We start from the raw sequence: 44,167 nt of genomic DNA, 5'->3' as shown, positions 1-44,167 counted from the left end.
CTTTTGTTCTTATTTATTTCATTTTCACCTTAACTGCCTGTAACGGTGCGAGATTCTTTTTGTAAAACAGGTGATCGGAAGGCTGGGAAGGCCGGATCCGGCACAGAATGGGGACGGGAACCGGGACTCGATACAGGCTCCGCAGCAGAAACATGGATGGACATTGTATTGCTCGATCTGCTTAAGCTCGGGATCACTTTGGTAGCCCGCTCGGCTCAACGCTCAATCGAAGACGATGCGCATAGGCGCAGCCTATAAACGGGTGGATATTGATAAGACCGGAAAATTGTCCCATCGGAAAGATCACAGCGGAAAGACACCGCAATGCAGGATATAACAGGGGATAGGCGGATATCGGTAGGTCGGAAAAATGGCAGAACACAGGGCTCCGGAATACCTTCATTTGCAGTTATACTTTCCTGCCTGTTTACTTAGGGTTAGTTTAGGGTTTAGTTAGGTTTAGTTTAGGTATAGTATAGGTTATGGCTAAGCAAACCCTAACTTATTACTAAGCTAACGATAAACAAAAGCTAAACTAAGGAATAAAGCATCCTTAACTCTCCCTTATTTAGGGAAAGGTGGTTCCGCTTGGGGACAACGCTCCGGCTGCTGACAAAGGTCTGCGGGAACCTCCGACTGCCCTCCCAGCCTCCTTTGTACCATGGTCGGGGCTGGTTTAGCCCCTGAACGTCTTGAGTCCGTCTTGAGTCCGTGTTGAGTCCGTGTTGAGTCCGAGTCTAAGCCCGCACTCACCCCGCTGCCAACACGGGCAAATGACGCTCCGAACGCGACCATATCCCCTGGATGCCCCTAAAAAAGGCCAATACCAGACTGAACCGCAGCCGAACAACTCCGTAGCAACGCAGCAAACACGAAAACAACTCGGAAAAACATACTATCAAAGGCGCAAAAAGAATTTGGGAGCAGAGCAGCGTAGGGGAATGCCCCAATTTAACGATGGAGCGGAGCAACCCTTGTTATCTTATCTCCCTTGGTTTAAGGCAACACATAAGCTGTGTTTATTTATCAGTAATACACCGTGAATACGTGCTAAACCCGAGGTGAGTCTGCGTTGAGTCCGAGTCAGGCACGCAGTAAGCCCTGTCACGCTACTCAAAACCCGCTTGAACTGTCCTTAGAGTGGCTTTCGGAGCGGAATGAAAACTGGATAAACCCTGGATAATGACTAAAAAGCGCTATATGCCCGGAGAAACACAGCATAAAAAGGGCTAAAAAAGCATTTCGCCCTACTGATTTCCCGCATCGGCCTCAGCATAGGATCGAATCAGGATCCAGTTTAGAATCCTATTTCGAATTCTGGACGCCCTATCTTATTGTTTTTACCTATCAACGGTATTAATCTGAGACATGCTCAATGACCGCCTTAGTAAATGTTTACTCGAGTATTATAGGCTTTACCTAGGTTTCCTTGATTAGCATTAGTCTGGGTACTCTTTTAATAAAAGCTAAATATTTCATCCGATTAGCGGTCTGTTTTAAGAACAATTCATCTACTTATATAACAGTCAATTTTACAACTACTGGAATAACGCTTTTTTCAGTAAATTTGATCTAGGTTAATAAATAACAAAAAAGAAGACCTTATTTTTAAGAAATTAAAGATATTAAATACTTTTATTGCAAATAAAACCATATTGGTCCATGATAGATTATGCTCAGCTTTTAAAACAGGTAGAAGAATATGCTGAAACTTATATTACAGAAAATATTTCAGTTTGCCATTGCTTTCACAATACGATACACACACGTTCTGTTGTACGTGCCGCGGAGGAGATTTCATCGTACTATAAACTAGGAGAGGAGGATCACTTTATTGTTATTAGTGCCGCCTACTTTCATGATCTCGGCTACGTAAAATCTGACAATGCTATTGGTCATGAAAAAAGAAGTGTCGAAATTGCTTTAAATTTCCTCCAGGACAAAGGCATACCGGAAGCCATACAGGAAAAAATCAAAGGTTGTATTTTAGCAACGAGAATGCCTCAGGATCCTACAAATCTGCTGGAGCAAATTCTCTGCGACGCAGACCTATTTCATTTTGGGAATGAGGATTTCGTCAACAGAAACAAACTGATGAAAGCCGAAGCTGAAGCAGTACTAGGGAAGGAGATCGATAAAGACGTATGGCGGGCCGGCACCATCAAACTACTAATGAGCCATCATTACCATACTGAATATGCGCAACAAAAGCTTAATGCCAAAAAGGAGATGAATCTAAAAGAACTGGAGAAAAAACAGGAGAAATCTATCTCAAAAAATAAAGAAAGTAAAAAGGAAGACAAAAAGGAAAAAGAGAAAGGCAGTAAGCCAGAACGTGGGATAGAAACAATGTTCCGGATTACGTCCTCAAACAATCAGCGACTAAGCGACATGGCAGACAATAAGGCCAACATCCTCTTAACGGTCAATTCTATTATCCTTTCTGTCGTGATTGCTGTCTTATTTCGGAAACTAGATGCCAACGAGCACCTGATTATCCCAACAATTATCTTAACTACAGCCGTGGTAGCAACCATGGTCATGGCCATACTATCAACGATACCCAAAATTCCGTCGGGTAAATTCTCAAAGGAGGAAATCGAACAGAAATCAGTCAATCTTCTCTTTTTTGGAAATTTTTACAAAATGAAACTCGACGATTATAACGAGGGTATGCAGAAGGTAATGGTCGACTCGGAATTTCTATATGGCATGCTCACCAAGGATGTTTATTCGCAAGGTGTGGTATTAGGACGAAAATATAAGCTTCTACGATACGCCTATGGAATTTTTATGTTTGGACTTGTTATATCGGTTGTTTCTTTTGTCGCCGCAACCATATTTTAATGCAATACTATAAAAACAGTGAAATATTTCAGCATCATGTTTTCCAAACTTTCTTTTTTATTTAAAAAGATGCCGCCTTTAGATCAATCATTAGCTACCAATAGATAGCATCATTATTAATGTTGTTGTAAGCACGTTGCCATAACCATAAATTTATACGGATGAAGAAGAAAGATCTTTATATCAACAGAGACATCAGCTGGTTATCGTTCAATGACCGGGTACTTGACCAAGCCGCTCGTGAGGAGGTACCTTTACTGGAAAAACTACAGTTTCTCGCTATTTTCTCATCCAATCTGGATGAATTTTATCGTGTTAGAATGCCTGTACTAATGGCTTGGAAAAAAATAATGAAGCAAAATCCGGGACAGCTCATTCCGAACATCGATATTGGCACATATAAAAAAGCGTCAAAAACCATCAACAAACAACAGGAAAAATTTGGCTTAATACTAGCTGATATTATCCAAGAATTAGCAAAAGAAAATATATTCTTTATCTACAACCAAGCTATTCCAGCAGAAGTAAAAGACCTCGCAGCTCAATATTTCTTTAGTACAATTGCCTCCTACCTCCAAATTATACCAATTGATGATACTTCTTTTTTTCCGATCAACAATCAGCTCTACTTCGTCGTTACAGACGACAATACTGGAGTGGTATTCTTTCTAAATGTCCCTTCAAATCATATTGGCCGCTTTTTCACCTGTGAGATCATTGGGAATAAATATGTCGTACTCATCGATGATATTATCAAAGCATTTTTTCCTGAAGCCATAAGAAATACATCATTAAATTTCTATTCCTTTAAAATCACGAGGGATGCGGAATTAAATCTCCAAGATGAATTTGAGGGTGATATTGCCCAAAAAATTGAGACGGAAGTCAATAAACGTGATCTTGGCTATGCGACACGCTTTCTATTCCAGCCAAATCTGCCAAAACAGCTGATTGAAACATTGGCAACACTATTTGATCTGCGAAAAAGTAGCATTGTCGAAGGCGGAAACTATCACAATCTGAAAGATCTATTTTCATTTCCGATTAAAACAGCAGAACTTTCTTATCCAAAACAGCTGCAAATCAATAAGAATCAGAATTTCAGGGAATCTATCTTTGACCAAATAGACCGAGAGGATCTGTTGGTCTGCACGCCCTATGAATCGTTCGATCCCATACTACGTTTTTTTAATGAGGCCGCAATAGATCCAACCGTAGATGAGATTTACACGACCTTATACCGTATCGCCGGTGATTCGCATATTGCACAAGCGCTGGCTACCGCAGCAAAAAATGGGAAAAGAGTCAATGTATTTGTCGAATTGAAAGCGCGCTTTGATGAAGCGAATAATATACATTGGGCTCGATTAATGAAAGAACAGGGCGTCAAAATCACGTATAGCATCCCCAATTTAAAAGTACATGCCAAAATAGCGCTCGTCAAACGCAAAGAGGGTCGAGAAAGTGCTTTATTAGGCACAGGAAATCTAAATGAAAAAACGGCGAAGGTCTACACGGACTACTTCCTTATGACCTCAAATAAACTATTGACCAACGAATTAGACATGCTATTCGAGTTTTTACCAGCTCGGAGAAAACCCCATCATCCAAATGAGCTGTCTTTTAACCATCTATTAATTGCACAGTTCAATCTCAAACATACATTTTTATCCCTGATAGACAAGACCATCCAAGCAGCTAAAGACGGAGACAGCGCTACAATAAAAATTAAATTAAACAATCTGGAAGAAGAATCGTTAATCAATAAATTGTATGAGGCGAGCCGGGCAGGGGTAAAACTGCAATTATTGGTCAGAGGAATCTGTAGACTAAAACCACAAGTACCCGGATTGAGCGACAACATTGTCGTGAAACGGATTGTAGGACGATATTTAGAACATGGCAGAATATTTATTTTTCAATATCAAGCACAAACGAGCGCGTATCTGGGCTCTGCAGACTGGATGAACCGTAACATCTACCGACGTATAGAAACTTGCTTTCCATTGCTGAATCTAGCATTAGCACATCAAATACAAGAGTTATTCGATATTCAGTTTGCAGACGACACCGAAGCAACTTTACTGGATGAACACGGACAAAATCAGGCAATAGAAACACAGCAGAAAAATGTTTCTCAGCAACAAATCCTTCATTATTTGAAAGGCAACATGAGACAATAGGGCTATTCAACAAGGCAGCTCATTACAACAAGAACAGCCTAAAAGCCCAACAATATAATCATTGAACGTAAGCTCATTCAGAAACCGGATGGCTTCCTCAATTTAAAATTTAATCATATAATGATGAAAAATCCCACGATATTGACAACTATGGCATTAGGTTTAGCTTCTGTTATTTTTCTCGCCTGCAATCCGAATAATACAACCAAGGAAAACAGCAACAAACCCGCTCATGTTCAAGCTGAAAAACAGCAACAAATACCCTATACATTATCTTCGGGCATAAAGATGAGTTTGCCCGACGAATTGTTAGAAATATCCGGAATAGCTTTTCTCGCGGGACAGGATGACGATATTTATGCCATTCAAGATGAGCAGGGCTTTCTTTATAAATTTAACCAACCGACACAAAAAGTTACGTTCAACCCTTTTGGAAAAGATGGCGACTATGAGGACATCTCGATAAGCAATACACATTTCTTTATTTTAAAGAGCAATGGTAGCATCTATTCCTTTCCCATTGCCGAAAAGGACGATATAAAAAACGTGGTCGAACAGAAAAATTTACTTCCAAAAGGAGAGTATGAAGGGCTTTTTGTTGACCGCGAAAGCAACCAGGCATACGTATTATGTAAAGAATGTAAGGTCGACAGAAAACAATCGCAAACCTCGGGTTATGTCTTTTCAATTGACGAGCGTGGTCAATTTCAGCCGAAGGGAGAATTTGCCATCCAGCTTGATGAACTTCATGCATTTGATGCTAAAATCAAGAAAACGTTCAAACCCTCGGCGTTAGCTAAAAAAGCAGACAGCAAGGAATGGTATATCTTATCTTCTGTAGACAAAGCCCTTGTTGTAACCGATGAGAATTTTCATGTGAAATCACTCTCTCCATTAGACCCGAAGATTTTCCCTCAACCTGAAGGCATTAACTTTGATTCAAAATTTAATCTTTACATCAGCAGCGAAGCCGGTAATCAGGATAAAGGGATCATTTATAAATTTGAACAAAAATAGGCATGCAAAAGGTAGTACCATTCTTTCTTATTTTTCTTGCTAGTCATGCTTATTCACAACAAAAGCATACACAGTCCCCTGCACATCAGGGCAAATCCTTTGCTCAAACCGTTATCAAGGACAGTGTAAGCATCGTTACAAATGCAAAATATGGTAAAGCCAGTAAATTCAAGAAGTTCTTCCTTGGCGAAAATTACCGCAAAGAATGGGCCGCGGAAACCACCTTGCCTTTGCTTCAGCTTTCAACCTTGTACGGGGGACTGCATCCTGTCAAACAGGGAGGCGGGATGCAATCGGTTTCCCTACGACTTACGGATTCAATCGGTCGGGAATGGGCACTACGTTCGGTCAATAAAAGGACTGAATCCCTCATACCTGAAGAGCTCCATGGGACCTTTGTACAGGATGTCTTAGACGATGCCACCAGCGCCCAGCATCCCTATTCCGCACTTATGATCCCTGCTTTGGCAAATGCCGTGAACGTCCCCCATGCCCATCCCATCATCGGCGTTGTTGCACAAGACAGCATATTGGGGGAATACGCGCCGCTTTTTGAGCATACGGTGGCTTTACTAGAAGAACGCGAACCACTTGGTGATTCAGACAACAGCCCAAAAGCTGTCCGAAAACTACAGGAAGATAACGATGATAACTTTAAAGCTAAGGCATATCTGCGCGCAAGAATGCTGGATGTATTGGTAAGCGATTGGGATCGACACGAGGATCAATGGCGTTGGTATAATGAAAATCAGGATAGCACAGATCACGATAAAGACTACATTCCTATTCCCCGCGATCGGGATCAGGCGCTGCGTGTCACACAAGGTTTTCTGATGAAAGATATCTATCAGCAATTTGTCAACCCAGTCATGCAAGGTTTTACGACGGGTATTCCCAATATTCGCTATTCTTTATTTAAATCGCGTTTTTTAAATGCCCATCCGAGCAACCAGCTTTCTCACAAGGAATGGACCAAAGAGGTCAAGCAATTTGTAGCACGTCTCACAGATTCGGTATTATGGGAGTCGGTACGTAGCCTGCCACAGTCGTCCATTGCTATTCGTGGGGAACAAATTTTTAAAACACTTCAAAGCCGTCGTGATGCTCTACCCACAGCGATGGAAGAGTATTATAATTTCATCAATAACATTGTCGATATTCACCTCAGCGACAAAAACGAAAAAGTAGAAATACACAGCACGGAAAATAAAAACCTGAAAGTCAAAGTTTCGAAGATCAATAAAGATGGTAAGGTCACCAAAGCATTGATGGACAAAACCTATAAAGACCGCCTAACAAAAGAAATTCGTCTCTATTTAGGTGAGGGAAAAGACTCTGTTGTCATCGATAACGCAAATTCTCCGATTAAACTCCGAATTATTGGAGATAGCACGCCAAAGACTTATGTTATCAACGAAGGCAAATCGAAAATACAGCTTTACGAGAATACCAAAAACTCCACTTTACTGGGTGAGAAGAACAAAATAAAGCTTCATTATGCACAAGATAGTACCAACACGCAATTTGTTCCTGTAAACCTATATAACACCTGGCTTCCTCTGGTGACTGCGGGTTATAATGCTGATGACGGTTTTTCGCTCGGGCTGGGGGCTGCTTATACACATCAGCGTGGATTTAGAAAAAATCCTTTTACGTATAAGCAACAACTGACTGTAGCAACAGCCTTCCGGACCGGAGCTTATAAAATTCACTATAGAGGCGAATGGATAGCTGTTGTCGGGGATGCAGATCTTGTTGTCGATGCGCTAGCAAAAGCTCCTGACAACACGCAAAACTTCTTCGGTGTAGGTAATAACTCGCTCTTCTTAAAGGAACAGTATGGTGCAAAATATTACAGAAGCAGATTCAATATTTTCAATATCAATCCGCAGTTAAGATGGAAACCTTCATCTACGTTAAGCTTTGCCGTAGGTCCGCATATCCAATTTTACCACTTAGATCCGATTGAGAATGAAGATCGATTTATTTTAAATCCCCAAGCTTTACATTCTTACGATAGTTTATCGATTACCAAAGACAAAACTTTTGCAGGTATCAATGCATTTTTAACACAAGACTCCCGTAATCGAAAGATTAACCCAAGTAAAGGGCTATATATTGAAGCCGCTTTGAATTCCTATTTTGGACTCAATCCGTACTCAAAAAATTCAGCGCAGTTAAGTGCCGCAATAACCGGCTATTTCAGTGCATTCAATGAAGGCATTATATTCGCCAATAGAACGGGAGGGGGGATCGTTGTCGGGAACCCTACATTTTATCAATATTTATTTCTAGGTGGCCATGAAAATCTCAGAGGATTTCGCCAATATCGATTTGCGGGGCAACAGATGCTGTATAATAACCTAGAGGCCCGTGTTAAAGTACTTGATGTCAAAAGCTATGTTCTTCCAGGTGAATTCGGACTAATGACCATGTATGATATTGGAAAAGTATGGGCAAAGGGCTATAATAGTGATAAGTTTCATCAAGGTGTGGGTGGGGGTATTTATTACATCGTCGCCAATGCACTTCCTTTGCATTTTGTCATGACGAAATCCAATGAAGGCTGGTATCCCTATTTCAGCACAGGTTTCCGTTTTTAAAATTTCGATCCATGGAGATAAAGAAAGTACAACTCACAACGGCAAAAAACGCCAATACGTATACAAATGGCAGGCTAGACTTTGAACCATTTTTCAAATACCTGGAATCTTTTATTGAAAATGGCACTTCATCGGATGAAATGATTCCTTTGTTTGCGTTGGAACGCATCAAAGAAATAGAACATCTCAACGGCAAACTCTGCAAGCAGAATCTCAATGCCTATAAAGATATTCTGCAATTGATTTATAGCCTCTCCGTATCGTTGATTGACACTGCTCCAAAAAGGTACTGGGCACTCACAACAGCCCTAGCAGAAGAAGCCTTCTATGGAACCGAAGCCTTTTTCGACCTATCTAGCCATCAGCTTGTGGAGCAAGAAATGCAAGGGAAGATGCGTGCCGGAAGCCTTCTTACGAATCAAGAAAAGCTTTTTTATACCCTCATCTTCGATAGACTCTATGGCTTTTCTCCCAATGAAAACAGCAGCATTGTGTATCATCACCTCAATGATCAGGGGGAGATTATCGATTATTACGATTTAGACATCGATTTTAAATTTGTTGAGATCAAAGCAAAAAAGACATTGCCGGCACTTGATATAGGTCGTTTATCGGAAAACCCCAGTGATTCCATTTTTGACTGGAATACCGTTATCAATACCGTTAAACTGGAAGATTTTGAGTTATCGGGCTTTAGCATGGTGACCTTAAGAAAGACCAGTACGGAATATACCTTACGGCGAATCCAGTCCATCCTCCTGGATTTGCCTACATACAATTACCACCTCTTTTTAGCTGATTTAGAAAAGATAATCACACCGCTATTAAAGGGGCCTGATACGGTATTTAGTCTATTTCCGCTGTTCCAATTAAATGGGGTACCATTTTTCGATTATTCAATCACCAATAAAAGCATCTTGTTTGCTGAAGCGTATACCGCCAATAAAACCTTTAAGATCAATCCTGAAATCGCGGGCTACCTAAAGCATCCGCATGTGATATTTTATACAAGTAATGCGACGAATGGTATCCGGAATACCACGTCCATTTTCGACGAGCGGATTAGCTTGTCGGGGGTAACGACCTATTTGTGTATTCCGCTCATTCATAATCATTCTCTTTCAGGCATATTGGAAATATACAGCCGTGAACAAGATCAGCTCGACAGTGAAACCATGCAAGCCTTAGGTTCTCTGGTTCCGCTTTTATCACAACTAGCTCAAGATATCACCCTGGAATTTAAAAAACGTATCGACGATATCATCATTAACCGGTTTACGACAATACAGCCTTCGGTTCAGTGGAAATTTAACCATATCGCGGCCCAGTACATTCAGGAACTGGAAAACGATAGTCAGGATGCCCATATTAAAGCGGTTGTATTTGAAGAAGTCTATCCGCTCTATGGTGCTGTCGATGTCAAAGACTCTACGATCATACGAAACGCCTCTATTCTCAAAGACTTTAGCTTCAAGGTCAAACAGCTCGCCATGCTTATTGATGAGCTCTCGTTAGACGGAAAGCACAAATTGATTATGACTTTTTCAGCACGGGTCGATCAAATTACAGAATCTCTTGACCATATCTCTTTTGATGAATCGATGGTCAAGATCATTGAGTTCTTCAGAAAAGATGTGCAGCCATTTTTAGAAGAAGCCAGAAAGCAATTCCCATCAAAAATAGCGGTGATTGAGCATTATGCGAAGCATTTTTTCACCAATCGGGACACCGGGGAGTTTTATCGGAATGAGTTTGAAACTTCTCTACGTCAGATCAATCAATTGATCAGTAGAGAACTGGATCATTTCAATAGCTTCATCCAGGGAAATTATCCGTCTTATTTTCAAAAGTTCAGGACAGACGGTATTGAATATGACATTTATATCGGCGAATCCATTACGCCCCAACAATCGTTCAGCTACGAATTCATCAATGTATTTAGGCGTCAGCAAATTGTTTCGATGGCCAGAATTGCGCTGAAAGCATACCATGCGAAAGATACGCTGCCACTGGCTTTAGAAACAACACAACTGATTTTCATCAACCCACATAGCATTGATATCAGCTTCCGGGAAGATGAAAGGAGGTTTGATGTCGAGGGATCGCTCAATATCCGTTATGAAATCATCAAAAAGAGGATAGACAAAATTCGGATAAAGCGAACCAAAGAACGACTTACCCAGGTCAATAAAATTGCTATTGTCTATTTATCGGATGAAATCCTGGAGGATCTCATGCTAAGTATACAGGCAATTTATGACATGGGCATTATTGAGCATACCATCGAACATTTAAAATTGGAAGATGTACAAGGAATTGCGGGGTTGAAAGCAATTCGCCTTTCGGTGAATTTAAACTATCAAGATTTCTCCTAAATTTGTCCAATAAAGGGAAGTTTATCCCCGTTGATATAGGCTAAATGGGACAATGTCAGATGGAGGATTTAACATATTGATTTAAAAAGGATTACCATGATTACTGATGCCAATTATTTTTATCTAAGCGATTTGCTTGGCACTTTATTTTTTGCAATATCGGGTACCCTGTCGGCAAAACGTAAAGATATTGATATTTTTGGGGCAGCCTTTTTAGGGTTTGTGACAGCCATTGGCGGTGGGTCGATGCGGGATGTATTTTTGAATCTACGCCCAGTATGGGTCAATGATAGCAATTATCTCATCGCTATTTTCCTCGGAATTTTAATTGCCATTGTCTTCAACAAACAGTTGTATGGTTATTATCGCACGCTGACACTTTTTGATGCCATCGGAATTAGCTTTTTTACCATCCTTGGGGTACAAAAATCACTCAACTACGAAAGCAATACCTATGCTGCCATTATCTTTGGAATGTTCACCGCGGTATGTGGGGGGATGACACGCGATGTGTTACTCAACGAAACCCCACTAATCTTTAAAAAAGAAGTATATGCTACGGCCTGTTTAGGTGGAGGGCTCACATATATCTTGCTGGTGCACCTTGATCTCGACCTCTCCTGGGCGGCATTTATTGGGGCTGCTGTTGTCTTTTTAATACGAATGACAGCCGTTAAATATCGTTTGTATTTACCCCGCTTGGATTGAGGAAAGTCCCTCTTAGCACGTAAACTTTCTAGAACACGTCACACTGGATGACCGAATCCATATTAAAAATGGATTAAAAGACGGACTAGAAGGAAGCGACAAAGAAAAAGCGTTAGTATGAACTAACGCTTTTTCTTTTGCTGTGGGAATTTCATTTTATAACCAACACGAATATTTCCTTTCGCGATAGCATCCAATCGACCTTTTAGCATCGTCTTCTTCAAGGCACTCAATTTGTCGGTAAATAGTTTACCTTCAATATGATCATATTCGTGCTGTACCACTCGGGCAGCCAAACCTGTTAAGTCTACTTCATGCTCTTCAAAGTTCTCATCTAAGTAATTGATGCGAATATTCCGGTGACGCAATACGTCCTCATTAATATCTGGGATACTTAGACATCCTTCACCGAAAGCCCATTTTTCACCAGACTCCTCAACCATGATGGGATTGATGAAAACTTTTTTGAACGATTGGAGCATTTCTTTGTTTTCTTCATCATCTTCTGCGAAAGGAGTTGCATCGATAACGAACATACGTATAGGCAAACCTACCTGTGGAGCTGCCAAGCCAACACCATGCGCTGCATACATGGTATCGAACATATCATCAATCAATTTCTTTAAATCTGGATAGTCTTCATCTATTTCTTCAGCGACCTTTCTTAATACAGGATCGCCATACGCCACTATCGGAAGTTTCATATGTATTATAATTATTTATAAGTGCCGATACTCATTTCTACCTGAGCTCGTTACACGCTGTTTGCTTTTAAAGTCACTTGGCGCCTGTTGTAATTTTAGCACGTTTTTATTTTAGATCATGTCAGGCTAATTGCTCATCCTGAGTCATTGTACTTTTTTAACAAGGATACGCTGTCGCTCCATTATATTCTTGGGTACAAAGGTACGGATAATTATTAAAAGTGAATATTTCGTCAAAACTTCCATAAAAGTTACTTTTGTTTTATGGATCCTTCGTTTATAAATTTGTCGACACAGTTCAAGCTTAGGCTAGAGCAAGCTCTTGAAGTTTCATTAGCGCTTTGTCATGTTGATGGATTTATACAAATATCATCTCCGGAATTAACAATTAACATTTTACTATACCCTCACGAGAAATCCGTGAGACGTGATACTTCCGATCCTTGTATTCATATCGATGAAGACCAATTAATAACAAAGTTTGATTTGATCGTCAGGCGCATTGTTTCTAGAACAAAAAATGACAAACGCATTTACGCCCGTAATACTGTCGTTGCCCGGATCGACAAAAGAACGAGTTTACAGTTCCTCGTGGAACATCATTTACAAACCGCTCTTCCCGGCAAGTATCGTTATGGCCTTTATGAACAGGGAGAGCTTGTTGCGGTCGCGGTATTCTCTGGAGGGCGCCGAATGTTGGATAAAGATGAAGATTATCGCTCATTTGAACTATTACGCTTTTGTAATAAAACAGGTATTAATGTCATAGGGGGCCTTAGCAAATTAATTAAAGCCTTTTGTAGCGATTTCTCGCCAGGAGACATTATGACTTTCACCGACCGTGATTGGAGCCAACATTCTTCGCTCGAAAAAATTGGGTTTGTTGCGAAGGAAATAACTGCACCTATCAACTTTTGGATAGCAGAGACAAAAAGATATGTTTATCGCAATACAGAAGAGCTAAAGGTATTAATGGAACAATATCCGAATGGCTTTCCAAAGGAAAATATGGGCAGCATCAAGATGATTTTATATGTAAAATAAGCTAAATTGTGTATATTGTACACTGTAAGGGTTTGAAAAATAAATAATCAAAAATAATAACGTTATGAAGAGAAAACTTCGCATGGGTATGGTCGGAGGCGGAAACGATGCCTTTATTGGCGCTGTACACCGTATTGCTGCTTTTATGGATGGCAAGATTGAACTGGTTTGTGGTGCATTTAGTATTGATCCACAGATTTCAAAACAATCTGGAGAAGACTTATTTGTAGCTCCTGAGCGTGTCTATCTAAACTATGAAGAGATGATCGAAAAAGAATCTTTGCTTCCTGAAGGCGAGCGTATGGATTTTGTAACGATCGTAACCCCCAATTTTCTACACTTTGCTCCAGCTAAATTAGCGCTAGAAAAAGGGTTTGATGTTGTTGTTGAAAAACCAATGACAGTATCTGTTGAAGAAGCAAAAGAATTACAGGAAACAGTAGAGCGCACAGGCCGCACACTGTGTCTTACGCATACGTATTCCGGCTACCCGATGGTTAAACAAGCCAAAGCGATGGTCAAAGAAGGCCACTTCGGTAAGATCAGAAAGATTGTGGTTGAGTATCCACAGGGTTGGTTAAGCCGACTAACAGAACGCGAAGGTAATGCCGGGGCCGCTTGGCGTGCAGATCCGAAACGCTCAGGTAAATCGTTGGTTATGGGTGATATCGGTACCCATGCTGCGCATTTAGCGGAATATGTATCGGGGTTAAAAATCCAAGAACTATGTGCAGACCTCACAACATTTGTTGAAGGTCGTCTATTGGATGACGATGGCTCGGTGCTTTTGCGTTTCGAAAATGGTGCTAAAGGTGTATTAATGGCTTCGCAAATTTCAGCCGGAGAAGAAAATGCCGTTCGTATCCGTATCTACGGTGAAAAAGGTGGATTGGAATGGGCAAATGAGGATCCGAACAATTTAATCATCAAGATGCTTGATCAGCCTCGTCAGCTTTATCGCACAGGAAATGCTTACGCAGCGCCTTATACGTTGAGTTCTTTTGCAACACATAATACCCGCGTACCAGCAGGTCACCCAGAGGGCTTATTGGAATCATTTGCGAATATCTACCGTAATTTTGCGGCAACAGTTACGGCAAAACGTGAAGGACAAATTCCGACAGCTGAACAACAAGATTTTCCAACAGTTTACGATGGCGTAAGAGGCATGGCTTTTATCGATACTGTCGTAAAAAATAACGAAGGAACAGAAAAATGGACTAAATTTGTTCTGTGATAGACAGATTAAAATATACACTTTCTCTTTTGGAACAGCAAACCGTTCCGAAAGAGAAAGTTATCGTTATCTTAGGACCTACAGCTTCAGGAAAGACGAAACTAGCCGTTCAACTGGCGCAACGCATCGATGCTGAAATCATCAGTGGAGATTCCCGCCAAATCTATAAAAGAATGGACATCGGTACGGGAAAAGATTTATCGGAATATCAAGATATTCCCTATCATCTTATCGACACACATGAACCGGGAGAACGCTATCATCTCGGAAACTTTATCGCTGACTTCCATCAAGCCCGACAATCCATTCTAGAAAGGGGAAAACATACTATCCTTTGTGGTGGTACAGGCTTATATATCCAAAGTGTAATTCAACAAAATCCATATGCGCTGATCCCATCGATCGAAGGCCTCAAGGAGTCATTACTTCCCCTCCCAGAGACAGAGTTGTTAAAACGCCTTCAGGAATATACACTACCCGCGAATTTCCAAATCGATCTTTCGACCAAAAAACGTATCATCCGCGCAATAGAAATATTAGCATTTTTAGATACTCACCCCGATCACATCGCTCAGCAACAAACGGTAGATAGCATCGTTATCGGATTAAATCCGTCAGTGGAAATCCGACGCGAACACATTAGCCAAAGATTAAAACAACGATTAAATGATGGCTTATTAGCAGAAGTGGCAAAACTCCTGACCGAAGGGATTACACACGATCAGCTTCAATACTATGGCCTGGAGTATAAATATGCGTCATTCCATCTCCTTGGACAGCTCGATTACCCGGCCTTTACCAAAAAATTGGAGACAGAAATACATCGCTATGCCAAAAGGCAAATGACTTACTTCCGAAAAATGGAAAAAGACGGTATAATTATCCATTGGGTTTAAAAAAAAATAACAATTGTTCTCTATCATAAAAAAAATTTCATATTTTTAAAAGAACCTTATAACAATTGTGATGAGAACATTATCGCTTATTTTTGCACTGCTTGTCTGTGCCCTATTTTCATTGAAAGCACAAGAAAAAGTTATCGCCGAAGTTCATTATCAATTTAAACATAACAACGATACGACCAAAAATGCGGTACAGCTAACGGATGAAACAGTCACCTATCTCGGTAAAGAAAGTAGTCTCTATAGAACCTACTCAGATATTCTCGTCAAACAACAGTTAGATGCCAAAACTTCAGCTCAAGATTTTGACGGCAATTTAACGTTAAAAATGCCTGCCAGTCCCCCGGTTCTGGATGGATACATTATTTATCCTTCTTTAAAAAAGACCATTCATATAGCGGGAATATCGTCTCCGGCAGATGCTTATTCATGCGAAGCTCCCTACGAAAGCCAGGACTGGGAAATAACAGATGAAACTAAAACTATCGGTGGATACCTTTGTCAAAAGGCCACATGTCGATTTAAAGGAAGGGATTACACGGCTTGGTTTACGACAGAACTGCCATTTTCTTTTGGACCATGGAAGCTACATGGACTACCGGGCCTTATTCTTTCGGTACAAGATTCCAAAAACGACGTCAGCTGGGAATATGCCGGCTTTCAAAAACAACCTTCGGACCAATCACTTCGAATTGAGCCTTCAAAAAGTGTTATACCCGCAAAAAAAGAGGAAATTCAAAGACTAAAAACGGCATTTAAAGAGAATCCCAGCGCCTATTATGAAACACTTGGGGCAACTGGTCGCGCAAACCCTTTTCAGATCGATTATTCTAAAGTCCAAATCAGCTTCGATGTTCAAGGTCAAGCCCCTTCAACACAAACAAACAATCCTATCGAATTAGCGCCATAGTTTATGCCCAAAAATTTTGTGCTGTTTGTCTGTTTTTGGCTATGCGGCTATTTCTGTTATGGGCAACATCAGATCTCCGGGGTTTTATTAGATAACACGAGTAAGCAAGGTATTCGCGCAGCAAGCGTTAATCTAAAATCTAGTGATGGAAAAGTAATTTCCTTTAAAATAACGGATGCTCTTGGGCATTTTGAAATGATAACATCCAAGGATCTAACAAATGCCTACATAGAGATCAACCATATCGGGTACAAACGTTTCAGCCAAACACTTGGGAGCCAACTATGCAACCTTCAAATCATACTCGAACAAACCACTATTTTATTGGAGGAAGTCAAGATCAAAAGTGCGCCTAAAATAGCACGCAGCGGGGACACACTCACCTACAACGTGGCTGGATTTGCTGACCCCAATGATCGAACTATCGGCGATGTATTGAAGCGAATGCCTGGGCTGGAAGTCCTTGAAAATGGTGAAGTGAAATACCAGGGCAAATCCATTTCAAACTTTTATATCGACGGGGATGATTTGCTGACTGAAAAATACGGTTTGGGGACAAAATCAATATCCCCAGATTTAGTTAAAGACATACAAGTCATATCTCATCATGAGCATATTAAATTGCTCAAAAATAAAAGGTATAGTGATGATGTTGCGCTAAACCTGGTAATAAAAGAAGAAGCTAAACTAAAGCCGTCGGGTAACATAATGCTCGGATTGGGAACTCCCAAACATTTCGATGGAGATCTAAACACGATGATGTTTAACAAAAAAGTGAAATTTCTCAATGCCCTGAAAGCAAATAACATCGGTCAGGATCTTGCTATTTACATGGAAGAAACGAGATCACAGGCAAAAATTGACAATCTACTTTCTTTAGGAACAATCGGCAGCCCTCCTTTAGAGAAAAGAGATTACCTCCAGAATAAGACCGGCCTTTTCGATTTCAATTTTTCAAAACCGATTAAAAAAGACTGGTCGCTACGTACGAATATCCAGGGATTATATGACAGAAACAACATTCATTATGAAGGGAAAAACACCTATTATACTGAAAAGGGGGATATTTCATTCCATGAGATTCAGATTGCACAGATTAACACTAAGGCCGCGACCGGGCAAGTGACAGTTGAGCGCAATACCGATCATTTTTACTTTAAAAATTCCTTAACAATGGGGCTAAATAGTGAGGATTCCGAATCGAGTATCTCATCAGATACAATACCGATCGACAACAATATTCATCATAGGTCCAAAACGATCAACAATCAACTGATTTATATGCCGGAGCTTAAAAATGGAAATATTATCCAACTTCAATGGTCTAGTAAATATTATACAAAGCCCCAGAGACTACGCAGTTCTACCGAAGTATTCAATGACCTGTTTTATCCAGTCATATTTGATAAGATAATCCAACATGTCAATGTACCGACCTTCAATACTGTCGCTTCGCTGGGATATCGCCTCCCCAGCGGTAAAATAAACCAATACTACGGTATAAAGCTCGAATTAGAAAATCAACGCCTTGAATCTAACATCGAACTCCTACAGGGAGAAAAAATTTTCAATCCGTTGCTAGATTCAACAATAAATAGAATGAATTGGTTACGCACATCCAGTGAATTCAATGCACATTATGCTTGGAATAAAGAGCGTTTTAAATCAAATTTATCCTTGCCTGTCGCCTTTATCCATACCCGTTTTGAAGACAAAAATTATCAGCTCAATAATTGGAAAAATCTCATCCAATTTACACCCAGCTTTAGCGCTCGATACCATATTGGCTATGATGATGAACTTGCATTTTCCTATAAAAATAGCAACAACTTGGGAAATATAGATGCTGTTTATCGCGGTTTGATTATCCAAAATTACCGAACTAGATCTTATAATAGCTCAGCCAACCCAGTGAGCAGAAATAATGATTTTTTCTTGAACTATAAATTGGGACAATCGGTTAAATTACTGTTTTTTCATTTTGGACTAGGTTATGAAATTCACTCAACAAACAATATGATAGCCACTACAGTTACAGACTCATTGACGGCGACACAACTGATTGCAAAAGAAAATTCTATGCACAGCTATACAGCTACCATCGGTCTTGATAAATATATATTCAAGCTAGGGGCCCTATTCAAACTGAAATTCAATTTGAGACGATCAAACTACAATCAGTTATTTAACAAGGAAATATTACCCATTGCCATTACTTCTTATGAACTACAACCTGCTTTCAACAAGAAATTTTTCAGAAGGATAGCACTAGATTATAATAGCTCCATTAATCTATCATTTTCTTCCCAGGGCAATGCATCGTCAGATCGTCGTATTCTTTTTATTACGCAATCGATGAACTTCCCCATCAATATCACAAAATCATTATTACTTAAATGGAATCTTCAGCACCTTTGTAACAAACAGCCTGATTATAAGAATACAAATTATTTATTCTGCAACGTCATGACAAGATATAGTCGATGGGGAATGGATTTTGAACTGGATATACGCAACCTAGCCAATATAAAAAGTTTTGAAACAAACTCCATAACAGCCAATGTACAGTCGCAGAATCGTTATGAACTGCAGGGACGAACGGCTCTCCTTAGGGGAATTTACCATATCAAATAGGTTTCTTATAGGAATTTAAATGCTATAAAAACAAAAAAGGGTTAGTATCACTACTAACCCTTTTCGTTAATCTCTTTCTATTATAACTTAATTTCTTCATCCTTCGCATTGAAGAAATGGAATTCAGTTAGATAATATGACGTCATTGGATTTACTTTAATCCATTTTCCGTACTTCATGAACCATTTCATTCTTTTAGAAATCAAACCAGACTTAATGTAGGCGTCTATATAAGGGTGAACACATAAGGTCACCTTCTTTTCGTTCTGTTCTTGAAGAATAAAGCTCAAATTATTTTCTATATCATCCATAAGGACAATACTTGATCGGATTTCACCTGTACCATCACAAGCCGGACATTTTTCGTTTGTGACAATATTCATTTCAGGTCTAACGCGCTGACGTGTAATTTGAACCAATCCAAATTTACTTGGAGGCAAAATCGTATGTCTCGCTCTATCCGCTACCATACATTCTTTTAAGAACGTATACAACTCTTTTCGATGATTGGGTTTATGCATATCGATAAAATCGATGACTACAATTCCGCCCATATCACGCAAACGCAGCTGTCGCGCAATTTCTTTTGCTGCTTCCATATTGACCAGCAATGCATTGTCTTCCTGATTCTCCTTATTCGCAGAACGGTTACCACTGTTGACATCAATGACATGCAGGGCTTCGGTATGCTCAATAACGAGATACGCACCACCAGGCAATGTTACCGTTTTGCCAAAAGCTGCCTTGATTTGCTTTTCAACTCCGAAATGATCAAAAATTGGCTCTTTATGTTTATAAAGTTTGACAATTTTCTCCAAATCTGGAGATATATCGTGTATATATGATTTTGTTTCTTCGAAGATCGAAGGATCATTAACATAAATATGTGAAAACTCGTCTGTCAAAATATCCCGTAGAATAGTGGATGCACGATCCATTTCGCCAAGAACCTTTTGAGGCGGTTCAGCATTACGAAGACGTTTGGTAAATAGTTCCCATTTTGAGATCAGGTCCAATAAGTCACGTTGTAGTTCTTCAACACCCTTACCTTCGGAAACTGTACGAATGATAACACCAAAATTAGCTGGCTTAATCCCTTCGACAATCTTTTTTAGGCGGTTGCGTTCATTACTACCTTTGATACGCTTGGAAATGGAAACAGTACTTGAGAAAGGTACCAAAACGACAAAACGACCTGCTATTGAAAGGTCTGAACTCAGACGCGGTCCTTTTGTTGAAATGGGTTCTTTGGCGATTTGTACTGGCACGAGCATATTTTTGCTCAAGACATCAGAGATCTTACCAGCTTTATCGATATCCTTTTCAAGTTTTAAACTATTGAGCAGTTTCTCTTGATAACTGCCATTCTTCACTATACGCGTAAGCTTTAGCAAAGATTGAACTTGAGGACCCAAATCTAAATAGTGTAGAAAAGCATCCTTTTCGTAGCCTACATCTACGAAAGCTGCATTAAGCCCAGGCATAATTCGCTTGATACGTCCGAGATAGATATCTCCAACAGCGAAGTTATTGTTTGCGGGCTCGCGGTTAAGTTCAACAAGCTGCTTATCTTGTAGTAAAGCAATAGTTACCCCTTTATCAGGAGTTGAATCGATAATTAATTCCTTTACCAAAAGCTACTCATTTTTGATACCTATGCAATATCCTATCGCAATCTTGGGTATCCGATTAAACATTTAAAGAACGTTGTTACGAAAAAAACAATCTACATCCCCTTCACAGACATGTAGATCGTTTCGTAAAGCTATCTCAGCAAAATGGGCCAAGATGTTTAAAAGCTTATCACAAGACTATTTTTTCTTGTGTCTATTTTTTCTTAAACGTTTTTTACGTTTGTGAGTAGCCATCTTGTGTCTTTTTCTTTTTTTTCCGCTTGGCATAGCTAAATTTTTTAATGATTATAAATAATAAATTAATTACTTGCTCAATTCGGCAATCTTTCGATCGATGAATTGTGATAGGGAAGGATCGGCTGCCAGTTCCTTACTTTTTTGAAAAGCTGTAACGGCTTCCTTTTTCATCCCAATATTTTCATAGCCTGTGGCTAAGTAAAAGTATGACTCAGCATCGGGTTTTTGATCGATAACGGTCTTAAAACGCTCGATGGCTTTGTCAAACTGACGGGATTGTAATGAAAACAATCCCAAAGTTTTGTTTGCTTCTAAGTTTTTAGGATCGGCAGCAACGACTTCTCGCAACAAGGCAATACCTGCCATAGGGTTGTTCGTTCCCGATACCATTGCGGCACCCAATCCTGTTTTTGCATCTAAACTACTTGTATTCGCTTTTAACGCAGCCTCATATGCATGAATAGCATTTTGATTCAACGCTTGAGCTAAAGTAGAATCCTGCAAATTTGTATAAGCGGCACGATAAGCATTACCTGCTTTCAACCAATACTCAAACTTCGGTGAAACCTTCGCCATTTCCTCATAGATGAAAGCCTGAGGGGCTGGTTTTGCGACATCATCCCACTTATTTGCCAACTGTTGCAACAGCTTTATCTTATCCTCTCCAGAAGCTTTTGCAACTTGGCCCTCAATATCGGAAATTTCTTTGACTAAACTAGCATCTAAACCTTGTTTTGTCATCGAAGATATATTTTCCAAATTTACTTCATTGGACGGCTTCGACTCAGATGCTGCAGCAGTTTGTTTTTCTTTGTTCACCAAACCTTTAATAGGCTGCGCTAAAAGCACAGCAACCAAGGCTACTACTGATCCTATGACTATTATCTGTTTGGTTTTTGCCATTTTAATCTATTTTAAAGATTATTTATTGCCATTCTTTACTTTCTCTACGAAAATTTTTGCTGGCTTGAAACTAGGAACAAAGTGTTCAGGGATAATGATTGCTGTATTTTTTGAAATGTTTCTTGCAGTCTTCTCAGCTCTTTTTTTGACTACGAAGCTACCAAAACCTCTTACATATACATTTTCTCCTCCGATCATTGCGTTTTTGACAACTTTAAAGAACGCCTCTACGGTTTCTTGAACATCTACCTTCTCTAAGCCAGTTTTGGTAGAGATTTCTGCAATAATTTCTGCTTTAGTCATATCTATTTTACTGTAATTATTTATTTTTCAACCCTTAAGCCAACTAATGTTTGGGGATGCAAAAGTATTGTTTTAAAATGAGTAATGGAAATTATTTAAATACTTTTTTGATAAATAAGCTTCCAAAAGCCAAACATTTACAATCAATTAACGAGACATTACGTTTGACCAACCCTTAAATAAACCTCAAAAATAAAAACAATTATCTAATTTACAAGATGTTGACTTATTAGTTGTCATATAAAAATCAATATATGCCAATTGCATGACTTAGCTGATCCAAATCCGCCTTGGTATGGTGTGCATTTACCACAATCCGATTTAATAGGGGATCTGTAGCAAGGGGATAAGGAAAACTTGACACCAGTACTCCCGCATTCATCAGCCTCGCATAAAGGCCCGTATCCGTTGATGAAAACACCGGAAAATTAGCAACAGCGTTTAATTCAGACCCCATATGTGCTTTGAAGGAATTAATATTATACTGCAACTTTTCGAATTGCCGTAAATAGATCTGCTCTCCATGGATAAATGCATATAAGCTCGCTGGCGAACTTGGAGAAGCCCCTGTATAAAAGTTTGATCGCTTGAAATACTTAATTCGTTCCTCATCGGCCAAAATCAATCCAGCATCTGTTGCCAGGCCTTTCGCCAAGGATGCGACGACAATCAGCTCAATATTAACCTGTTGAAAACTACTCTTATCTAATGAAATGCCATTCTTGCGCAAAACTCCTATTCCGTGAGAATCATCCAAGAGCAGTATAATTTTTTTGCCCGGATCAATACGATTGAAAACAGTGAAATCGTATAATTCCGGGCGCATATTGTCCAAGCTGTTACTAACGATGATAAATGATTTTTGGGCTGAATGATTGATATACTCGATCGTTGCATTGGCCCAGTCAACAAAATGTCCAGTTGCTGCAGGCTTTTTATCTAACCATAAAGAAGGGTGACATGCGGGTGCGTACAATACTTCGCCTTCAGCCGCCAAGGTTCTTACAAGAAATTGCGTCGCCAGATATCCACTTGAGAGCAACAGACTTGCTTCAAAACCAAAACGCATTGCAGCATATTCTTCCGCTTGATCAAATATGGCCTGTTGCACATTATTATTTCGTGAAGTGCCATTGTTAATACCATATCGCTGTATACCTTCTATGAAAATAGCAGCATATGCTTGATCTGTTGCCAGCCCTAGATAGGAAGTTCCACCGAAAAAAAGATATTCCTTACCGCCGACCACAATAACTCGACCTGTTGGTTGTTCTAAATGTGTAAAATTATTCATCTATATATAGCCGATTCATTTAATTAGCGGGTCAATACTTCGGGGTTAGCGATATGCTGTGGATTACCCTCGGAAAAGGCTACAATATTCTCAAAAGCAAGTCTAAATAATCGTTCATAACCATTTTTCTCCACATAGCCAATATGTGGCGTACAGAGCACATTTGGTAGCTGCAATAAAGGATAGTTAGGATCAAAGATTGGCTCGGACTCATAGACATCTACCGCAGCCATTCCCGGAACACCTGTTTCGAGTGCGGTCAATAGTGCACCCTCTTCAACCAACTCTGCACGGGAAGTATTGACAAAAAGTGCAGTCGGCTTCATAGACCGGAGATCTTCGAGCTTTACGATACCTCGCGTCGCAGGCACTAACCGAAGGTGTAAAGTAACAACATCTGAAAAATGAAAAAAATCGGATTTACTTGTTGCAGCTAAAAAACCGTCTTTTACAGCTTCTTCTCGGGAATTTTCGCTTCCCCAAACAATTACTTGGGCACCAAAAGCCTTTGCATATTGCGCTATTCGCTTCCCTATTTTTCCATAACTCCATATCCCTATTGTTTTTCCGGAGACACATTCTCCTATGTTCGTTTGCCATAGGCCTTTGTCCATATCTGAAAGAGCCTTAGGTAAACCTCGGAGTGCATTCATGATTAAAAGCCAGGTCAATTCAGCTGGAGCGACAGGAGAACCCATACTTTCAGCAACAGCCACATGAAAGCTACTACAAACAGCCAAATCCAAATGATTTGAAATTTTGCCCGTTTGGCTGATCAACTTTAGTTTGGGAAGCTGGGACAACAGTTCTTCTGTAATCTGGGTCCGTTCTCTAATGAGCACTAGCGCTTCCGTATCGCTTAATTTTTCCGCCAGTAAAGCCGGATCTTCATAGGACTGTTTCAATATTTGGACATCGTGACCATCAAGAATTTTGAAACAGTCCAACTGTCGGACAGCATCTTGATAGTCATCTAAAATGGTTATTCGCATTTTTTTTGACTTAATTTTAAACTCTCATTTTCAATATCCAACGAAAGTAAAAGGCTTTAATATCCCTGTAACTTCATCACATATAAAAGCAATATAGTACGTTCCCATCTTTCCATTGCGGAACTTATTTAGGAAGGAAATTTTGCTTTTCGATATCAATTTACAGCATAAAGTTGGAATCCTGCAATTCGTCATGATATTTTGACATTCCATCCACTCTTTTTCGCAGAATCACTTACAGCCGCTGATATTTGAATAAAAATAAAGAAAAATGAAGCTGTTATTAACCTTACTATTTTTAAGTATTACCATCGTATCGGCACAGTCTATCTTAAAAGGGAAAGTACTGGGCAAAAACGGCAAACCGATATATTTAGCCAATGTTTTTATTGAAGGCACCTATGATGGCGGCACGACTGATTCGCTTGGAAACTTTATGTTTGAAACTAGTGAACAAGGTACTAAAATGCTGAAAGCGTCTGTTGTGGGCCTCCCAACATATAGTAAGTCTATCCAGCTTCCTCAGAAAGAATTGCTTATTATTCAAATGCAAGAAAGTGAGAATCGCCTACAGGAAGTCACGATTCAGGCAGGGGTGCTACAAGCCAATAGCTCCGGAAAAAACACGGTAATGAGTCCATTGGATATTGTCACTACGGCAGGCAGCATGGGAAACATCATCAGCGCATTAGCAACATTGCCCGGTGCACAGGTTGGGGGAGAAAATGGACGTCTTATGGTTCACGGTGGAGATGCCTCCGAAACACAGACCTACATCAATGGAATCAGAGTAGCCCAACCTTACACCGCAACACCAAATGAAGTTCCTGTAAGGGGTCGATTTTCACCCATGCTCTTTAAAGGCGTAAATTTCTCTACAGGTGGTTATTCGGCAGAATTTGGTAATGCGCTATCCAGCATTCTAGCCCTAAACACCGAAAATACCATAGAACAACGCAAAACAGAGTTTTCACTATCTTCCGTTGGACTAGGTTTGGGACATACCTTACAATGGGGCAAAAACTCCCTCACCTTCAACAGCAGTTATACCAACTTAAAACCTTATTCCAAAATTATTACGCCAGATATCAAATGGACAAAACCCTATGAAAACGCCTCCGGAGAAATGATCTATCGCCATCAGTTTAAAGAAGGCTTTCTAAATATCTATGGGGCATACAATTTCGAAAATATGGGACTTTACCAAGCAGACATCAATTATGAGCAACCTGTCCCATTGAAAAAGAAATCCAACAATGCCTACGCCAACATTAGTTACAGTCAGAATCTGGGAAACCGATGGACTTTCCAGTCCGGCATTGGCCTAGGCTACCTGACCGATAAGCTGCACTACGATGACGTTTACCTACCTAATGAAGAAAAAAGTCTTCACTTAAAAGGAATGCTAAGTAAGGTCTGGAACAATAAGATTAAAAGTATTGGCGGAATAGAATATTTCGACACCAATTATCAAGAAGAATATCACCGACAAACCATTGGTTATCACTACGGGTATCATAGCAAGATGACCGCCGTATTTACGGAAACGACCTTCGGCATCCTCCCGAACTTAATCGGGAAAATCGGCTTACGAGAAACCTCCTCCAATTTGCAGTCGAAGAACACTTTAGAACCAAGAGCTTCGCTGGGCTACGCATTAAATAAATATACGCAGCTCTCACTTGCCTATGGGAACTTCCATCAGCAGGCACCAACACCTCTATTAAAATATGCCCCTCAGCTTGGCTGGATGGAAGCCAATCACTATATCGCAAATTATTTCTATGCCCGTGGAGGGCACTTACTTCGATTAGAAGCTTATCATAAAGAATACAACAATTTGGTAAAATACAACAGTGCGACGCCAAATTACGACACCCAATATGACAATAACGGAAGCGGTAAGGTCAAAGGCTTTGACCTATTTTACAAAAACAACAGCAGCATCAAAAACCTCCAATACTGGATTTCATATTCTTATACGGACAGTAAGCGAAATGACGCGAATTATCCGACAACAGTTACTCCCCCTTATGTCTACAAACACAGTTTCTATATCGTTGGAAAATACTGGCTACCCAGTCTACGTTCACAGCTCAGTGTGACAAATTCGTTTGTATCCGGCAGAAATTACAATGATCCCAATCAAACAGTATTTATGAATAGCCATACAAAAGGTTACAATAATCTTTCTATGAGTTGGTCGTTCCTTTATAGCCAGCAAAAAATTATCCATTTCTCCGTCAGTAATGTTCTTGGCGCTAGCCCAATCTATGGCTATCAATATGCAGACCGACCAAATTCACAAGGAATCTATGACCGTAGACCGATTGTCCCTACCGCCAAGCGCTTTGTGTTTCTGGGCTATTTCTGGACAATTAGTAAAAATGAAAAGGACAATCAATTGGACAATCTATAATAAGCATCAACTCATCATCGAAATACGTCGGTCCATCCAAAATTATTTCTGTTTGCAGCGAAGGATTGCCAACTTCAATAACAATCAATAACATATACATCAAACACAACAGCAATAACTTAGAAAAATATTTAAACTAAAAACGAAAGATCATGAAATCATTTATTATCGTCCTCATCTGCCTTATAAGCGGCAGCGCGTTTGCACAAGGCAATTTTGAAAAAAGTATGGGACAAGCCATGAGTCTATGGCAATCGGGAGAGACACAAAAAGCGGCCGCTCTTTTAGAACGTATTGCACAGGCAGAAAAGGACAATTGGATTCCTGCCTATTATCAGGCCATGGTACTGACAACAGCATCCTTTAGGGAGAAAAATAAAGAGACACAGGCAAAATATATACAATCTGCAGAAGAAATACTAAACAATAGCGCCCAGGACAACAATTCAGAATGGCTTGTACTGAAAGCGATGAACCAAACAGCATTGATGATCACAGATCCCATGACAAAAGCCAAAGAGCTTTCGCCTAAGATTATAGCTCTATATAAAAAAGCCATCTCCCTTGCGCCAAACAACCCCCGGGCTGTATTGGGACTAGCGGAATTCCAAATAAACGCAAAAAAATATTTTAACCAGGATACCAACAAAGAATGCGAGGATGTAAAGAAAGCACTATCTTTATTCGGTGAAGAGAAGATTACTACGCCATTTGCACCTTCATGGGGCAAAGATCGGGCAGAACAACTCGTAAAGGAATGCAAATAACACGTTGTGAAAAAAGCACCATTTAAAGCGATTATACAAGCACTACTCGCAAGCCTGGTCGTGACCATCTATTTTGTGGTTGTGGCCAAGCTTGACCATAATGATGTCCCTTGGGTATCCATCATCTTTCACCCTAATATGGTCCGAGGTTTACTATATGGATTTTTTCTCTTTCTGGGTCACAGCTATCTATCGAAATGGGTCGGAAAAAAGTACCCGAACAGTAAAGATTTTGGGAAGAAGATGATTGTTTTTTACAGTATCAGTTTTTTCTTGACCGTACTGGTCGTTTTTATTGTCAATGCTTTTTTCTCCGGACTTTTTAACCCGGGTGTTCCCAAAAATTTCGCTCAGCGTTTCCACCAATTTATTCATCAACAACGTGTTGCATATTATTTTCAAACCGCGATGATATCTTGGTGCATTTCAATGATTTTTTTTGGTTTCTATTTCTATAAAAGATTCAAAGATTACCAAATAAAAGAATCTCATCAGGAAAAACAACAAATAGCAGCACAATTTGAGTCGCTCAAGAATCAACTCGACCCACATTTTTTGTTCAACAGCCTGAATGTATTGAATGGATTAATTGAGGAAAGCCCTAAAAAAGCCAGCATGTTTACGACAGACCTTTCTAAGATATATCGCTATGTATTGGAACAAAGGGACAAAAGCCTCGTTTCTTTACAGGAAGAGCTTACTTTTTCAAAGGCTTATTTAAACCTCTTGATTCTGCGCTTCGAAACCGGCATACAGATCGATCTACAGATCAATGCGGAACAGCATACTGGTTTTATATTACCGCTTTCCCTTCAATTACTGATCGAAAATGCAATCAAACACAATATTATTTCGATCAGGAAGCCGCTTTTATTGAAGATTTATAGAAAAAATAATTACCTCTATGTTGAAAACAATCTTCAAAAAAAGAAAGTGCTCCATGATCATTCGGGAATCGGTTTGAAAAATATTCAGGAACGTTATGCTATACTGTCCAATCTACCTGTGTATATTCAAGAAAGTGATCTATTATTTTCTGTCGGACTGCCTATTATCCATGAAATAGTCTCTTAAAAGTAACCTGCTCTTAATAAACATGCGGGAGCTAAGCACAGCAAAAACAATAGCAAGGGCACAACGATTCAACAAATTAAGCAATACAACGGTCTGATGATCGATAAGCACGTAAAAAAGTAATGAAAATAGTAATTATAGAAGACGAACTCCCATCAGCGAGATTACTCCAAAGAAAACTGGAGGCCCTCGGTTACACGGTAGCTGCTGTACTGCAGACTGTGGAAGAATCCATTGAGTGGTTCACGTCAAATACCGAACCTGATCTACTGTTGTTGGATATTCAGCTCGCGGATGGGATTTCATTTGACATCCTGGAGCAGGTGAAACCCAGTTCGGCCATTATTTTTACCACCGCATACGATGAATATATGTTGCGTGCTTTTAAACAAAATAGCATCGATTACCTGCTGAAGCCAATTGAAGATGAAGAATTGGAAAATGCAATTGAAAAATTCCGCCAATTTAGACGCCCCAATCCCCAGTTCGATCTGGCATCGCTTCAAGCGTTGTTTAGAAACCCTGCCCCAACATTTAAGGAACGCTTTACAATCAAAATTGGCCAAAGTCTAAAAGTTGTGACAAGCCAGCAAGTTGAATGCATTTACAGCGAAAACAAAGGCACTTACCTTTATACCAACGAAAATGGAAACTATCTTTTGGATCAGACATTGGACGCACTAACACCGCAACTGTCACCCAAAGCATTTTTTAGGATCAATCGAAGCACGATTATTCAATTTGATGCCATCAAAAATATTGCTGTACATTCCAATGCCCGGCTAAAAATATACCTCAAGCATTATGAATCCGAAGAGCTCATTGTCTCCCGGGAGAAAGTCTCAGCCTTCAAAGACTGGCTGGACAACTAATTCAGGAAAAACCAAAAGACTTCTTCCGAGCAGGAGTTAACGCGGGCATACTGATACCGTAGCGACGACATAATCATGCGGTAAGCAAATATCCCAGAGAAAATATACAAGCTGATTGAAGAATCTGAGCTACATATTGATCCGATAATTTAGCGGAATACTAAATCGAAGAGACACCGCAAAACCCTTTATCGGATTATAATCTTTTTTTTCATTGATGGATAATCCATAACCAAAATCAAGATCCACCAATGTAGCCAAGCTCACTCCAACTTTGGGGGTAATGGTATATGGAGTAAGTTCTGTACGAACAAAAGGAGTCAAGACATATGTTTGGGGATAATACGTTATTCCGGCCTCAGGGATTACGGCAAACTTTTTTTGTGTCCATGTAAAGTTAGCTGTAGCATCTGCTCGCAGTATATGATCTCCACTAAAAGGAAATGCGAAATAAGCGCCGGTTTTTAATATACTGCCTTTTTGGAACTGATAACTCAGTGAAGGACCGATTAAATAATCTTGCGCTTTTAGGTTGCTAACCAGCGCTAACAACACAACAAGTGACCCCAGGAGTTTATAAATCGTCTTACTGCGCATTTTTCAATTAATAAATATGAAAATTGAGCGGAATATTTACCCCTACTGAAACGGTAATTCCGTCAATCGGCTTAAAATTTTTCTTCGTATTGTAATCAAATCCATAACCTATTCCCAGATCCACAATGGAGAATAGACTGGCCCCCACTTTTGGCGTTATAGTGTAAGGTGTTAACTCTGCTTTCACAAAAGGGAAAAGAACAAAATCATTTAGATAGTAAGTAAATCCCAGCTCTGGAATAACCGTCGTTTTACCTTCCATCCAGCTGAAATTAGCTCCGGCATCAATTTTCATATATTGAAAATCATTCGGGGCAAATAATCCCCAGCCCGAAACTTTCAGAAAATTACCACTTTGATACTGATACCCTACTGAAGGACCCCAGATCCATTTATTATGTTGTTTCCAGGGCTTATCTTGTGCTTTAGACAACGTAGTAAAGAGAAAAAGGATAGTAAATAACGATAATATTCTTAGTTTCATCCAGCTAAATTACAAACTATAATCTATTTTATGGAATACAACAGGTGCATGCCAGAATAGTTTTACTTAAAACAGAAAAATAGTAAATATATACGCCTACAGCAAATGAATAAAAGTACAGTTTATGCCGGTCTTTAATTATATAGATCTTTAATAAGGTAATATCCTTATTCGGATAAACTGTGATCGTTCGTTCAACGATCCTTCATCGCCCCAATAGCCATCAATATGGTTGGCAGCAGTATATATGCATCCATCTTTGCCCCAAAACATCAATTCCTCTTTCCAAGTTGGCATCCACTCTTTAAAACTAACAAAAAGCATCGGCGTCACCTTTCCTTGTTTCACGTGGAAGAGCTGCAAGTCACCCGTCGATTCATAGGGATCAGCGTGTAAAGTCATCAGATAATTTTTATCGGCAGAAAAGAAGGGATAATCTCCACATTCCACAATAAGATGACCGTCTTGTTTATCAAAAAGCCGCACATCAGCACTTTCCCAGTAATTCCCATCAACAGCAAAAGCATTTAGAAAATCATAATGTCCTTTATACGAATAACTGGCTTCCAATTCATTATCGATATCCTTATCTGTAAAAATTAACTTTTTTCCATTGGTCAAAGGCAATTCTAGGGTTTTTCCGTTTTTAGGATAAGACAGGGTATCCTTGATCAAGTAATTTTTAGCCGTATTCTGAGCGGCTAGGAACGTTTGCTTATCAATCAACTCTAACTGGAGATATTTATCTAAAGAATGCCCCTTTTCATAATACGTTTCTTTACCATTTATCGTAAGTGAAACGATTGAATTTAAATCCCTGGGGGAAATTGTAATCTGATCCTGTTTCCCCAGCTTGGACTTCGCTACATACACCTTTTCCCATCGTGTAATATCACCTGTTTCGCCATTTCTCCCTTTGTAATCGCGCTGTATACGGTCCATGACAGCAACCCATTCTCCTTCTTCACCGATCACATCGAGCTTGGTGCCATAGGGATATTTTCCTAATAGCGGAGCCGCTCCATCTGCACCTTGTCTAAGTTCGACTCCAGCACGATCAACAACATAGGTGTTTTTTAAAACCTTTGTCCTGTCATAGTCAATCGGCAAAGGAGGAAATTTAGCAGCATCCACCGTATCCTTCACGGCAATGGTTTTAAGTTCAGAAGAATCCTTTAAATCTGTATTATTAACCCTCGTATTGTGACCACAGCTCAAGATTCCCATGAATAATGTCGCTCCAAGGAATAAAGATAGGGGTGAAAATAGTTGTCTATTCATAAAGGTCAAGGTAGCGATTCCCATGCCAAAAAAAAATACTGGTTTTCAGGGGTTCTCCGAGAGCAAATACGATTATCCAAAGGTTCACAGTTTTAGCGAAGTAAAATCTAAAGCTCATTCCAAATTTGGACTAGATCCTTTGAAAGGATATCTATAGCCACAAAGGCTCGTTAAAACCCCGCGGAATTTTTAATCTTTTAGCCATAAATTTTTCCCTTTAATTTGTAAACCGGCCTCTGACTTCCGTACATGAACAATTGTACTAATGATAGCGATAAAGATGGTCAAGAAGCGGAAAAAATTGCTCCATCCATTTCCTGCAGCATTGTCTGCAACATCAAAGATCATCCATGCCAAATTCATCAAAACATGAAGTGCTATCGGTATCCAAAGATTAAAACTCCATTCGGCATACAACCACGAAAATAGGATAGAGCCGAAGAAAGTCGTACAAAAAATCAGGGCCAATTCTCCCAAATCCTGACTCTGATAAAGATGCAGTATAGCAAAAAGGAATGAGGTGGCTAAAATGGATGGAATAAAACCTAGTCGGGTATAGCGATAAACTAAACCAAAAAAATAGGCCCGAAAAATCACTTCTTCAAAAAAACCCGATGACACACTATTTATTAATAGCGTGTTCGGATCTATTTTGCGGTTGAAGGTAAAAACAAGGGCATAGCCCAAGAACATGGGTAAGGTGGCTATAATTCCAAAAGATAGCCCCTGTAAAAAAGAGCCCTTTAAACCAAATTTTTCCAAGAACTCATTCGGCACTTTAGGTTTAAGCAGCGTTGCCCCCAAAAGCAGTGGTCCAAGGCTAATTGAATACGTCAGCACATGCCCCAAAAATCTACTGTGGACATAGTTGCTCATCGTGGGTTGAAGCCTAGCAAAAAACAAATTATCAAGGATAAAGTATATTCCGAAGAACAGGAATAATACCAGCAGGTTTAAACTTTTTGTGTTCATCTTTTTTTTGAGCAAAATTATGCCCCTCATGATGAGTAAACAAAGTTATGTGGCGTATGGCAAGACTTAGGGCTGACTGACAACAGCGAGGCGATCTTCTGCCCTATAAATACGGTCTAACTGATTCCATAGCAGACCTTGAAATAACAGCACAATCTTCAGTATCTGCAAAACGTAACAAGAAACCTTGGGCATTCCCATCCTTTGCAATTACTTTTTCAAAGTTAACAAGAAACGACCGATGACATCGGTGAATAGACATTGTATTCAAGAGTTCAGACAATCGGCTCAACGTAATTCGTACCATCTGCTTCTTTACCGTACCATCCTTCCTAAAATAGATCATGCAATAATTATCCATTGATTTTGCAAAAATAAAATCGCTCGGCAGTAACTTTAACGATTGATTACCATTGGGGATATCGACCAGCCCCAAATGACAGTCATTCATTTGGCTCAATATGATCGCTGGCTTTATCGATAAACGTTCAATCGACGAATTATTCTTTTCATAATACGAATGACGCTTATCAACTCGAAGCAAAAAATAAATCGTAGCAATTGGGCTGTAAAGTGAAAGTGTGTAAAATCCAATATAGGGGAGGTTATTCCACTGTAATGGGGCCTGATTGATGAACCAGCCATGATAGACGAAATTTAAAAAAACTGATAATAGGAGCACAAGAAAAATACGAAATAGTTCTATCGCAATTGTTCCTCTTTTTTTACGTAAGAGGACAGAAATTAAGGCATATGCAACGGATAATATAACCCCATATCCGGATAACAAGCTAAATTTATAGGCATGCTCAAAATTATACGTTCCAAATGGCTGAAAAACCAGTAGGAATACATAAGCGGATAAGCCGAGTAAAGAGCCATAGGAGAGCAGCTCTCTTATGGATACAATTTTGGGAATTACGCTATTTAAATAATTTAGAACAGGCTTTTTATATATCATGATTGGATAAATTTAGCGTTTTTGGCCGGCAGAGTGAAAATTTATAGCGAAAAAATTGAAATATATTGAATTTATGATTTAACTTAGAAGATATTTTTTCAAGCCAACATTAGTCGCTCGAATTAAAATTGATTTGTCATATTATATATTAACGTAATTCTCCAAATTATGCGTTTAGGTCAACTACTTACTTTATTTCTTTGCTCGGCTTTTATCCATGTCATCCAAGCACAGGAAAAGCAAGTTTTAATAGAAAATGTTAAACTGCTCGATTATAAAACTCAAATGTTAACTCCGCCAAAACATGTTTTAATAAACGGTAACACGATTCAAACCATTAGTACATCTCCTATTGACGTGCAAGGTAAGAATATCGTTAAAATAAACGCTAAAGGCAAAACCCTAATGCCTGGATTGATTGATGTACATGTCCATTTGGTATTTGGAGCTTTGACAATGCCTCAAATGATGACAAATGACCTTTCCGAGGAATTCTTGATCAACACGGTGGGGCTCTCGGCGCAACAGATGTTAATGCGGGGTTTTACAAGTGTACGAGATGTCGGTGGCCCTATATTTCCATTAAAGGCGGCGATCGACAAGGGTAAGCTTCTAGGCCCTAGAATATGGCCTTCTGGTGCTGTTGTTAGTCAAACAGCGGGGCATGGAGATTTTCGGACACCCGAGGAAAAATCGCGTCGTTTTTTTGGTATTGTCTCTCGTGCGGAGCGATATGGAGCAACATTCATCGCCGATGGTCGTGATGAGGTTCTGACTGCAGTACGAGAGAATCTGAGATTCGGAGCAAGTCAGATTAAACTCATGGCGGGTGGGGGAACTTCTTCAGCATACGATCCTGTGGATGTTACCCAATATACGCTAGACGAAATGAAAGCAGCAGTAGAAGCAGCCGAAGACTGGGGAACCTATGTCACCGTACATGCGTATACGCCAAGAGCAATTCGAAGAGCGATCGAAGCTGGTGTAAAATGTATTGAACATGGACAATTGCTCGACGAAGAAACTTTACAGCTGATCGCAAAAAAAAATATCTGGCTTAGTTTACAAAACCTGGTGGAAGATACGCCCGATATGGATCCACAACGAAGAATCAAGCGTAAACCCGTCATTGAAGGTCAGGAAAAAGTATGGCCAATGGCTAAAAAATATGGAGTAAAGCTAGCTTGGGGTACAGATTTCCTTTTTGAGCCGGAACTGAATAAAATGCAGAATGCTTTTATTTTGCGACTTCAAAAGTGGTTTACAAATGCCGAGATCATTAAAATGATTACTCAAGACAACGGTGAGCTTCTGCAGCTTTCGGGATTAAGAAGTCCTTATCCTGGCAAGTTGGGAATAGTAGAAGAAGGAGCTTTGGCAGATCTGATCCTTGTAGACGGAGATCCGCTTAAGAATTTAAAACTATTGGCAGATCCAGAAAAAAACTTTTTGTTGATCATAAAAGACGGTCAGATTCATAAAAATAGCCTCCAGAGGCATTAATATTTACAAGGTCAAATTTATTGTATCTCGAAAATCCACATCTTAAGATGATAAAATGTATTTTCGATGACATCAGTTAAAACGGACTATTTTGGCTCGTCAAGGTGAAAAAGGAATCAAACAATTTTACCATCACATGGTGCAGGCGGTTGCATTACGGTATAATTTATTTGAAGAGTAAACACCTTTGCATTTAATTGATTAGTTTTGCGTTTAAACGATAAATCAAAGCATTCGGTGGCATTATTATTCAACGACGGGCGTCCAGTAGTAAGACTAAGAGCATTTCGGGCTATCGACGATCCCCAAACCTGTGAACGTTTCATAGAAGGACACGCGCATGTGTTAACTGCTATAGGCGTAAAGAAAGTAACTTCTTCCAAAAATGACTGGATGTACAATCCCGCATCATTCGTACTGATCGTAGAATCCCTTGATGGTGATAAAGTCTATGGTGGAGTACGTATACACGTATCTGGAGGGAGTGAACCACTTCCGATTGAACAGGCCACGGGAGCGATGGATGCCAAAATCTTAGACCTTGTTTATGATTATGCGCAACAGGGAACCGGTGAAGGTTGTGGGCTTTGGAATTCCCGGGAGATCGCTGGATATGGTATTGGCAGCATATTTTTGACGAGGGCTGGTGCCGCTATCAGCACACAGGTTGGCATTAAATCGCTCTTTGCTTTATGTGCTCCTTACACGGTGAAATTAGCAGAAAGTGTTGGCTACCGCATTGATACAAGTGTTGGAAATAATGGCACGTTCTATTATCCTAAGCTGGATCTGCTGGCTACGGTAATGATTATGCGTAATCTTGACACCTTGACCGAAGCCGATCAAGAAAACAAAGATGCAATTTTATCACTTCGGAATAATTCCAATATTGTCCGCATAGAAACTTTGCGGAATAAGGAAATTGAAATTCATTATCAAATCGATATTCCGAATCTCAATCAATGGGATTTAAATGAAATTATTAAAAACCTGAAACATACATCATTAGATCACAAACCAGATGATCGTAATTTAAATATCTTATAATGGACACTAAACATTATGGTGCCGGCTATTTAATGGATACCGGTGATTTTCTTAAACAATTAAAAATACATTCATATACTCCTTTTAATACGATTAAAGAGGGCGTTGTCGTCGATCTTGGTTGTGGCACTGGAATGGATGCCATCAATTTAGCTAATATGCTAGGCCATAACGTTCTTGTCGTTGGATTGGATCATGATAAGGCTTTAATCGAACATGCCAAAACAAGCAGTGTGGAGGTAAAGAACGTCGACTTTGTTCAGGGTGAAGTTAATCAACTTAGCTTTACAGATAATTCCATTGCTGGCATCAGAATGGAACGTGTTGTACAACATCTTCCGGAAGCACCGAAAATGTTTGCTGAGGTTCACCGTGTTTTGCGTGAAGGTCAACCCCTAGTCATCGTCGAGACGATCTGGAATAGCCTGACATTTTACAGCAAGCATGTGGGTATTGAGGCTAAGATATGCCATTATTTGACCGAAGAAAAAGTCAACAATGGCTGGGCTGGGAATAAATTAACTTCAGACCTATTGACTCAAGGCTTTAAACAAGTTCAATTGCAAACATTCTGTATGGTAGCCCGCTCGAAAGAAGAAGCCAACCGCTATCTTTTCTTAGATAAAATTCTTTTGGAGATGGTCGAAAAAGGGAAGTTGAGCACAGCTGAAATGGAGGAATTTCAAAACACATTGGACCAAGCTGATGAAGCGGGTTGTTTCCTTGTTTCTATGAATTTAGTTATTGCCGAAGCAAAAAAATAGCATATAGTGATGAAATGCTGGCTTAACTTGATCTTCTTATTTATTTTTACGTGCAGTTCAACTTGTTTTGGAGAGGTTATTATTGATCAACCGACGCAGCGTGTATTGATCGGATATGGTCTCGAGCGTTATATGGGGAAAGGAGAGCCTAACTTTGCGGATACTTCAGCTTCCTCCTTCCAGTCGTTAGAAAGCAAGGTACCCAATTTGGGCATATCACCCACTGACATCTGGTTCCGATTGCCTGTGACAAATAAGGGAAAAGAGAAACTTGAACTCTTGCTCGAAATTGCCTACCCTCTCTTGGATGAGGTCGAACTTTTTGTACCATCATCAAATGGGCATTATAAGTCGATCAAACTGGGCGAGCATCAATCTTTTTCGGCTAGAAAATATAAGGTTCCTAATTACGCATTCGACATCCAATTACCCGGATATGAAAAAACGATCTTTTTTCTTCGTGTAAAAAGTACGGAACAGATTATTCTCCCGATCTATTTAAGTAATGAGCGCAGTTTCTTAAAAGAGATGAATGACGACAGTTTGATAAGCGGGATCTATATTGGTATTGTCGGGATTATGGCGATATACAATTTATTCCTGTTTTTTTCAGTTCGTGAAAGGGGCTATCTGTATTATGTCCTTTATGTTCTTTGTGCAGGAATAACACAAATGGGCATTAAAGGTTATAGTTTTCAATATCTGTGGCCAAATTGGACATATTTTGCAACAAAAGGTCCTATTATCTTCGGATGTTTATCAGGCTTATGCGTCCTGCTTTTTGCAGATTCATTTCTTCAATTACCGAAAAATGCTCCTCGGTCAAGACGTGTGATTACTGCTTTTATCATCCTTTTTGTCGTTGGTAGCCTTCTTACACTGCTCAACCTTACACAACCAGCGTTCATGGTTATGCAGCTAACAACAGGAGCAGGCTCTTTATTTGTCCTTTACTTATCCTATCGGGTAATGATAAATGGCTATAAACCAGCTAAATATTTTGTTTACGGTTGGACAATTTTACTATTAGGTTCTGTCGTCTTTTTATTGAAAGATTATGGCATTTTAAAATATAACGATTTTACGAGTAACGCCGTACAAATTGCATCTGTTGTGGAGATGGCCTTATTGTCCTTCGGTCTAGCTTATAGTATCAATATCTTAAAAGAAGAAAAAGAAGCATCACAAGTCAGGGAATTAGCGATCTCATTAGAAAACGAAAAGTTGATACGCGAGCAAAATATCGTATTGGAACAAAAAGTAGATGAGCGGACACGTGAATTAACAGAATCTAATGAGTCTCTACAAACCACTCTTACCCACTTGAAGGAAACACAATCTCAACTTGTCGAAGCCGAAAAGATGGCCTCTCTTGGTCAACTGACTGCGGGGGTTGCGCACGAGATCAACAATCCAATCAACTTTGTTACATCCAATGTCGCTCCATTAAAGCGTGATATCAAGATGATCTGGGAAACGCTGGAGGAGGTAGAACGTATAGCTTTTAAAGAGGGGATATCCGAAACGGAAAAGCAATTGCAGATCAAAAAATTCAAGGAGGACCTGGATATTGATTATCTGAAAACAGAGGTAGATTTTCTATTAAAAGGGATGCATGATGGGGCCCATAGGACCGCCGAAATAGTAAAGAGTTTGCGGATCTTCTCGCGCGTAGACGAGGATACATTAAAATTTGCAGATCTAAACGAGGGGTTGGAGTCAACAATGGTTATCCTCAATAGTTTATTAAATAACACGATTGAAGTTGATAAGATCTATGGTGATATGCCAAAGGTCGAATGTCATGCCGGCAAACTCAATCAGGTCTTTTTGAATATTGTGACAAATGCTATTTACGCCGTGAATAAGAAGTTTAATCACGATGTTGGTGGTAAAATATGGATTGAGACCGGAGTTCACGCGGATAATACCTCCGTCTTTATCAAAATCGCAGACAATGGTATAGGTATTCCAAAAGAAATTCATGAACGGATATTCGAACCATTTTTTACAACAAAAGACGTTGGCGAAGGTACTGGTTTGGGAATGTCCATAGCCTATAATACCATTGCGAAACATCATGGTAAAATTATCGTAGATTCAGAAGTGGGACAGGGTACAAGCTTTACACTCCTCATTCCAATTCAACAAAACAATTAATACCACTATAAACTTAAAATAGTTCAATTAACTATTATTTTTTCATATCTTTTGTAAGGGATAAAACCATATAATAAAATTATGCAGAGGGAGCTTGAAATATTATATATCGATGACGAAGTAAACAATTTGGTTAGCTTTAAAGCGAACTTTAGATACGATTACGCTATCCATACAGCATCCAATACGAGTGAGGCCGAAACGATCCTTCATGCTCATCCTGATATCCGTATTATCTTCTGTGACCAACGTATGCCGGATGAGATGGGCATCGATTTTTTGCACCGCATTAAAAAAGATTTTCCAAAACCAATCCGTATTCTTTTAACGGCTTATGCCAATATGGAAACTGTAATTGATGCAGTTAATAAGGGCCATATTTTTAGGTTTGTCCGAAAACCCTGGATGAATGAAGAAATCGTTTCCGCAATAGAAGAAGCTAATAAGTTTTATGTTGCAAACTCCATGCTAGAGGTTAAGAATCAAGAGCTACAAAAAGCTTATGATGAATTAGATAAGTTCGCTTATAGCGTTAGCCATGATCTTCGTGATCCATTGACCGGGGTTCTTTCTGCGGTGAAACTTGGATTAGAGTTTGACAGCATAGATCGTATCCATGAGTTGTTATCACTGATGGATAGTTCCTTGGTCAGCTTAGATGCTTATATTGACAGTCTGCGCGACTATTATCTTTTACGAAGAGGAGAACTCATGTTGTCAGCGATAAATTTCGAAGAGCTCTTTGGCAACATACGCCAGTTTTACAGCATGTATACGCAAAATAAGGATGTGGCTTTTGAAATTTCAGTGGATCAAAAAGAAATCTTTAGCGGAGACAAAGCACTTCTAGAACTGATTTTGCATAATCTTCTTTCTAATGCTTTTAAATATCAACGTAAAGGGCAGGAAAACCAGTACGTCAAACTCTCTGTATCCGTATCAGAACGTAAAGCTAAAATTATGGTGAGTGACAACGGAATAGGCATATCTCCAGAGTATGTTGAAGATATCTTTAAATTATTCTTTAGAGCCAGTGATCAAGCGAAAGGCATGGGATTTGGGCTCTATAATGTTCAGAATGCACTCTTAAAACTACAAGGGAAAATCGAAGTACAATCACAACCCAATCAGGGTACAACCTTTACCGTTGTCATACCGAGCAAATAATCCTTTCACTTTCGGCAATCCGATGCGATGGCAGCGAAGAGCATCACAAAGCAAACAGACATTTTAAATAAAAGTTGACTTTCCTAAAATTATAATCCTTTAGGAAAGTAGCTTTTGCCGAAGCAAAAACTCCAACTGATCATTTGAAGTCTCAAGTTGAGAATTAGTCTCCACAATTTTTTGGCGCTCAGCATAGACATCATAAGCGCGTTGAATCGTTTGATCGAGCTCCTCTTCACTCCAAGGCTTATTGAGGTAATGAAAGATTTTTCCTTTATTGACCGCATCAACGACAGCTGCCATGTCCGTATATCCTGTCAAAAGGATACGCATTGGGGCTGCATTGATCTTAATAATCTCTTCCAAAAACTCTACACCGGTCATTTCCGGCATACGTTGATCAGTAATGATAATATGTATCTGGTTGTTTTTGACAATATCGATTGCATCGGCACCACTAATTGCCGTAAACACTTTATACTTTAGTCGAAATGTCGCTTTAAAAGAAAACAGATTGTTTTCTTCGTCGTCAACGTACAATATCGAAATCTTCTTGTCTTCCATAAGCTTATCGTCTGAAATACAAATTTACGTAATAAATTCGCTGAATTAATAACAGATTAAAGAGTTTTATGTTTTCCTAGCAGAAATAATACGGGATAGCTGATAAAAATAATGGATTCGTTATCCGATGATTATAACATTCAACATTAGAAAAAAGATTTAAAGTTAATAGCTGCCTAGGGAAAATAATCCAACTTGTATTGAAAAAAGCCATCCTACATTTGTAAAACGGCTTTTTTGAAAGTGACCCCGCTGAGGCTCGAACTCAGGACCCACAGATTAAGAGTCTGTTGCTCTACCAACTGAGCTACGGAGTCATTCGATAATCCAAATGTAAGGTTCACCGTAGAAAAAGTCAAGTGGAAAAGAATATTTTTTTGACTTTTATGACATTCAAGCGAGATTTTTGGCAGCTGTCCCATAAGAAAAACAGACTCAAATATGTCATTTAAACAAATTATTCTTTCGCTCCATAACGTCTTATTTCCTTGCCACAGCAATCTTTCCCATAATCATTGGCTTAACTTCCATTTTTATTGGTTTATCCAGTTGTATTTTACTCCCCTTTTTGATTGAAATCACAACCGTTTTATAGCCTAACATCTGTGCACGGAGCTCCTGATCTACCCGAAACAGAGATTGCGGTACCCAAAGTTGAAAATCTCCATTTTCATCCACTTGCGTACGGTAATTTCCCAAGGACACCTCTGTTCCCATCATACTTACATCGCTTCCAGCACAAACTACTTTACCTTTTATGCTTACTTTTGTGCTATCGGGGCTTCCTTTTAATGTTGAATTATCATTTGTTGATGAGCTAACCTGCCCCTGCTGCTTTATCTGATCATTTTCTGTTTTTGTTTGGACAACGACAACTTCTCCAGTCAATTTGTTTTGTGCTTGAGCAGCATGAAAGCTCAAGGATCCAACCAACAAGAGGCCCGCAGCGATCCCCGGCCATCTTCCTTGCCAAATAGGGTTTTTAGAAAAAGAAAAAGGGACATCCAATTCACGCATCAACTGATCTTCATAAAATCGACCACATAGCCCTTTACCGGCTTTTTTTATTTGATCTACAATTTCCTGATCATCCATCTGTGAAAAATCTACAACCATCTTCTCACATTGACCACAAAAACGCCCTTGTTCTTGTGGCGTCATCTTATCCCACTCTGCAGAGCAAGAGTCCTTCACTTGTAATATAATCTTTTCCATGTTGTCTCCTTTTTTTATATTTTGAGAAGGGATGCAGGAAAATCGACTATTGCATAATGAAACAGCAAAAAAATCACTAAACACTGATAAACAGGCAATTAATAACACACCTTAAAATTATATGTTGACTTTTAGGGAAAGGGTGGCCCGAATGAAGTACATCATACGCTGAAGGGCGATATAGCAGAAATCGGAAGATCAGGTTCATAAAAATGCCCCCAGAAAGTGTCTAACTTTTTGGGGGCACTGCAACTTTGGACAGTTTATTTAAAGTAAGTAATGTTAGCGCTAACTTCTTTATTTTATACTGTCAAGAATTTCTTTTATAGCTCTTTCCAACTGCGGATCTTTATTTTCCATCCGATCTTGTACGGTATTTTTTACAAGAATATCTGGGGCAACTCCAGTTTGTTCGAGATCCTGACCATCAAGCGTATAACATCCCCAAGACGGAAGTCGATAGTTTGATCCGTCGACTAAGCCTTTAGCAGAAGTAAAAATAATCCAGCGATAGGTCTCATTACCGATGATTTTGCCCAACTTAAGTGCTTTAAAGCCCGCTGCAGTCATTTCAGCATCACTCAGCGATTGCTCATTAATCAATAAAACAATAGGCTTGGCAGATGGTGCAAAATTACTTTGTGGCGCACGTTTACCACCTCGGTATTGCCACTGTAAGTAAGGGCGTTGTGACAGGAATCTTAAAACCTCATCGTGTACATTTCCGCCTGTATTATAACGCAAATCTAAAATAATCCCTTGTTTGCTATTCTCCTGTTCGGCCATGTCGATCAAGAACCGCTGTAACTCAGTATCCGACATATTTTTCATATGTGAATAGGCTATCTTATTGCTACTCAACTGATCAACTCGACTTCGGTTATCTCTAATCCATTGGTCGTAGAGGAGATCTCTAAACACGGCGCTTGATACCGGACGAATGTTTGTCTGAATTTCCTTGCCATTACGATTCAAGGTCAATTGAATTTCTTCTTCCAGTGAAGGCCAAGTAAAATAACTATCGCGGTCTGCCTGCGTATTCAATTTTGTTCCGTTAATCGCGATGAGGATATCACCCGCATGAATATCAGCTTCTTTCTTTGCCGCGGGGCCATTCGGAACAATATAGCTGATCTTGTAAGGATTGCTGGAATCATAGGTCACACCGATTTCATTCGTTACAAAACCAAACGGCTTACGTTCTTCCTGTCCCATTGAACTGAAACCCAGATGCGACGAATTGAGCTCGCCCAACATATCATTTAAGAGGATGCGCAAATCTGTCCTATCGTTGATACCTGGAAGATACTTTTCATATTTCTTTTTTATCGCAACCCAATCCACTCCATGGAAGTTGCTATCGTAGTAATTTTCCTCTAGATTGGCCCATGTTTCATAAAACATTTGATTGAACTCTTTCTCGAGATCCCGATTGAATTTAAAACTCATTGTAACCGCATCAAGCTTATTCAAGTCAAGATTGTATTTCTGAATCGTTCCTCGGGTCAATACGAAGTATTTTCCCACCGACTCTACAAAATTCTCCATGCCTCCGTCAGCGACTTTTTCGGTTTTGGCCGGTGCAAACAACTCATATACGGTACGATAAGTACTATATTTTCCTTCATGATTGGATGAATAGAACAGATAGGATTTATCCCCCTTTTGTATCACCAAAGGATTAGATTGTGTTCCAAATGCAGGACTCACTTGCTCAATTCGATCACGCAGTCCTTCTAAATCCAATTGAACCAAACCAGCTTTCTTGGGTTCGGCTACCGGTATTGCGGTTG

Annotated in this window: 36 protein-coding genes and 1 tRNA gene (1 of these 37 running past the window's edge); 22 read left to right on the top strand and 15 right to left on the bottom strand. The window is 39.6% G+C overall.

Features of this window, described 5'->3' with window-relative positions; all coding sequences use genetic code 11:
- The first annotated feature begins 45 nt into the window (after nucleotides 1–45).
- The 8 genes from BGP15_RS04705 to BGP15_RS04670 all read left to right on the top strand — a co-directional run bounded on the left by BGP15_RS04705 (nucleotide 46) and on the right by BGP15_RS04670 (nucleotide 11,733).
- Nucleotides 46–258 carry a hypothetical protein gene (locus tag BGP15_RS04705; RefSeq protein ID WP_286768832.1) on the top strand — a complete coding sequence of 71 codons (213 nt, stop codon included), beginning with the start codon at nucleotides 46–48 and terminating at the stop codon, nucleotides 256–258.
- 515 nt (nucleotides 259–773) lie between these two features.
- Nucleotides 774–1,043: a 5-formyltetrahydrofolate cyclo-ligase family protein gene (locus tag BGP15_RS04700; protein ID WP_286754255.1), complete on the top strand. Its 270-nt coding sequence runs from the start codon at nucleotides 774–776 to the stop codon at nucleotides 1,041–1,043.
- A 619-nt stretch (nucleotides 1,044–1,662) separates the two neighbouring features.
- Nucleotides 1,663–2,847, top strand: a complete 1,185-nt coding sequence (locus BGP15_RS04695; RefSeq protein ID WP_231585238.1) for a Pycsar system effector family protein — start codon at nucleotides 1,663–1,665, stop codon at nucleotides 2,845–2,847.
- 161 nt (nucleotides 2,848–3,008) lie between these two features.
- A complete protein-coding gene (gene ppk1 / locus BGP15_RS04690) occupies nucleotides 3,009–5,030 on the top strand; it encodes a polyphosphate kinase 1 (RefSeq protein WP_286768831.1) in 2,022 nt (673 codons plus the stop codon).
- A gap of 120 nt (nucleotides 5,031–5,150) precedes the next feature.
- Nucleotides 5,151–6,047 (top strand): hypothetical protein, encoded by an 897-nt coding sequence (locus tag BGP15_RS04685; protein ID WP_286754253.1) that lies wholly within the window; start codon nucleotides 5,151–5,153, stop codon nucleotides 6,045–6,047.
- A gap of 2 nt (nucleotides 6,048–6,049) precedes the next feature.
- Nucleotides 6,050–8,650 (top strand): BamA/TamA family outer membrane protein, encoded by a 2,601-nt coding sequence (locus BGP15_RS04680; RefSeq protein WP_286768830.1) that lies wholly within the window; start codon nucleotides 6,050–6,052, stop codon nucleotides 8,648–8,650.
- 11 nt (nucleotides 8,651–8,661) lie between these two features.
- A complete protein-coding gene (locus BGP15_RS04675) occupies nucleotides 8,662–11,025 on the top strand; it encodes a GAF domain-containing protein (protein ID WP_286768829.1) in 2,364 nt (787 codons plus the stop codon).
- 96 nt (nucleotides 11,026–11,121) lie between these two features.
- The gene (locus BGP15_RS04670) at nucleotides 11,122–11,733 is read left to right on the top strand and encodes a trimeric intracellular cation channel family protein (protein ID WP_088163355.1); all 612 of its coding nucleotides are present in this window, start codon (nucleotides 11,122–11,124) and stop codon (nucleotides 11,731–11,733) included.
- A 122-nt stretch (nucleotides 11,734–11,855) separates the two neighbouring features.
- On the opposite strand, the gene def is transcribed toward BGP15_RS04670, so the two are convergent.
- Complete coding sequence (gene def, locus BGP15_RS04665; protein ID WP_286754250.1) at nucleotides 11,856–12,437, bottom strand: peptide deformylase; 582 nt, start codon at nucleotides 12,435–12,437, stop codon at nucleotides 11,856–11,858.
- Between the two features lie 264 nt (nucleotides 12,438–12,701).
- Here def and BGP15_RS04660 point away from each other — a divergent pair, with 264 nt between their 5' ends.
- The 5 genes from BGP15_RS04660 to BGP15_RS04640 all read left to right on the top strand — a co-directional run bounded on the left by BGP15_RS04660 (nucleotide 12,702) and on the right by BGP15_RS04640 (nucleotide 19,164).
- Complete coding sequence (locus BGP15_RS04660) at nucleotides 12,702–13,481, top strand: hypothetical protein (protein WP_070562811.1); 780 nt, start codon at nucleotides 12,702–12,704, stop codon at nucleotides 13,479–13,481.
- Between the two features lie 64 nt (nucleotides 13,482–13,545).
- Nucleotides 13,546–14,718: a Gfo/Idh/MocA family protein gene (locus BGP15_RS04655; RefSeq protein WP_070562808.1), complete on the top strand. Its 1,173-nt coding sequence runs from the start codon at nucleotides 13,546–13,548 to the stop codon at nucleotides 14,716–14,718.
- The gene (gene miaA, locus BGP15_RS04650; protein WP_115046277.1) at nucleotides 14,715–15,614 is read left to right on the top strand and encodes a tRNA (adenosine(37)-N6)-dimethylallyltransferase MiaA; all 900 of its coding nucleotides are present in this window, start codon (nucleotides 14,715–14,717) and stop codon (nucleotides 15,612–15,614) included. The genes BGP15_RS04655 and miaA overlap by 4 nt, the downstream gene beginning before the upstream one ends.
- A 70-nt stretch (nucleotides 15,615–15,684) precedes the next feature.
- Entirely contained in the window at nucleotides 15,685–16,530 is an 846-nt protein-coding gene (locus BGP15_RS04645; protein ID WP_286768828.1) for a GLPGLI family protein, read from the top strand.
- Nucleotides 16,531–16,533: 3 nt separating this feature from the next.
- Entirely contained in the window at nucleotides 16,534–19,164 is a 2,631-nt protein-coding gene (locus BGP15_RS04640; RefSeq protein WP_286768827.1) for a peptidase associated/transthyretin-like domain-containing protein, read from the top strand.
- 80 nt (nucleotides 19,165–19,244) lie between these two features.
- Here BGP15_RS04640 and BGP15_RS04635 read toward each other — a convergent pair whose 3' ends face one another.
- The 5 genes from BGP15_RS04635 to BGP15_RS04615 form a co-directional block, all read right to left on the bottom strand.
- Nucleotides 19,245–20,798 (bottom strand): Rne/Rng family ribonuclease, encoded by a 1,554-nt coding sequence (locus tag BGP15_RS04635; RefSeq protein WP_046673301.1) that lies wholly within the window; start codon nucleotides 20,796–20,798, stop codon nucleotides 19,245–19,247.
- A gap of 303 nt (nucleotides 20,799–21,101) precedes the next feature.
- Nucleotides 21,102–21,938 (bottom strand): tetratricopeptide repeat protein, encoded by an 837-nt coding sequence (locus BGP15_RS04630; RefSeq protein ID WP_070562796.1) that lies wholly within the window; start codon nucleotides 21,936–21,938, stop codon nucleotides 21,102–21,104.
- An 18-nt stretch (nucleotides 21,939–21,956) separates the two neighbouring features.
- The gene (locus BGP15_RS04625) at nucleotides 21,957–22,241 is read right to left on the bottom strand and encodes an HU family DNA-binding protein (protein WP_046673299.1); all 285 of its coding nucleotides are present in this window, start codon (nucleotides 22,239–22,241) and stop codon (nucleotides 21,957–21,959) included.
- A gap of 247 nt (nucleotides 22,242–22,488) precedes the next feature.
- Nucleotides 22,489–23,535: a PLP-dependent aminotransferase family protein gene (locus tag BGP15_RS04620; protein ID WP_112375136.1), complete on the bottom strand. Its 1,047-nt coding sequence runs from the start codon at nucleotides 23,533–23,535 to the stop codon at nucleotides 22,489–22,491.
- Nucleotides 23,536–23,558: 23 nt separating this feature from the next.
- Nucleotides 23,559–24,527, bottom strand: coding sequence for a D-2-hydroxyacid dehydrogenase family protein (locus tag BGP15_RS04615; RefSeq protein WP_286768826.1), 969 nt, complete (start codon nucleotides 24,525–24,527; stop codon nucleotides 23,559–23,561).
- Nucleotides 24,528–24,798: 271 nt separating this feature from the next.
- On the opposite strand from BGP15_RS04615, the gene BGP15_RS04610 reads away from it, so the two are divergent.
- The 4 genes from BGP15_RS04610 to BGP15_RS04595 all read left to right on the top strand — a co-directional run bounded on the left by BGP15_RS04610 (nucleotide 24,799) and on the right by BGP15_RS04595 (nucleotide 29,659).
- Nucleotides 24,799–26,946, top strand: coding sequence for a TonB-dependent receptor (locus tag BGP15_RS04610; RefSeq protein WP_112375138.1), 2,148 nt, complete (start codon nucleotides 24,799–24,801; stop codon nucleotides 26,944–26,946).
- A 152-nt stretch (nucleotides 26,947–27,098) separates the two neighbouring features.
- Nucleotides 27,099–27,713: a tetratricopeptide repeat protein gene (locus tag BGP15_RS04605; RefSeq protein WP_286754245.1), complete on the top strand. Its 615-nt coding sequence runs from the start codon at nucleotides 27,099–27,101 to the stop codon at nucleotides 27,711–27,713.
- A 6-nt stretch (nucleotides 27,714–27,719) separates the two neighbouring features.
- Nucleotides 27,720–28,787 carry a sensor histidine kinase gene (locus tag BGP15_RS04600; protein ID WP_286768825.1) on the top strand — a complete coding sequence of 356 codons (1,068 nt, stop codon included), beginning with the start codon at nucleotides 27,720–27,722 and terminating at the stop codon, nucleotides 28,785–28,787.
- A 122-nt stretch (nucleotides 28,788–28,909) separates the two neighbouring features.
- Complete coding sequence (locus tag BGP15_RS04595; RefSeq protein WP_286768824.1) at nucleotides 28,910–29,659, top strand: LytR/AlgR family response regulator transcription factor; 750 nt, start codon at nucleotides 28,910–28,912, stop codon at nucleotides 29,657–29,659.
- A 129-nt stretch (nucleotides 29,660–29,788) separates the two neighbouring features.
- On the opposite strand, the gene BGP15_RS04590 is transcribed toward BGP15_RS04595, so the two are convergent.
- The 5 genes from BGP15_RS04590 to BGP15_RS04570 form a co-directional block, all read right to left on the bottom strand.
- The gene (locus BGP15_RS04590) at nucleotides 29,789–30,256 is read right to left on the bottom strand and encodes a hypothetical protein (protein WP_070562774.1); all 468 of its coding nucleotides are present in this window, start codon (nucleotides 30,254–30,256) and stop codon (nucleotides 29,789–29,791) included.
- Between the two features lie 7 nt (nucleotides 30,257–30,263).
- Complete coding sequence (locus tag BGP15_RS04585) at nucleotides 30,264–30,740, bottom strand: hypothetical protein (RefSeq protein ID WP_112375143.1); 477 nt, start codon at nucleotides 30,738–30,740, stop codon at nucleotides 30,264–30,266.
- Nucleotides 30,741–30,890: 150 nt separating this feature from the next.
- The gene (locus BGP15_RS04580) at nucleotides 30,891–32,021 is read right to left on the bottom strand and encodes an SH3 domain-containing protein (protein WP_286768823.1); all 1,131 of its coding nucleotides are present in this window, start codon (nucleotides 32,019–32,021) and stop codon (nucleotides 30,891–30,893) included.
- 189 nt (nucleotides 32,022–32,210) lie between these two features.
- Nucleotides 32,211–32,993 (bottom strand): CPBP family intramembrane glutamic endopeptidase, encoded by a 783-nt coding sequence (locus tag BGP15_RS04575; protein WP_286754242.1) that lies wholly within the window; start codon nucleotides 32,991–32,993, stop codon nucleotides 32,211–32,213.
- Between the two features lie 103 nt (nucleotides 32,994–33,096).
- Complete coding sequence (locus tag BGP15_RS04570) at nucleotides 33,097–33,954, bottom strand: LytTR family DNA-binding domain-containing protein (protein WP_286768822.1); 858 nt, start codon at nucleotides 33,952–33,954, stop codon at nucleotides 33,097–33,099.
- Nucleotides 33,955–34,122: 168 nt separating this feature from the next.
- Here BGP15_RS04570 and BGP15_RS04565 point away from each other — a divergent pair, with 168 nt between their 5' ends.
- The 5 genes from BGP15_RS04565 to BGP15_RS04545 all read left to right on the top strand — a co-directional run bounded on the left by BGP15_RS04565 (nucleotide 34,123) and on the right by BGP15_RS04545 (nucleotide 40,595).
- Nucleotides 34,123–35,457: a metal-dependent hydrolase family protein gene (locus tag BGP15_RS04565; protein WP_286754240.1), complete on the top strand. Its 1,335-nt coding sequence runs from the start codon at nucleotides 34,123–34,125 to the stop codon at nucleotides 35,455–35,457.
- Between the two features lie 237 nt (nucleotides 35,458–35,694).
- On the top strand, nucleotides 35,695–36,504 hold the full coding sequence (locus tag BGP15_RS04560; RefSeq protein WP_070562848.1) for a hypothetical protein: 810 nt from the start codon (nucleotides 35,695–35,697) through the stop codon (nucleotides 36,502–36,504).
- A complete protein-coding gene (locus tag BGP15_RS04555) occupies nucleotides 36,504–37,268 on the top strand; it encodes a methyltransferase domain-containing protein (RefSeq protein ID WP_070562758.1) in 765 nt (254 codons plus the stop codon). Before BGP15_RS04560 ends, BGP15_RS04555 begins: the two co-directional genes overlap by 1 nt.
- Nucleotides 37,269–37,277: 9 nt before the next feature.
- Nucleotides 37,278–39,428 carry a sensor histidine kinase gene (locus BGP15_RS04550; protein WP_286768821.1) on the top strand — a complete coding sequence of 717 codons (2,151 nt, stop codon included), beginning with the start codon at nucleotides 37,278–37,280 and terminating at the stop codon, nucleotides 39,426–39,428.
- 81 nt (nucleotides 39,429–39,509) lie between these two features.
- On the top strand, nucleotides 39,510–40,595 hold the full coding sequence (locus BGP15_RS04545; RefSeq protein WP_286754239.1) for a hybrid sensor histidine kinase/response regulator: 1,086 nt from the start codon (nucleotides 39,510–39,512) through the stop codon (nucleotides 40,593–40,595).
- A gap of 99 nt (nucleotides 40,596–40,694) precedes the next feature.
- On the opposite strand, the gene BGP15_RS04540 is transcribed toward BGP15_RS04545, so the two are convergent.
- The 4 genes from BGP15_RS04540 to BGP15_RS04525 form a co-directional block, all read right to left on the bottom strand.
- Nucleotides 40,695–41,159: a response regulator gene (locus tag BGP15_RS04540; RefSeq protein WP_046673283.1), complete on the bottom strand. Its 465-nt coding sequence runs from the start codon at nucleotides 41,157–41,159 to the stop codon at nucleotides 40,695–40,697.
- 244 nt (nucleotides 41,160–41,403) lie between these two features.
- Nucleotides 41,404–41,476 (bottom strand) — tRNA-Lys (locus tag BGP15_RS04535).
- Nucleotides 41,477–41,639: 163 nt separating this feature from the next.
- Complete coding sequence (locus BGP15_RS04530; protein ID WP_139144916.1) at nucleotides 41,640–42,374, bottom strand: carboxypeptidase-like regulatory domain-containing protein; 735 nt, start codon at nucleotides 42,372–42,374, stop codon at nucleotides 41,640–41,642.
- 297 nt (nucleotides 42,375–42,671) lie between these two features.
- Nucleotides 42,672–44,167: the 3' portion of a S41 family peptidase gene (locus tag BGP15_RS04525; RefSeq protein ID WP_286754228.1), read on the bottom strand. Its footprint extends 1,708 nt past the window's final position; 1,496 of the gene's 3,204 nt are visible here — the last part of the coding sequence; its start codon lies beyond the right edge, outside the window; it ends in the stop codon at nucleotides 42,672–42,674.

The sequence above is a fragment of the Sphingobacterium sp. 40-24 genome (assembly GCF_001899705.1).
Lineage (GTDB): Bacteria > Bacteroidota > Bacteroidia > Sphingobacteriales > Sphingobacteriaceae > Sphingobacterium > Sphingobacterium multivorum.
The sequence above is the reverse complement of the archived record's forward strand: the minus strand, read 5'-3'. Positions and strand labels throughout refer to the sequence as shown.

Bases quoted from the DNA above. Each gene is read 5' to 3' on its own strand.
- BGP15_RS04700 (WP_286754255.1), top strand. From the start codon at position 774: ATGACGCTCCGAACGCGACCATATCCCCTGGATGCCCCTAAAAAAGGC.
- BGP15_RS04695 (WP_231585238.1), top strand. From the start codon at position 1,663: ATGATAGATTATGCTCAGCTTTTAAAACAGGTAGAAGAATATGCTGAA.
- ppk1 (WP_286768831.1), top strand. From the start codon at position 3,009: ATGAAGAAGAAAGATCTTTATATCAACAGAGACATCAGCTGGTTATCG.
- BGP15_RS04685 (WP_286754253.1), top strand. From the start codon at position 5,151: ATGATGAAAAATCCCACGATATTGACAACTATGGCATTAGGTTTAGCT.
- BGP15_RS04680 (WP_286768830.1), top strand. From the start codon at position 6,050: ATGCAAAAGGTAGTACCATTCTTTCTTATTTTTCTTGCTAGTCATGCT.
- BGP15_RS04675 (WP_286768829.1), top strand. From the start codon at position 8,662: ATGGAGATAAAGAAAGTACAACTCACAACGGCAAAAAACGCCAATACG.
- BGP15_RS04670 (WP_088163355.1), top strand. From the start codon at position 11,122: ATGATTACTGATGCCAATTATTTTTATCTAAGCGATTTGCTTGGCACT.
- def (WP_286754250.1), bottom strand. From the start codon at position 12,437: ATGAAACTTCCGATAGTGGCGTATGGCGATCCTGTATTAAGAAAGGTC.
- BGP15_RS04660 (WP_070562811.1), top strand. From the start codon at position 12,702: ATGGATCCTTCGTTTATAAATTTGTCGACACAGTTCAAGCTTAGGCTA.
- BGP15_RS04655 (WP_070562808.1), top strand. From the start codon at position 13,546: ATGAAGAGAAAACTTCGCATGGGTATGGTCGGAGGCGGAAACGATGCC.
- BGP15_RS04645 (WP_286768828.1), top strand. From the start codon at position 15,685: ATGAGAACATTATCGCTTATTTTTGCACTGCTTGTCTGTGCCCTATTT.
- BGP15_RS04640 (WP_286768827.1), top strand. From the start codon at position 16,534: ATGCCCAAAAATTTTGTGCTGTTTGTCTGTTTTTGGCTATGCGGCTAT.
- BGP15_RS04630 (WP_070562796.1), bottom strand. From the start codon at position 21,938: ATGGCAAAAACCAAACAGATAATAGTCATAGGATCAGTAGTAGCCTTG.
- BGP15_RS04625 (WP_046673299.1), bottom strand. From the start codon at position 22,241: ATGACTAAAGCAGAAATTATTGCAGAAATCTCTACCAAAACTGGCTTA.
- BGP15_RS04620 (WP_112375136.1), bottom strand. From the start codon at position 23,535: ATGAATAATTTTACACATTTAGAACAACCAACAGGTCGAGTTATTGTG.
- BGP15_RS04615 (WP_286768826.1), bottom strand. From the start codon at position 24,527: ATGCGAATAACCATTTTAGATGACTATCAAGATGCTGTCCGACAGTTG.
- BGP15_RS04610 (WP_112375138.1), top strand. From the start codon at position 24,799: ATGAAGCTGTTATTAACCTTACTATTTTTAAGTATTACCATCGTATCG.
- BGP15_RS04605 (WP_286754245.1), top strand. From the start codon at position 27,099: ATGAAATCATTTATTATCGTCCTCATCTGCCTTATAAGCGGCAGCGCG.
- BGP15_RS04595 (WP_286768824.1), top strand. From the start codon at position 28,910: ATGAAAATAGTAATTATAGAAGACGAACTCCCATCAGCGAGATTACTC.
- BGP15_RS04590 (WP_070562774.1), bottom strand. From the start codon at position 30,256: ATGCGCAGTAAGACGATTTATAAACTCCTGGGGTCACTTGTTGTGTTG.
- BGP15_RS04585 (WP_112375143.1), bottom strand. From the start codon at position 30,740: ATGAAACTAAGAATATTATCGTTATTTACTATCCTTTTTCTCTTTACT.
- BGP15_RS04580 (WP_286768823.1), bottom strand. From the start codon at position 32,021: ATGAATAGACAACTATTTTCACCCCTATCTTTATTCCTTGGAGCGACA.
- BGP15_RS04575 (WP_286754242.1), bottom strand. From the start codon at position 32,993: ATGAACACAAAAAGTTTAAACCTGCTGGTATTATTCCTGTTCTTCGGA.
- BGP15_RS04570 (WP_286768822.1), bottom strand. From the start codon at position 33,954: ATGATATATAAAAAGCCTGTTCTAAATTATTTAAATAGCGTAATTCCC.
- BGP15_RS04565 (WP_286754240.1), top strand. From the start codon at position 34,123: ATGCGTTTAGGTCAACTACTTACTTTATTTCTTTGCTCGGCTTTTATC.
- BGP15_RS04555 (WP_070562758.1), top strand. From the start codon at position 36,504: ATGGACACTAAACATTATGGTGCCGGCTATTTAATGGATACCGGTGAT.
- BGP15_RS04550 (WP_286768821.1), top strand. From the start codon at position 37,278: ATGAAATGCTGGCTTAACTTGATCTTCTTATTTATTTTTACGTGCAGT.
- BGP15_RS04545 (WP_286754239.1), top strand. From the start codon at position 39,510: ATGCAGAGGGAGCTTGAAATATTATATATCGATGACGAAGTAAACAAT.
- BGP15_RS04540 (WP_046673283.1), bottom strand. From the start codon at position 41,159: ATGGAAGACAAGAAGATTTCGATATTGTACGTTGACGACGAAGAAAAC.
- BGP15_RS04530 (WP_139144916.1), bottom strand. From the start codon at position 42,374: ATGGAAAAGATTATATTACAAGTGAAGGACTCTTGCTCTGCAGAGTGG.